This window comes from Variovorax sp. YR752, from assembly GCF_943372545.1.
In genome coordinates this window covers 1-49856 of the sequence record NZ_CALRZC010000035.1, presented here as the reverse complement: position 1 = coordinate 49856, position 49856 = coordinate 1, and the positions used below count along the sequence as shown (strand labels likewise).

Annotated in this window: 37 protein-coding genes; 15 read left to right on the top strand and 22 right to left on the bottom strand. The window is 67.2% G+C overall.

All coding sequences use genetic code 11. From position 1 onward, the window contains the following. From AAG801_RS11225 to AAG801_RS11160, 14 genes are all read right to left on the bottom strand, one after another. A partial coding sequence (locus AAG801_RS11225) for a hypothetical protein (protein ID WP_341888439.1) occupies positions 1-1377 on the bottom strand: 1377 nt, incomplete at its 3' end. 34 nt (positions 1378-1411) lie between these two features. Further along, positions 1412-2749 (bottom strand): HlyD family type I secretion periplasmic adaptor subunit, encoded by a 1338-nt coding sequence (locus AAG801_RS11220; RefSeq protein ID WP_192195842.1) that lies wholly within the window; start codon positions 2747-2749, stop codon positions 1412-1414. A 35-nt stretch (positions 2750-2784) separates the two neighbouring features. Next, complete coding sequence (locus tag AAG801_RS11215) at positions 2785-4467, bottom strand: type I secretion system permease/ATPase (protein ID WP_341888438.1); 1683 nt, start codon at positions 4465-4467, stop codon at positions 2785-2787. 31 nt (positions 4468-4498) lie between these two features. Further along, complete coding sequence (locus AAG801_RS11210) at positions 4499-4768, bottom strand: hypothetical protein (RefSeq protein ID WP_101491977.1); 270 nt, start codon at positions 4766-4768, stop codon at positions 4499-4501. Positions 4769-4809: 41 nt separating this feature from the next. Further along, positions 4810-15804, bottom strand: a complete 10995-nt coding sequence (locus AAG801_RS11205) for a peroxidase family protein (RefSeq protein WP_341888437.1) — start codon at positions 15802-15804, stop codon at positions 4810-4812. A 496-nt stretch (positions 15805-16300) separates the two neighbouring features. Next, a complete protein-coding gene (locus tag AAG801_RS11200; protein ID WP_341888436.1) occupies positions 16301-16738 on the bottom strand; it encodes a hypothetical protein in 438 nt (145 codons plus the stop codon). Between the two features lie 14 nt (positions 16739-16752). Next, entirely contained in the window at positions 16753-17526 is a 774-nt protein-coding gene (locus AAG801_RS11195) for a response regulator transcription factor (protein ID WP_341888435.1), read from the bottom strand. A gap of 842 nt (positions 17527-18368) precedes the next feature. Continuing rightward, positions 18369-19055 carry a response regulator transcription factor gene (locus AAG801_RS11190; protein ID WP_341888434.1) on the bottom strand — a complete coding sequence of 229 codons (687 nt, stop codon included), beginning with the start codon at positions 19053-19055 and terminating at the stop codon, positions 18369-18371. A gap of 36 nt (positions 19056-19091) precedes the next feature. Further along, positions 19092-20777: a histidine kinase gene (locus AAG801_RS11185; protein WP_341888433.1), complete on the bottom strand. Its 1686-nt coding sequence runs from the start codon at positions 20775-20777 to the stop codon at positions 19092-19094. A gap of 375 nt (positions 20778-21152) precedes the next feature. Further along, positions 21153-21623 (bottom strand): hypothetical protein, encoded by a 471-nt coding sequence (locus AAG801_RS11180; protein ID WP_101491982.1) that lies wholly within the window; start codon positions 21621-21623, stop codon positions 21153-21155. A 378-nt stretch (positions 21624-22001) separates the two neighbouring features. Beyond that, a complete protein-coding gene (locus tag AAG801_RS11175; RefSeq protein ID WP_341888432.1) occupies positions 22002-23330 on the bottom strand; it encodes a DUF5666 domain-containing protein in 1329 nt (442 codons plus the stop codon). Between the two features lie 5 nt (positions 23331-23335). Further along, positions 23336-24169, bottom strand: coding sequence for a DUF6502 family protein (locus AAG801_RS11170; protein WP_101491984.1), 834 nt, complete (start codon positions 24167-24169; stop codon positions 23336-23338). Positions 24170-24430: 261 nt separating this feature from the next. Further along, positions 24431-25138 (bottom strand): FadR/GntR family transcriptional regulator, encoded by a 708-nt coding sequence (locus tag AAG801_RS11165; RefSeq protein ID WP_341888431.1) that lies wholly within the window; start codon positions 25136-25138, stop codon positions 24431-24433. 73 nt (positions 25139-25211) lie between these two features. Then, on the bottom strand, positions 25212-26537 hold the full coding sequence (locus tag AAG801_RS11160; protein ID WP_192195854.1) for an MFS transporter: 1326 nt from the start codon (positions 26535-26537) through the stop codon (positions 25212-25214). 189 nt (positions 26538-26726) lie between these two features. Here AAG801_RS11160 and AAG801_RS11155 point away from each other — a divergent pair, with 189 nt between their 5' ends. Then, entirely contained in the window at positions 26727-27281 is a 555-nt protein-coding gene (locus AAG801_RS11155) for an ureidoglycolate lyase (RefSeq protein ID WP_341888430.1), read from the top strand. Between the two features lie 18 nt (positions 27282-27299). Here the strand turns inward: AAG801_RS11155 and AAG801_RS11150 are convergent, their stop codons facing one another. Beyond that, positions 27300-28001 carry a DUF899 family protein gene (locus AAG801_RS11150; RefSeq protein WP_341888429.1) on the bottom strand — a complete coding sequence of 234 codons (702 nt, stop codon included), beginning with the start codon at positions 27999-28001 and terminating at the stop codon, positions 27300-27302. Between the two features lie 312 nt (positions 28002-28313). Here AAG801_RS11150 and AAG801_RS11145 point away from each other — a divergent pair, with 312 nt between their 5' ends. Together AAG801_RS11145 and AAG801_RS11140 are read left to right on the top strand one after the other, a co-directional pair. Further along, positions 28314-28646: a hypothetical protein gene (locus AAG801_RS11145; protein ID WP_143713729.1), complete on the top strand. Its 333-nt coding sequence runs from the start codon at positions 28314-28316 to the stop codon at positions 28644-28646. A 66-nt stretch (positions 28647-28712) separates the two neighbouring features. Further along, positions 28713-29150 (top strand): PPC domain-containing DNA-binding protein, encoded by a 438-nt coding sequence (locus AAG801_RS11140; RefSeq protein WP_341888428.1) that lies wholly within the window; start codon positions 28713-28715, stop codon positions 29148-29150. Positions 29151-29189: 39 nt separating this feature from the next. Here AAG801_RS11140 and AAG801_RS11135 read toward each other — a convergent pair whose 3' ends face one another. Further along, positions 29190-29396, bottom strand: a complete 207-nt coding sequence (locus AAG801_RS11135; protein ID WP_341888427.1) for a hypothetical protein — start codon at positions 29394-29396, stop codon at positions 29190-29192. 145 nt (positions 29397-29541) lie between these two features. On the opposite strand from AAG801_RS11135, the gene AAG801_RS11130 reads away from it, so the two are divergent. From AAG801_RS11130 to ntrC, 12 genes are all read left to right on the top strand, one after another. Then, positions 29542-31137, top strand: coding sequence for a methyltransferase regulatory domain-containing protein (locus tag AAG801_RS11130; protein ID WP_341888426.1), 1596 nt, complete (start codon positions 29542-29544; stop codon positions 31135-31137). A gap of 59 nt (positions 31138-31196) precedes the next feature. After that, positions 31197-32933, top strand: coding sequence for a gamma-glutamyltransferase (gene ggt / locus AAG801_RS11125; protein ID WP_341888425.1), 1737 nt, complete (start codon positions 31197-31199; stop codon positions 32931-32933). Between the two features lie 61 nt (positions 32934-32994). Further along, positions 32995-33735: a 16S rRNA pseudouridine(516) synthase gene (locus tag AAG801_RS11120; protein ID WP_341888424.1), complete on the top strand. Its 741-nt coding sequence runs from the start codon at positions 32995-32997 to the stop codon at positions 33733-33735. A 105-nt stretch (positions 33736-33840) separates the two neighbouring features. After that, entirely contained in the window at positions 33841-34848 is a 1008-nt protein-coding gene (locus AAG801_RS11115) for a YncE family protein (protein ID WP_341888423.1), read from the top strand. Beyond that, positions 34832-35653, top strand: a complete 822-nt coding sequence (locus AAG801_RS11110) for a polysaccharide deacetylase family protein (RefSeq protein WP_341888422.1) — start codon at positions 34832-34834, stop codon at positions 35651-35653. The genes AAG801_RS11115 and AAG801_RS11110 overlap by 17 nt, the downstream gene beginning before the upstream one ends. Positions 35654-35669: 16 nt before the next feature. Beyond that, a complete protein-coding gene (locus tag AAG801_RS11105) occupies positions 35670-36644 on the top strand; it encodes a sterol desaturase family protein (protein WP_192195862.1) in 975 nt (324 codons plus the stop codon). A 54-nt stretch (positions 36645-36698) separates the two neighbouring features. Beyond that, on the top strand, positions 36699-37598 hold the full coding sequence (locus AAG801_RS11100) for an EI24 domain-containing protein (protein ID WP_341888421.1): 900 nt from the start codon (positions 36699-36701) through the stop codon (positions 37596-37598). Beyond that, the gene (locus AAG801_RS11095) at positions 37595-38395 is read left to right on the top strand and encodes a molybdopterin-binding protein (protein WP_341888420.1); all 801 of its coding nucleotides are present in this window, start codon (positions 37595-37597) and stop codon (positions 38393-38395) included. The genes AAG801_RS11100 and AAG801_RS11095 overlap by 4 nt, the downstream gene beginning before the upstream one ends. 147 nt (positions 38396-38542) lie before the next feature. Next, complete coding sequence (gene glnA, locus AAG801_RS11090) at positions 38543-39958, top strand: type I glutamate--ammonia ligase (RefSeq protein ID WP_101491997.1); 1416 nt, start codon at positions 38543-38545, stop codon at positions 39956-39958. A gap of 146 nt (positions 39959-40104) precedes the next feature. After that, the gene (locus AAG801_RS11085; protein ID WP_341888419.1) at positions 40105-40629 is read left to right on the top strand and encodes a hypothetical protein; all 525 of its coding nucleotides are present in this window, start codon (positions 40105-40107) and stop codon (positions 40627-40629) included. An 11-nt stretch (positions 40630-40640) separates the two neighbouring features. Then, the gene (gene glnL / locus AAG801_RS11080; RefSeq protein ID WP_101491999.1) at positions 40641-41720 is read left to right on the top strand and encodes a nitrogen regulation protein NR(II); all 1080 of its coding nucleotides are present in this window, start codon (positions 40641-40643) and stop codon (positions 41718-41720) included. A gap of 26 nt (positions 41721-41746) precedes the next feature. Further along, positions 41747-43267, top strand: a complete 1521-nt coding sequence (gene ntrC / locus AAG801_RS11075; protein WP_341888418.1) for a nitrogen regulation protein NR(I) — start codon at positions 41747-41749, stop codon at positions 43265-43267. A gap of 26 nt (positions 43268-43293) precedes the next feature. Here ntrC and AAG801_RS11070 read toward each other — a convergent pair whose 3' ends face one another. The 6 genes from AAG801_RS11070 to AAG801_RS11045 form a co-directional block, all read right to left on the bottom strand. Continuing rightward, a complete protein-coding gene (locus AAG801_RS11070) occupies positions 43294-43824 on the bottom strand; it encodes a hypothetical protein (protein ID WP_192195867.1) in 531 nt (176 codons plus the stop codon). Between the two features lie 5 nt (positions 43825-43829). Continuing rightward, the gene (gene xth, locus AAG801_RS11065) at positions 43830-44615 is read right to left on the bottom strand and encodes an exodeoxyribonuclease III (RefSeq protein ID WP_101492001.1); all 786 of its coding nucleotides are present in this window, start codon (positions 44613-44615) and stop codon (positions 43830-43832) included. A gap of 224 nt (positions 44616-44839) precedes the next feature. After that, on the bottom strand, positions 44840-46333 hold the full coding sequence (locus AAG801_RS11060; protein ID WP_341888417.1) for an ABC transporter permease: 1494 nt from the start codon (positions 46331-46333) through the stop codon (positions 44840-44842). Between the two features lie 75 nt (positions 46334-46408). After that, complete coding sequence (locus tag AAG801_RS11055) at positions 46409-47239, bottom strand: substrate-binding domain-containing protein (protein ID WP_341888416.1); 831 nt, start codon at positions 47237-47239, stop codon at positions 46409-46411. Positions 47240-47280: 41 nt separating this feature from the next. After that, complete coding sequence (locus AAG801_RS11050) at positions 47281-49200, bottom strand: molybdopterin biosynthesis protein (protein ID WP_341888415.1); 1920 nt, start codon at positions 49198-49200, stop codon at positions 47281-47283. Continuing rightward, positions 49197-49856 (bottom strand): molybdopterin-binding protein (locus tag AAG801_RS11045; protein WP_341888414.1); only part of this gene is annotated, 660 nt, incomplete at its 5' end. The genes AAG801_RS11050 and AAG801_RS11045, both read right to left, overlap by 4 nt.

Here is a 49856-nt window from a genome sequence, read left to right as displayed (position 1 = left end):
GTCGCGCAGCGGGCGCAGCACGCTCGGCACCACGCTCAGGTCGGGCGTCGGGGGCTGGCGATCGATGATGAACTTGAGCACGCGCGTGCCCGGCGACTGCACCACGCCGGGCCGGCGGGTGTCGACCTGCGTCAGCTGGTTGACCAGGTAGAGCGTGGTGTTCAACGGGAATCGCGAGAAGTCCACCACGATGTCCGCGCGCTCGGCCGGGGCGATCCGCACCCTCAGCTGGTTCACGATCGGTGCCGGCAGCAGGTTGCCGTCATTGGCGATCTGGGTGTACGGGTACACGATGGTGCCGCCCGTGTTCTGCAACACGAACTCGTAGAAGCGCGAAGGCCCGACGTTCAGCAGCCGCAGCCGGTACTTGCGGCGTGCGACGCGCAGCACCGGTTCGATCTTGCCGTTGACCACCACCTTGTCGCCCAGCACACCCTCGGGATTGAGCTCGTCGAAGGTCAGGCGGCCGCCCGAGTCGAATCGCTTGTCCGAAAAACTCAAGGGGTAGTCGTATGCGCCGCTGGGCAAGCGCAGCCCCGTGGTCTCGTCGCCGGTGTCGAGCGCGTCGAAGACCATGTAGCGCCCGAACATGCCCTTCAGCACGTTCGGTGCCGTCACGCCTTCCGTGTGGTCGTGATAGAAGAGCGACCCCAGGGCTTCGCGCGAATCGCCGAGGCCTCCGAACTCGTCGAAGCCGGCGTAGAGGTTGGGATAGAAGTGATCGTTGAAGGTCCCCGGCGCGGTCAGCGTCACGCCGCCCTGGACGGCGCTGTAGAAATCGCTCGCGTAGCCATCGCTCTCCGACGGCGTGTGCATGTTGTGCAGGTGCGTGCTGATCTCGGGCGAGCCGAATCCCGTGTGGTTCTGCGGCAGCTGGTTGCGGATGCGGCAGATGACCGACTGCCCGTAGCGCGCATGGATCGTGGGGCCCGGCGTGGTCGCCCCCGGCGTGTTGCCTTCATAGCCCCAGATGGGCTGCGGGGGGTAGTAGGGGTTGTTGCCGTTGAACAGCCAGGCCGGGTTCTCCTTGGCCGTCAGCTGGAACAACAGCGGCGTGCCGGCCTTGCCGGGCACGGTCAGTTCCGCGTAGCGCTGGTGCGGCGCACGCCCGCACTCGCCGCCTGCGATGTTCGCGTTGAGGGTCGGGGCCGGGGTCAGCGTGGCGAGCGGCGCGAGCGGCGTGATCTGGTTGGGCAGGTCTTCGACCCACGGCGTCGTCGGCGGGCTGGGCGGCAGCGGCGTGGGCTGTGCACTGGCCTTGCCCGAGGTCAGGACCATGGGGGCCGCCGTGGCTGCCAGCGAGGCCTTCAGGAACGTGCGTCTCTTGCTGTAGGCGACGGGCGTCACGGGGTCGTGGTGATTGGAATCCTTGCGCATGATGTATTCCCCTCGTTGACAAAGAACAGACCCGCTACATCTGCCGTCCCGATCGGCGGATCGTGGAGGTAATGGGTTCGACGACGTACTGGAGCGCGGTCTGCGAGACGCCCGCGATGTAGACCTCGGCGGGCATGCCCGCCTGGAGCTTGAAGTCGCCGATGGCCCTGAGCGACTCGGCGTCGGCCAGGATCATCACGCTGTAGTAGGGCAGGTTGGTCTGGCGTTCGATCAGCCGGTCGCCGGCGACATAGGTCACCTTGCCCGTGACCATCGACGTGTTGCGGTACTTGAAGGCGGTGAACTTCACCCGCGCATGCTGGTTGAGGTGCACGTTGCTGATGTCTTCCGGGCGAATGCGCGCCTCGATCATCAGCTGGGCGTCGCTGGGCACGATGTCCGCAATCGCCTCTCCGGGCCCGACCACCGCGCCGGGCGAGGTGAACTTCAGATCGATCACTTCGCCGCTGGCCGGAGCCACGACAACCTGCCGCTGCGCCGCGTCGTTCGACTTGCGCTGCTCCTGTTCGATCTCGCCCAGGCGCTGCGTGGTGGCCTTGAGCTGGTCGCTCGCGGCCTTCACGTAGTCGTTGCGGATCGACTGGATTTTCAGGTCGATCTCCACCAGGCGCTGGGCGGCACGCGCCAGTTCCGTGCGCCGCTCTTCGAGCTTGGCCGCGTACTCCATCACCACCGATTCGAGCTGGGAGATCCGGCTCGACGAAATGAACCCTTCCTGGATCAACCCGCGGTTGGCCTCCAGGTCTTGCCGCTGCAGGGCGAGCGAGTTCTGCGCCTGCGCGATCTGCGCGTGCACGGCGACGATTTCCTGGTGCACGCGATCGCGCTGCGTTCTCATGAGCGTCGCCGCGCTGTCCAGCGAATGGCGCTGGGCCTGGAACAACGCCGTTTCCTTGAGCAGGGCCTGACCGATGCGATCGTCCTGCTTGGCCGCGCGCAGCAGGTCTTCGGGGAAGGCGAGCGTCTTGGCGACGGCCTGCTCAGCCTCCAGGCGCACCAGCATGGCACGCTCCAGATGAACGCGATAGCTCAGGCGGTTGCGGTCGGCGTCCACCCGCACGTCGCCCAGGACCAGGATCGGATCGCCGGCTTTCACATGCTGGCCGTCGCGCACCATGACTTCGCGCACGGTGCCGCCTTCCAGGTGCTGCACCGGACGGCGATTGAGGTCTACCTTGACGAATGCGGGGGCCACCACCGCCATCGAGAGCGGGGCGAATCCCATCCACAGGCCCAGGGGCAGGATCGCGCCGAGGATGACCCAGCATCCGCTTCGCGCGAGGCGTCGCGCATGTTCCCGGCTGCTGCGCGTGGCGGCAACGGGAGGCATCGGGAGTGTGGCGGTGCTCATGGTGCATGTCCTTGTTCGCAACGGCGGCGCGGCGCTCAGGCGGCCTTCTGGTCCACGATCGCCTGGGCCTGGCGCTGCATGTCCCGCATCACCTCGCTCGCCGGGCCGAACTGCTGGATGCGGCCCGCGGCGAGCACCAGGATCTTGTCGACGTGGGCGATCAGCGACGGGCGGTGGGTGACCACGACCGAGGTCACGCCCGCCTGGCGCAGGCCGCTCATCGCCTGGGCGAGCGCGACTTCTCCCGCGCCGTCCAGGTTGGAGTTCGGCTCGTCCAGGATCACCAGCTGCGGGTTGCCGTACAGCGCGCGGGCGAGCGCGATGCGCTGGCGCTGGCCCGGAGACAGCCGCGAGCCGTGTTCGCCCACCGGCGTGTCGTAGCCCTTCGGGAGGGTCAGGATCATCTCGTGCGCGTTGGCGCGCAGGGCGGCGGCAACCACCGCTTCGGAGTCCACCTTGTCCAGGCGCGCGATGTTGTCCGCCACGCTGCCGTCGAACAGCTCGACGTCCTGGGGCACGTAGCCGATGTAGGGGCCCAGTTCTTCGCGCGGCCAGTACGACACGTCGGCGCCGTCCAGGCGGACTTTGCCGCTGCTGGGACGCCACACGCCCGTGAGCACGCGCGCGAGGGTGGACTTGCCGGCCGCGCTCGGGCCGACGATGGCCAGGGCCTCGCCCGGCGCCAGGGAGAAGACGATGTTCGAGAGCACCAGGGTGTCCGAGCCGGCCGCACGGTACGAGATGTTCTCTGCGCTCAGGCGTCCTTCGGGGCGCGGCATGGCGACATGCGGCTCGCTGCGCTCGAAGTCCTGCGACAGTTCCTGCAGGCGACCGTAGGCCGCCCGCGCTTCGATCAGCGTGCGCCAGCTGCCCACGAGCTGCTCCACCGGCTGCACGGCGCGACCCAGCAGGATGCTGGTGGCGATCATCACGCCGGCGGAAGCCTGCTGGCTCAGCACCAGGTACGCGCCCAGGGCCAGCATGAGAATCTGTATGGCCTGGCGCGCGGCCTTGGTCCCGGCGGTGAACGCCACGGTGCTGCGGCTGGCGCTGGTCTGCATGGCGGCGATCTGGTCCTGCAAGGCCCTCCAGCGCACCAGCAGGCGCTTGGTCATTCCCAGGGCCTGCAGCACTTCGGCGTTGCGCAGCGAACTCTCGACGTATTGCGCCGCACGGCGCCCTTCGTTCTGCAGGTTCTCCAGCGACCTGCGGCTGATGCGGTCGTTGAGCCAGGCCAGGCCCAGCATGAGGACCGCGGAGAACGCCGCGCCCAGGCCGAGCGCGGGGTGGAACATCCAGATCACGAACACGTACACGAACACCCACGGCGCATCGAACACCGCAATGAGGCCGTTGGCGGAAAACACGGCGCGCAGCGCGGCCACATCGCGGATGCCTTCCGTGCGCATGCCGGTCGGAGTGCGGGCGGCACGCTCCACGATGGCGCAGACCACCGGCGGGGAGAGTCGCTCGTCCACCATGATGCCCACCACGTTCTGCAGCCGGGTCCGCACGTAGTCCAGCAGCAACAGGATCAGCAGCGCCACGCCGGTCCCGGCGAGCAGCACCAGCAGCGTTTCATGGCTGCTGGTCGAGATGACCCGGTCGAACACCTGCAAGGTGAAGAACGCGGGCACCAGGAACAGCAGGTTGATGAAGAAGGAGAACGCCGCGATGTAGAGCAGCAGCGGTCGCAGTTCCATCCACAGGGTTTTCATGTGCGTCTCCTGTGGTTCTGTGGGGCGTTGCTCAGTTGACCCGCTGGTCTTGCGCTGCGGCCTGCGCCGCGGCTTCCAGCGACTTCACCCGCCGCACCAGCCGCTCGATGGTCACCATCTGCGCCGAGTAGGCGCGCGACAGCTGCTGCGTCGCATCGCACAGGCTCTGGATGGCGACGCTCAGCTCGTCCTTCTTGGCGTTGACCATGCCGATGCGCGACATGACCAACGTCGCGACCTCGCGCGGGTCGGAGATGGAACGAGGGGCCTGCTGCGGGCTTGCGTTGTTTTTCTCGTCCATGTCGTTCTCCGTGATCGAGGTCGTTGAAACGTCGGCGGCGCTCATGCCGACAGCACGAAATCGGCCTGCGTGATGGTGTTCGTGCCGACCCCGTTCACACCCATCATCAGGATGCTTTCCAGGCCGTCGAACTCGATCAGCGTGTTGGCCCCCAGGTCGGTGATGGACACGTTGGCGGCAAAGTTGCCCGCGTTGATTCCCATCGCGGAGATGTCGAGCCGGTCCTGCCCGTTGAGCAGGTTCCCGCTGGCATCGAAACCGAGGATCGTGTCGTTGCCGAACCCCGCCGCGAACACGAAGACGTCGTTCCCCGTGCCGCCGTCCATGGTGTCGTTGCCCGTGCCGCCGGTCAGCCGGTCCGCGCCCGCCCCGGTGTTGAGGGTGTCGTTGCCGCCGGCGCCATCCACCACGTTCGCGGCATTCAGGAGGGCCACGGGCGCGAAGGTGATGCTGTCGTTGCCCTGGCTGCCGATCACGTTCTCCACCGAGTTCAGCGTGTCGGTGCCAGTCTCGGCGCTGGTGGCGGAGGTCGGCGTGACCGTCGCACCGGCCGAGGTGGCGGACAGGTCGTAGGTGTCGGTGCCGATGCCGCCGGAGTAGCTGTCGTTGCCGTCACCCACCGTGGCGACGAAGGTGTCGTCGCCCACATCGCCGTTCACCGTGTCGCTGTCCAGCCCACCGGTGAGCCTGTCGTCGCCCGCCTGGCCGTTGATGGTGTCGTTGCCCGAGCCACCCAGCACGATGTCGTCGCCGCCCCCCGCGCTGATGGTGTCGTTGCCGCCCTGGCCGTCGATGAAGTTCGCGCCGCCGTTGACGACGATGGTGTCGTTGCCCTGGCTGCCGATGATGTTCTCCATCGTGTTGAGCGTGTCGGTGCCGATCTGTGCGCTCGTAGCAAGGTTGACCGTCACCGTCGCGCCCGCCGTGGTGGCCGACAGGTCGTAGGTGTCCACGCCGGCCCCGCCGACATAGCTGTCGTTGCCGTCGCCGATCGTCGCGACGAAGAGGTCGTTGCCGCCCCCGCCGTTCAGCGCGTTGGCACCGGTGTTGCCGGTCAGCGTGTCGTTGCCGGCACCGCCGGTCACGTTCTCGATGTTCGCCACCGATTCGAATCCCGTGGCCGCGCCGGTGGCCAGGTTCACGGTGACGGCCGTGGTCGTGGCGCCGTAGCTCAGGGTATCGGCACCGCCCTGGAGGTCGGCCGTGACCGCCTCGACGCCGGTGACGCTGCCGCCCGCAATGGACGCGATCGCCGTGCCCGCCAGGACCACCGCGAGCGTCTGGCCCAGCGCCGTGCCCGCGATCGTCAGCCGGTCGTTGGCGCCCGCGCCGCCGTTGATCGTGTCCGCGCCGTCGCCGACGATGTAGTGGAAGAGGTCGTCTCCCGCACCGCCGTCGACCGTGTCGTTGCCGGCGCCGCCGGTGAGCGTGTCGTTGCCCTCGCCACCGGTCACGGTGTCGTTGCCGCCGCCGGCGTCGATGACATCGTTCCCGCCCTGGCCGTCGATCACGTTCGCACCGCCATTGACGACGATGCTGTCAGCGCCCTGGCTGCCGATGAAGTTCTCGATGGCGGAGAGCGCATCGGTGCCCGTCTGCGCGCCCGTGGCGGTCGTCGGGGTGATCGTCACGCCCGCGGTAATCGCGGACAGGTCGAGCGTATCGACGCCGCCGCCGCCGGCGTAGCTGTCGTTGCCGTCGTTCACCGTCGCGACGAAGCGGTCGTTGCCGCCACTGCCGTTGAGCACGTTGGCCAACGCATTGCCCACGAGCACGTCGGCGCCATCGCCTGTCGTCACGTTCTCGATGCCGGCGATCGAGGTGAAGCCCGAGGCCGTTCCGGCCGTGAGATTCACCGAGATGGCGGCGGCACTGGTGTAGGTCAGGGTGTCCACGCCGGCCAGCAGATCGGCCGTGACCGATTCGACATTGCTCACCGTGCCCCCGGCCACCACCGTGAGCGAGGTGCCGTTGTAGCTCACCGCGAGCGCGTCGGCCCCGGCCGTTCCGATGACGTTCAGGGTGTCCAGCCCCGCGCCGCCGTCGACGGTGTCCGTGCCTTCGCCCATCGTGTAGTTGATGGTGTCGTTGCCGGCGCCGGCCACGATGCTGTCGCTGCCCGCGCCGCCGTCGATGAGGTCGTCCTGGCCGAGGCCGTTGATGGCGTCCGCGCCGCCGCCGCCGAAGATCACGTCCTGGCCTTCAGTGCCCGTGAGGATCTGGGCGGCGGCGTTGGCCGCAATGAAGTCGCCCGTGACCACGGTGGCTGCGGAGCGCACCGTCTCGAGCGCGCCCGCATCGTCCGTGAAGCTCACCGTCAGGCGCAGTTCTCGGTTGACCTGGTCGGCGCCCGGCGTGAAGGTCGCCAGGGTGGCGCCCGCGATGGGCGTGAACCCGGCGCCACCGCCGCCAACGCCCGTATTGACGGCCTGCTCCCATTGGTAGCTGAAGACGGCCCCCGTCAGCCCGTCCACGTCGCTGATGCCGAGGGTCGATGCCGTGAGGGTCTGGCCTTCGGTCGGTGTGGTGTCGCTGATCGTCGGCTGCCCGGTGGCCGCGGCGTTGAGGGCGAGCGGCGCGGTGGCGGCGGAGTACACGTTCTCCAGCACGTCGTTGGCATCCTTGTAGACCGCCCGCACGCGCAGTGCCAGGCCGAACTCGAAGGTGCGCGGCGTGAAGCTCGTGCCGGTGGCCCGGGCCACCTCGCCGCCGGCGTTCTCGATCAGGATGTCCTCGAAGATGCCGGGGCGAACCTCGGCCTGCCAGTAGTAGGCGATGGGGCCGGTGATCGCACCGTCGGGGTTGGTCTCACTGACGTTGTCCGGGTCGGTCACGCCCAGGGCCGACACGGTGAGCGTCGCGCCCAGGGTGGGCGTGGTGTCGCTGATCGTCAGCTGGCCTTCGGGGTCGAAGTTGAAGCCTTCTTCGGCAATGAACGCCGCACCATCGGAGAACTGCAGGCGCTCGATGTTGCGCACCACGTCGATGCCGTCGGAGCCGGCCACGCCGTCCACGACATGGCTGACGCGCCAGACATCGTTCTCGAGGAAGGTGATCTCGTAGTTGCCGAACACGTCCGAGAAAACGGCCGTGTCGAAGTCCGGCCCATCCGACATCAGGATCTCGCGGGCAATGGTGAGTTGCCCCGGGTTGTAGGTGCCGTTGAAGACCAGCCTCTGCAGCGCCAGGTCGGTCATGGTGTCGTAGCTCGCGATCTCGGCGCCGGTGCCATCGGCGTTCTCCCGCACGCTGATGCGCGCGTTCAGCCGGGCATCGCCCTCGATGATGTCGTTGCCGCCGCGGCCCTCCAGCAGGTCGCTGCCACCGCCGCCCAGGATGATGTTGCCGGCGAACGAAGTCACCGGCCCGTCCATCTCCATGCCGACCCCGAGCACCTCGTCCAGAAGCTCCTGCAGGCCGTCGATGAGTTCGATGTGGGTCAGCACGCTGCCGGTGGTGCCCGACAGCGCCATCTCGGCCGGATTGTTGTCGTCGCCGCGCAGGACGTCGGCATGCGCCGAGCCCGACATGCCCTCGACCGAGGTGAACCGCGCCAGCACGGTCGCGTTCGAGAGCGGCACGGGCGTTTCGTCGAAGGCGCGAAGGAACAGGTCGGCCGTGACGCCGAAGGCATCGTCCTTGAATCCGGCCCAGTCGAAGCCGGAGCCCCCTTCGTAGCGGTCCACCTGTCCGCCGTTGCCGAACATGATGTCGTCGCCGCCTTCGCCGTCCATCCGGTCGGAGATCGAGTTGCCGATGAAGACGTCGTGGCCCACCACCTGGTCGCGGGCGAAGGCGTCGAAGTTCTCGCCGGCGCTGCCGTCGGCCATGCCGTGCTCGATCCAGTCGTCACCCTCGTTGCCGAAGACGAACTCGTTGGCCCGGGCCCCGAGGATGAAGTCGTTGCCCGTTCCGCCGAACGCCTCGGACGGATCTTCGCCGGTGACGATGAAGTCGTTGCCGTGGCCGCCCAGGATCAGGTTGAGGCCGTTGCCGCCGTGGATGGCGTCGTTGCCGTCGCCGCCCTGCATGTTGTCGTCGCCACCCAGGTCCGTCATGATGTCGTCGCCGGCCCCGCCGAAGACGAAGTCGTTGCCATCGCCGCCTTCGAGCCGGTCATTGCCGGCGTCGCCCCAGAGCGTGTCGTCGCCCAGGCTGGAGATGATGGTGTCGTTGCCCGCGGTGCCGCCCAGCACGACGTGGTCCTCGCCGCTGTACTGCAGGTAGTTGGCGTCGGCCGCGTCGGTGCCCGGGTTGTTGCGCAGCACCACCGGCGTCAGGCTGCCTTCGCCCGTGGGATCGTCGCGCCCGCCGAGCCCGAGGCCCGTGAACTGCCGGGACGAATCCACTTCCAGCGTGTATCCCGGCGTCGTGAAGATGTCGCCTGGCAGGTGCTCGGCATCGGTGTTGGCCATCACCATCCGGGCGAAAGAGTTGTTCTCCAGCTCGGTGAGGAAGTTCAGGCCCTGCGTGCGCTCCAGGTAGTAGAAGCGGTCACCGTCCTGGAGCTTCTCCATCTGTTCTTCAAAGACGAAGTTGAAGGTCGAGCCGAGCAGCCCGCCGAAGGGCATCTGCTTTTCGGCCAGGCCGCCGATCCACAGGTCGATGTCGTCGACGCCGGTGGTCGTGATGCCGGCCTGGTCGGCGTAGGCATTGCGCCCGAACAGGAAGTCGAGCCGGTCTTCCGGCGCACCGATGCCGCCGTAGACCAGCGCCACCGCCGCCGCGCGCTTCTCGGCCAGGGTGTCGGCGGCGGCCAGGCTGGCGTGCACGCCGTAGGCTGCAATGAAGTTGACCACCGAGGCTTCATGCTTGATGTGCTCCATGAAGTCGACCCAGTTCGCGTAGGGCTTGAGCTGGCTGTCTCCGGTCACGCCATAGAAGTCGCGCCGCGCGGCGTTGAGTGTCGGCACGCCGGTGTCGCGCCCGCGCACGATGTTGATCGTCGCCAGGTCGAGCGGCAGGCCCAGCAGGTTGTTGCGCAGGGCCTCGGTCACGAACTCGTCGATCTCGTTGCCTTGCTGGCGCGTGAGGCCACGCGCCAGGGCACCGGCGGCTTCATCGGCCGTGATGCCGCCTGCAGCGAACGCGAGCGGGTTGAGGAAGGCCTCGATCAGCCCGAGCTGCTGGGTCGGGTCGGCCGCGCCGCCGATCACGTTGAAGTCGACGTCGAAGCGGTCGACCGTTTCCGTCAGCATCGAGTGGCCGAAGCGGTACACCGTGTGGGCGAACTCGGCGACGATCGACGGATCGATCTCGGTGTCGTAGACCTGGGTGGCGGCAAAGAAGATGTCGATCTGCGGCTGCACCTTGCGCGCGAATTCCTCGAACACCAGGTGCTGGTACTGCATCTCGGTGCCGAAGCGGGCCGCCTGGAACAGGCGTTCGCCGTCCCAAGAGCCGTCGGGCAGGTGCCATTCGGCAATGAAGGCCGCGTCGCCCGAGGCCATGATCACCGCCTTGGTGTGCTCGACCAGCCGGTTGTGCTCGGCATGGAACACATGGTGCATGCCGGTCAGTGCGATGTTCTCGTTGACCCGCCCGTCGCCGGCGATGAAGTGCGCGTCGAGCAGCTCGTCATCGTAGAAGCCCGCGGCCGGCGTGCCGCCGACCACGTCATCGGCATCGGCCGTCAGCGCGACGCCCTGGCTGCTCACCGGGTTGGCGGTGTGGGCGATGTCGGCCAGGAACACATGGCCCGTGCGCACGGCCAGGCTCGCATCGATCGGCGTGCCCGGCGAGCCCGATGCCAGGGTGCCGCCAGCCTGCAGCACGATCTGCGCGAAGCCGGTCACCGGGTCGGGGATGAAGTTGCCGTACTCGTCGGCCGCCAGCAGCGGCAGGTTGAGCGCGTCGGCATTGTCCAGCGCAATGCCCAGCAGGTCGCGCGCCTGCGCCTTGACCACCGCCCAGGTGGCCATGCCACCCAGTTCGATGTCGTCGGCCGTGCCGAAGAGGCCGTCGGCGCCGAGGTCGCGGTTGGTGATCAGCCGTCCGGTGGCCACCGGCTTGCCTTCGGCGTTGAGTTCATAGGCGCGCAGGAAGACCTGGTGCGAGGGATGCGAACTGTAGGTCTGGTTCTGGTCGATGAACGGTGTCGTGAGGCTCCTGGCCTCGTGCGTGGTGTCGTCCGCGGTGCCCATGACGCCGTCTTCACCGGGGCCGGCCACCTGGGTGGCGCGCGTCAGCACCAGGAAGTTGCTGTTGCCGCCCGGCACGTAGAGCGGGTCGTCGGGCTGCAGCGGGACGAAGATGGTGCCGTTGCCGCCCTTGGCCACGAGGTCGAGGCCGTGGTCGAAGAACTGGCCGAAGAAGGTCATGAAGGCGTTGAACGGCGCCGACAGGCCTTCGTCCGGCGCCGTGTTCGGAATGACCAACAGGGTGCCGACAGGAATCGCCACGCCGTCCAGGTCGTACAGAACGCCGTCCACCAGCGTGCCCAGGCCCGCGTCGACGAACGCGCTCACCGCCGCCGGGTTGTTGCTCGTCATGTCGACGATCAGGTTGCTGATGACGCGAGGGTCGGCATCCACCACATGGCCGCTGGTGCCGTAGTCGGTGTTGGTGAGCGTGGTCCCCGGGCCGAGGTTGATGGTGTCGCCGTCCTGGTCGTTGAGGAACACCGGATCGACCAGGCGCGGGAACACCTGGTCCGCGGCGCCAAAGCCGGACTGGCCCTGCACCAGGTTGTTGTAGGAGCCGTCCACCGTGCGCAGGCCGAGCGGCGCGCGCGCGTTGTCCAGGATGTCGGTCAGTGCCTCACCGCTGGCGTGTCGCTCCGAGATCTTGATCTGCTCCAGGATGAACTGGAGGTCGGACTGGAGGAAGCGCACGCCCGTGCTGTCGACCAGCGCGGAGGAGGGCGGTGGCGCCGGTGGCACGACGGTGGCCACGCCGGAGACGGCGGCGGTGGGCGTGGAGTACACGGTTTCCAGCACGCCGTCGGCATCGCGGTAGACGGCCCGCACCCGGATGGCCAGGCCGTCGAAGGGCGCGGTGACCCGGAAGGTCGTGCCGTTCACCGTGGCGGGCTGGCCGCCGCCCAAGTCGATGATGTCGCGGAACACGCCCGGCGCACGCACTGGGTCGGCCTCGTACTGCCACGTGTAGCTGATCGGCCCGGTGACCGTGCCGCCAGGGTTGTCCGCATCGGTGAGGGCGGCCGACACGCTCAGGAGCTGGTTGATCTGCGGCGTGTCGTCGCTGATCGTGACCGAGCCGCCCGGTGCGTTGTTGCTGCCGGACAGCAGCTCGACGGCGTCGGAGAACTGCAGCCGCTCGATGTTGCGCAGGGTGTCGGTGCCGTCGGTGCCGACGTTGTCGGTCACGATGGTGCGGCCGTCGGCGCCGGTGGTGATGGTGTAGTTGGCGCGCGGCCCGGAGAACATCGCGGTGTCGTAGTCGGTCCCGTCGGACATCAGGATCTCGCGCACGATGCTGAGCTGGCCCGGGTTGATCTCGCCCGAGAGCATGCGCGGCACCAGCTCCTTCAGGCTGTCGACGCTGGTCAGGCCAGGCACGCCCGAGACGGCGATGCGCACGTTGAGCCAGGCGTCGCCGTCGATGATGTCGTTGCCGCCGCGGCCCTCGATGAGGTCGCTGCCGTCGCCGCCGAGGATGATGTTGCCTTCGCCGAACGAGGTCATGCCCGCGGGCAGAATGTCTTGCAGGCCGTCGATCAGCGCAATGTTGGTGAGCACGCTGCCGGTCCAGCCGGCCTGCAGGATCTCGACGGCGTCGGCGTCGTCGCCGCGCAGGAAGTCGGCGAAGGCCGATCCCGACAGGCCTTCGGTGAAGGCGAAGCGGTCCATCATCGCGGCGTTCGAGTTGACCACCGGGGGCACCACGAAGTCGTTGACGATCATGTCGGCGGTCACGCCGTACTTGTCGAACTTGTAGCTGGCCCAGTCGAAACCGGAGCCGCCGTCGAAGTGGTCTTCGCCGTCGGAGCCGGTGAAGATGTCGTCGCCGCCTTCGCCGATCAGCTCGTCGAAGCCGCCGCCGGAGATCAGGACGTCGTTGCCGATGACGCTGTCTTTCACGAACGGATCGGCGCTGTCGCCGGTGGTGCCGTCCTGGGTTCCCAGCTCGATCCAGTCGTGGCCCTCGTTGCCCAGGGTCGGCAGGTTGCCCTTGCTGCCCAGGACGAAGTCGTTGCCCTGGCCGGCGAAGACTTCGGAGACGTCCTCGCCGGTGACGATGAAGTCGCTGCCGTCTCCGCCGATGATGAGGTTCGCGCCGTTGCCGCCGTGGATGACGTCGTTGCCCTCGTTGCCCTTGAGCACGTCGTCGCCGCCGCGGTCCGTGATGATGTCGTCGCCCGCGCCGCCTTCGACCTGGTCGTTGCCGTCGCCGGACTCGATGCGATCATTGCCGCCATCGCCGTAGATCGTGTCGTCGCCGATGCTGGCAATGAGGGTGTCGTTGCTATCGGTGCCGCCGAGCACCACGTGTTCGTCGCCCGTGTAGCGCAGGTAGGTGGTTTCCACGGCCGCGGTCGTGGGGTCGTCACGGATCACCAGCGGGGTGAGTTCGGTGCCGCCCTCGGTCGGGTCGCCGTGGCCGTCCAGGCCGATCCCGGTGAACTGGCGCAGCGTATCGACTTCGAGAATCAGGCCCGGCGTCGAGAAGATGTCGGCCGGAAGGTGCGTGGCGTCGGTGTTGAGCATCACCAGCTTGGCGAACGTGTTGTTCTCCAGCTCGGTGAGGAAGTTCATGCCGGCCAGGCGCGAGAGGTAGTAGAAGCGGTCGCCGTTCTGCAGCGCCTCCATCTGCGACTCGAAGACGAAGTTGAAGGTCGAACCGAGCAGGCCGCCGAAGGGCATCTGTTCTTCGGCCAGGCCGCCGATCCACAGGTCGATGTCATCCACACCCGTGGTGGTGATGCCGTTGACCATCGCGTAGACGCCCGTGCTGTTCAGGAAGGCGAGACGGTCCGCCTCGTCCGCGGTGAAGGTCCGCTCGCTGGCCGTCCCTGCGTTGAGGACGACGCTGCCGCCGAAGACGAGTGAGCCCGCCACGGCCCGCTTCTCGGCCATCGTGTCGACGTCGGCGGCTGTCAGCGCGGCATGCGTGCCGTACGCCGCAATGAAGTTGAGGACGGAGGCCTCGTGCTTGAGGTGCTGGGTGAGATCGACCCAGCTCGTGTAGGGCCGCAGCTGCGGGTCCGCGGTCGAGGCGTAGAACTCCCGGCGTGCTTCATTGAGCGTCGGAATGCCGGTGTCCCGGCCGCGCGCGATGTTGATGGCAGCGAGGTCGAGCGGCAGGCCCAGGAGCTGGTTGCGCACCGCGTCGGTGACGAACTCGTCGATCTCGTTGCCCACCTGCCGGGTCATGCCGCGCACGATGGCGCCGGCCGCTTCCTCCGGTGTCAATGTACCGTCGTTGTTGAACCCGAGCGGGTTGAGGAAGGCATCGACGAGCGCGAGATCGCTCGACAGGAAATTGGGATCCAGCCGGTCCACGGTCTCGGTCAGCATCGTGTGGCCAACGCGGAAGACGGCATGCGCAAACTCGGCGACGATCGCCGGATTGATCGTCGTCTGGTAGTTGGTTTCGGCCAGGAAGGCGTCGACGTTCGGCTGCATCTTGCGTGCGAACTCTTCGAACACCAGGTGCTGGTACTGCATCTCCGTCGCGAAGCGCGCGGCCTGGAAGATGCGCTCGCCGTTCCATGAGCCGTCGGGCAGCTGCCATGAGGCGATGAACGCGGCGTCGCCGCTTGCCAGCACCGTCGCCTTGATCTCTTCGGCCTGCCGGTTGTGCTCGGAATGGAACACGTGATGAACGGCGGTCAGGGCCACGTTCTCGTTGCCGCGGCCGTCGCCGGTGATGAAGTGGCGATCGAGGAGTTCGTCGTCATAGGTGCCGGGTTCCGAGAGGCCGACAGCGGAGTCGCTGTCGGGCGCCAGCACGCCGGCCACGAACACGGGCGCCGCGGCATGCGCGATGTCGTTCAGGAAGGCATGGCCGGTGCGAACGCCCACGCTCGCGTCGATGGGCGCGCCGGGCGTGCCCGAGGCCAGCCCGTTGCCGTCCAGGTCCAGCGGCCCGCCGACGTCGGCGGCTCGCAGCACGATCTGCGCGAAGCCGGTCACCGGGTCAGGAATGAACTTGCCGAACTGGTCCGTCGCCAGCAGGGGCAGGTCCAGCACGTCGGCGTCGTCGAGCTGGATGCCGAGCATCAGCGCCTGCGCCTTGACCTGGGCCCAGTTGGCAAGACCACCGTCGGTTCCATCGAGAAGGCTGCCCGTGGCCACCGGGCGGCCATTGGCGTCGAGAACGTACTCGCGCAGGAACACCTGGTGCGAGGGATGCGAGGTGTAGGTCTGGTTCTGGTCGACGAAGGGCGTCGTCTGGTTGGTCTGGTCGCCGTTCTCGTCGCGTATGGCGCGCGACAGGATCATGAAATTCGGGGCGCCTGGGGCCGTACTGAACAATGGGTCGTCCGGCTGCAGCGGCATGAAGATCATCTCGGTGCTGCTCTTGTTGACCAGGTCGAGGCCGTGGTCGAAGAACTGGCCGAAGAAGGTGAACCATGAGTTGAAGGGCGCCGAGAGGCCTTCGTCGGGCGTGACGTTCGGAACCTCCAGCAGCGTGCCGGGGGGAATGACGACGCCCTGCAGGTCGTACAGGACGCCGGCCCCGTCGAGCGTTCCGAGGCCCGCGGCCACGAAGGCGCTCACTGCCGCGGGGTTGTTGCTGGTCATGTCGGCGACCAGGTTGCTGATCAGCCGCGGGTCGGCATCGACCACATTCCCGGCGCTGCCGTAGTCGGTGTTGGTGATCCCCGCGAAGGCGTCGTCCTGCTCGTTGCTGTAGGTCTGCGGCACCAGCTGGGGAAACGGGTTGTCGGCCGAGCCGTAGTCGGTCTGGCCCGGCATCAGGTTGTTGTACGACCCGTCGACCGTCCTCAGGCCGAAGGGCGCAAAGGTGTTCGGGACCAGGCTCGCGGGGTCCGCGCCCGCTGCTTGTGCTTCCGCAATGAGAATTTGTTGAAGAATGAATTCGAGATCGGATCTGATCAGCGTGGCCATTTCTATTCTCCTCAAGACGAACGACTTTCAATGCAGCCCCGATCCCGCCTACATGGCAAAAAGGCTCATGTAGCGTGGCTCAGGAGTGACCGCGCGCCTGGAATTACCAGCCGCGGGTTTTGCGAGGGATTGAGGCAGTGCGTGACTTGGTGGCGGTCACGCCTGAGGAACTGTTACGTTCGTCGTCGGCCACTCAGGCACCGCAACGGGGCGGTGTCGAGGACATGCATTGCGCGATGTCGGCTGGACGCAATTCCGACAGGGAGATGAAGCCCGCATCTCAGGCGGACCTTGATTCGACACTTGTTCATGCGATACCCCCACCATTGATCTTGGTAACAAGAATCTGGGTCGGCACGCCGAGAGTCGTTGCCGCTGATAAGCGGTCGGCAACCGGTGGTCGATTGGTTGTCTTCGTAAACGAAGGTGCTAATTATGAGAGTCCATCTTCAGAAATGCAACTTTCTCACATACAAATTAACTGACTGGCGCCTGACTAGGAGCGTCCGAGCCAAAAAAAAACTGCAAACGCCGCGACACCGGCCGAAATCAGGGCGATCAGCGCCATTTCCGCATCTGCCCCATTGTTTTTGGGGGACACCGGAGCGGAAGGGGGAGGGCTTTCATTGCCGTGTTGCGGGCTCGCGAAGGGGCTGTAGACGGCTGAGCCGGGACGGTCCGGGTCACCGCTTCCTGAAGCCGTCGGCGCGTCGGGAGAAGCCGTCACCACGGCCGCGTCATTTGCGACTTCTCCGTCTGGAACGCCGCCATCGGGGTTCTCTTGCGCAGCATCGGCTGCAGACGCAGCTTCCGACGCGATCGCCGGGTTCGCGCACAAGCCCTGCGTTGCACAGGCCGCGACAAGCAGTGCCTGAACGAAGGGCCGCTTGTCGAGAGCGCGGCGAGGACGGTCGGGGAAATCGATCGGGGTCATGGGGTCGCAGCCTCTCAGATCAGGCCCGTGTGAACGGCGAAGTTCACCGCCTGGGCGCGCGAATGCACATGCAGCTTCTTGTAGATGCTCTTGATGTGCACGTTGACCGTCTGGCCGGTGATGCCGAGCTTGGCGCCGATCTCCGCGGAGACGTAGCCTGAGGCCACGCAGCGCAGGACCTCGCTCTCGCGTGGTGTCAGCGTCATGTCGCGCGACGGCGATCTCGGCGGCGGTGACGCCGGGTCGGCGACCGGCGCGCGAGGGTGGTAGTCCAGGCGGTGCAGCAGGCGCCGCGTGAGTCGAGGCGTGATCGCGGCACCGCCGTTCACCACGTGCAGCACGGCATCGGCGAAGCTTTGCAACCAGGCGTTCTTCAGGAGGTACCCCATCGCGCCCAATTCGAAGGCGCGCAGCACGTGGGCATCGTCCTCGAGCGAAGAGATCACGATGACCTCGCTGCTGCGGTGCAGACGGCGTGCCTCGGTGATCAGCTCGAAGCCCATCTCGTCGCCCAGCTGCAGTTCGAGCATCAGCACATCGAACGTGTGCGTGGCCAGCAGTCTGCGCCCCTCGCGAACGCTGTCGGCCTGGCCTTCGAGCTGGATGCGCAGGTCCGACAGCAGCTCCTGGGCGATCACCCGGCGCATGTACTCGTCGTCGTCGATGAGCAGCACGCGCACCGGCGATTTTTCCTGGCCGATCAGGAAATCCGGCCACAGCCTCGCGGCGGGCGCGCAGATGCCGGCAGAGGCCTTTTCGCCCGAGCTGATGAGCCTGTGGTCAAGCATGTTCTTGCCCCGGTTGGCGTGAGCGACGCAGGCCGGTCGTTTCGGGCGCGGTCGGGCAGACGAAAAGGTCGTCCGGCGAGGGCTTCGGGGCCACTCCCCCCATCGGCGGTGAAGCAGTTTGGGGTTTCATACATTCTTCAAAAGAAAATGAGAGGCACGTGCCGAATTGGATATTTTTCTTTGAGTTTTGAGTGGAATTCAATTCGGACTGAGGCTCACGCAATCCTATGAAGTTGACGCAGCGGTTGCGCGGGTCTTTTGCTCCTGTTTGTGGAAAGACATGAGTGTTTCAAAATGGAACTACCTGAACCATGACGTTCGATATACCTAATTTTCCTGTTTTTGAAGGTTGGGCGAAAAATCAGCGCATTGTCAGTCGTGCGAGCAATCCCGGTGTGAAGTCGGAATGCGTGGATTTATGAGGGAAAATTTTGAAGAATATGAAATTAATCAAATATCGAATACACGGCAAATGGAATATTTCAGGATTGTGCGAATTGCAAATATCATAAAACCATTTGAAACCACGGAAATAATTTGATTTTAATCGCCAAATTCAATTTTATCATTTGACGCCATCAATTGAATAAATCAAACCTCGCCTTCATTTTATTTCTTTGGTGTTTGGTCGTGATTTAAATTAAATTGAAATTCGTTGTTCTTTAAAACAACGCGAGATGCGGTGCCGGGTCTTTTCCCCTCTGCCACACCGGTGCGCTCCCGCACGCTACCGAATCGCCGCAAATGGAGATCGGAAAGCGGGGAAATGGCTGATCCCGGGGAGGCAGGCCGGCGTTGTGCGGCCCGCAGTGAGTACCCCCGGGGCGCGGGGCCGGCGCGTGTCAGTGCGCCATCGCGTCGAGGCGGTGCTTGACGGCGTAGATGTACAGCTCGAGCCGGTTCGTCACGCCGAGCTTCTGGTAGATCGACGTGAGATGGTTGCGCAGCGTGTGTTCGGTGACGAAGGTCTGCCCGGCCAGGGTCTTGTTGGAGGCGCCGCTGCCTTGCACCACGGTGCGGACGATGTCGCGCTCCTTCTGGGTCAGGCTGGCCTGCTTGGCAGACTCGGGGTCGGCTTTCGGTGGTTTCTTCACCGAGGTGAGTTCCGAGAGCACGCGGCCCATGGTTTGGGCGTCGACGCAGAGTTCGCCGTGGTGCACGCGTTCGATCGCATCGAGCACCTGCTCGGCCGACGCGTCCTTGCGCATCACGCCGCGCGCCCCGCGCAGCACCGCAAGATCCAGGGTGCGCTGCTCGCGTTCGCCGGTCAGCACGATGACGCGCGACACCTCGTTCGACAGCAGCTGCGGCAGGATGTTGAGCGCGCATTGGCCGTCCAGGTCGAGGTCGAGCACGATGACATCGGGAACCAGGCTCTGCGTGTGCGCCACGGCTTCTTCGCAACAACTGGCAGTGCCGACGACCTTCATGCGCGGCTGTTCGCCGTCGATCAGCCGGGACAGGCCCCACAGCATGGTCTGGTGATCGTCCACCAGCAGGACGCCGATGGGATGGGCTTCAGTTTGCATGAGGGGCTCCTCGGGGTGTCGTCGTGCTTTTTTCTGTCAGATGGGGATTTCGATCAGCACCTGGGTGCCGCCGCCCCTGCACCGGCTGACCTGCGCGCGGCCTCCGAGCGCCGCGGCGCGGTCGCTGAGGGAGCGGGGCCGGAAATCCGCGAAGTTCTCGTCTTCGCCGCCTTCGTTCTCGATGCGCAGGTGCAAGCAGCCGTTCCGGCAGCCGATGCGCACGCTGCCGTGCCGCGCCTGCGTGTGCTTGCAGATGTTGTTGAGGCCTTCGCCCACCATCTGCAGGACCTCCGCGGTCATCCGGTCGTCCAGGCGCACCTGGCCTTCGACGTTCACCGAGATCTCGATGCCGTAGATACCCTGGATGCGGGCGGCCTGGCTGTACAGCTGGGGCAGCACGAGGCCGCACGAACTTTCTGCGCCGTCCTTGACCGCGCCGGCAAAGCGCCGCAGGTCGGCGATCACGCCGCTCGCCACCTCGGCGAGCTTGTCGAGGTCTTCGAGCAGCGGGTTGTCCGCGGCGGCCTTCTTGCGCAGGGCACACAAGCCCATGCGCAGCCCGATGTAGGGCTGCACGGCCGTATCGTGCAGGTCCAGCGAGATCTTCAGGCGCTCGGTCGCGGCCGCTTCGGAGGCCATGCGGTCGAGCACCTCGATGGTCTCGATGACCGGGAAGATCTGTTCCATGAGGTGCGCGAGAAACAGCGCGTCGGACTTGCTGAAGTGGCCGTTGCGCGACGAGATGAACACACGCCCCTCGCCCAGCCGCAGCGGCAGCGCGGCGCTGATGAACGCGCGGGCCTCCAGCATGGCGGCCACCGCGGCACTGCGCGTGGCGCCGTCGCGGTCCTCGGGGCGCCAGCCGGTCGCGCCGGGTCCGTGCATGTGGCTGCGCGCAAAGAACAGGTTCAGGGGCCAGGGCAGGCGGTTGCTCAGCACGGTGTGCGGATGCTCGAGCGCCATGAGTGGCGACTCGGCGATGCCCCCGAGCGTTTCGACGCCGACGTGCTCGCAGGTGTCGTCCTTGCGCAGCGTGCGCAGGGTCCAGTTGCCGGTGGCGGTGTCGCGCATCATGAGGATGCAATGGCTGGCCTTGAAGAAGGCCAGCGTCTTTTCCATCGTGCGGGCGATGGTGCGGCCCGCGCCGAAGCGCGGGTTCGACAGCTGGCTGATGTCGCCCAGGAGGGCCAGGCGCCGCTGCAGGATGAGCTTGGAGCCGCCCCAGTGCACGATCATGTGCCCCAGTGCCAGCAGGAAGGTCGTGCGCATCAGCAGCTGCGGGGCGTCGTCACCCGTGCTCGTGCCGAGCCCGCAGGCGGCGAACGAAGCGACCGAGACGACCGTGACACGGGCGCCTTCCTCGAAGCCCCAGCGGAACGAGGAGGTCAGGATGGCGAAGAAATAGAACAGGAAGAACAGGCTGTGCACGCCACCCGTCACGAAGACGATCAGCGTGAACCACATCACGTCGGACCAGTGAACGGCCTTGCCCTGGACATAGCGCCAGCCCCCCTGCGTGCAGGCGTGCACCAGCACGCTATGCAGGAGGTATCCGCAAAAGGCCAGCCAGACCGCGCTCGCCACCGGTTGCCGGGCCGGACCCGCATCGACCGCCATGGCCAGCACGGCCGAAATCGACAGCACGAGCCGCATCCGGGCGGCCATGAGGGCATCCGTCGACAGGCTGCTGTCGAGGCTGGGGGCAGAGACGGGGGCGCGCATGAAATGGCTTCCTTCGCATGGACCGATTCATGCGCCGCAGGGCCCGAAACTCAGCTGTAACAGCGTGGCGTTCATTTCTTCTGGCGAATGACGTGGTGTATGTGAAGGTTTCACATTACTGCTTTGGTTTTCGAAAGGAACCTTGTGAGTGATCTGTGACGTCTGTTGCGCTTGGTTGCAGTTGCATCGCCGACAGGCTTTTTTCATCGCTGCACGAGGAGCGCTCGCCTCGGCCAAGGGCTGCTGCAGGGCAAACGGGTACCCGTTTCATGGAGGTGTGGGGGAGGGGATGCGAGGGGGCGATGGACGTGTGCGCCGGACGCAGAAATCCATCAGCGCGCCAGGTCTGGCACGCCGAGCGACCCGGGCTCGGATTCAGGTTCGCCGTGGCACCAGCGCCGTCCGTCCCAGGGGCGTGACCCGCAAGACGGTGGCCTGCCGCAGCTTCTGCCGTGCACGGCAGATCGGGGGGAGGGTGGCCTCCACCATGCCGGCGGCTTCAAGGACCGCCACGGAGTTGATCTCCGACGGGTCCTCGGTATGGAGGGGAAAGGTCGAGTTGCCGATCCTGCGCAGGTAATCGAGCGGCATGACGCTCCATTGGGGGCGTTCTTCATGGACTGAAGTGCCGCCACCGCAGAGCGTGGCGGCCTCCGCATGCCCTTCGTCCGTGATGGCGAAGACCTGGGCGCTTTCGTACCGCTGGTACCCGAAGTTGTCGACATGGAACTCGGCTTCGATGAGTCCAGTCGCCACCAGCACCGATGCATGCCGGATGTCTGCTTCCGCAGTGAGCATGACCGGAAAACGCTTGTTCAGAAGCCGAAGAAGAAGGACGAGCGGCATGCGGTGCTCCTCGGAGTGTCAGCAGCGCCGGCTGGCCCGGCAGCGAACAGGTATCCGATGCGCAGCCCCGCAAGGGGTGGCATCCGTCAGGCGTGGGCCTGCGATGCCAAGGGGGCGCAACGGTCGCACTGAACTCGCTGGGACAGACACGGAAGCCACCAATGTAAAAAATGTGATTTTTTCACTTTAGTCCCTTTTTCGTACTTTCGCCACGAGTTTGGAGACAGATGGCCGAAGGTGTTATCTGGCCCGCGTGCGCGCAGGCCCGCCGCGGTGCGGCGATGTCGAACTGAATGGGAACGTCCCGGCTTCGCCTGCCGCCGGGAGGGGCGGGCGATGCGACCGGATAGCGGCAGGGCGCTCCGCCGCGACCTCAGGTCAAGGGGTGGTGAATGTCACCCGTTGGGCGATCAGAACGCCGTCGACCACCCGGTCTCCGACGACGGTCACACGCTGGCCGTTGGCCAGGTTCGCGGCGGTGCCGTTCTCGAACACGGTACCCGGTCCGCTGGCGTCCACCGGCTGGCCCTGGACCCGGAAGTAGGCGGGCGACTGGTAGCCGCCGATGGCGCCGATGAGCGTGAACGATGCCGGCCCGCCCGTCCCCGGCACATGGCGGATGCGCAGCTTCTTGACGACCAACACCCCGCCGGACATGAAGCCGTCGACCTCGACCTTCACGCCGTTGCCGAGCGAACCGACAGGGCCGCCCGTGATCTGTGCGTTGGTGGCGTCCACCGGCGTGCCCAGCACCTCGAAGGCGCCGCGCGAGGCGAAATCGGTGATGACCCCCGCGAGCTGCAGTGCGATGCCGTTGCTCACCGGTATCGCGTACCACCCCTCCACCTTGGTCGCCGTGAACGCGCTGCCGAGCGGCGCGGCAGTGCCACGGGCGCGCACGATGACGCCGTTGGCCAGCGACGAGGCGTCGATGCCCGCGAAGCTGGCGCCGCCATAGCTGACCGTCAGTTGGCCGAGCGTGAAGGTCTGGTTCGTCGCATCGAGGTTCTCGATGGCGCCCGTGACCAACGGGGCGGTCGGCGTGGGCGCAATCTGCACGCGGGTGGCGCGCAGCGTGCCGGGCGCACCCGGCAGCCCCCACACCTGGATGAGGCTGCCATCGGCCACGCTGGCGAGCCCGCTCGTGTTGGCCCAGACCGTGGCTGAATCGATGCTCACGCTGATGCCCATCACGTCGAAGCTGCCGGCGCCCACATCGATGCGCGAGACGGCACCGCGCAGTTCGGCAGCCGACACGACCTGCGTCGCAATGCCGCGGGTGAAGTTGGGGTCGACCTTGCCGGCGACCCGCGCGCTCATGCCGATCTGGAGTTCGGTGGCGTCCTCGACGGTGATCGTGGCCGTGGCGGTGTCGTAGCGCAGGCCGTTCAGGATGATGCTGCCCAGGCCGTCCGCCGCGCCGATGCCGGCCGCGTCCGCAGTGACGCCGGTGCCGCCCGAGCCGACACCGGAGCCGTCGGTGTTGCCGTTGCTGGCGGTGTCGCCAGAGCCGGCCGTGCCCGTACCGGACCCGGTTGAATCCCCGCCTGAGCCCGTGCCCGTGCCGCTCGGGCCGTCACCGATCGCGGTGCCCGTACCCAGGCCCAGGTTCGATGCCGAGCCACCACCGCCGCCGCCGCAGGACATCAACAGGGCCATGAGGCCGGCCGATAGCAAGCCGAGCATGAGCCGGCGAGGTGTCTTCATCGTGCTCATGATGTGCGCTCACTTTCAGAGGACGTGGGCGGGGGCGGTGTGCCCTCGTCTTCGTAGTACGTGTAGATGCCGACCCGGATCCGCCCTTTGGCGCGGGCCGACGCGCGGTCGACCGCCTGCGCCATTTCCTGTGCGAGCTCGTGGTGCAGGGCGGACCAACGTTCGCGCACCAGGCGATGGATCTGTTCGCAATCGTGTAGCGATAGCCCGCGCGCGTACACCGCGCGCTCGAGCATGCGGGGCTGCTCGCCCAGCGTGTTGGACACGGCCGCCAGCAGGTGGTCTCGTCCGTTGTCGCCCAGAAAAGCCAGCATGGATTGCAGGTCTTCCACGGGCACGAAACCATCGGTGGTGAGTTCGGCCACGCCTTCGTTTTCGGTCACCATGTTCAACCGGATCAACTCGTCGAGGATCGTGCGGTGGTGAACGTTGCCGCGGCTGCTCAGGCGCGCGACCGCCTCGAACGAAGGTGCCGTGTGGCCCGCCGTGACGGGCAGGCGCCGGAACGAAGCGTCTTCGGTCAGCATCTGCAGCCACAGCGTGAACGTCTTGGCCGCGGCCGACAGCTCGGTGTGTGGCAGGGGATCGACGGTGGCGCGGACCTTGGCGGTCACCGCCTTGCGGTTCAGGCCCGTGGTGACGGACAGCTGGCTCAGGTTGGGCTTGGGAACACCCTGGGTACGCCAGGAGTGCTGCGCTTCCTCGATCAGCAGGTCGCGCAGCAACTCCTCCAGGTGGGGATGCTTGACCCCCATCGCGAGGGCGAGCCTGACCACGGGTCTGAGGATGCGTGAGCAGGCCGCGAGGGCCCAGTCCAGCCGTTGTTCCATGACGCGACGTGTAGTCCTGAAAGTGCGATGCCGACAGGATCGGAGGCGGCGCCTCCGACCACCATCAACGCCGCATTGTCCTGCGCACTGCGCTGGAGTGAAAGCTTTGGACCACGGTTTGTCGGCCAGTGGGCCAAAGTTTCATTGTTCAGGCACTGGGCGGCCGTCCGGCCGGTGATGCGGGTGCCGATCGGCTGATCGACTGGCCAGGCTGTCTATGTCGATGCCGGCAGCGAGCGTGTCGATGCGCGGGCCTGAGCGTCAGGCCGCCTCGAGCCCGGTCGGAAAGTGCACGCCCGCGCGCTGCGCGGCCTGCACGATGTGCTGCGTCATCGCCTGCTGCGCCAGCGCGGGGTTGCCTTGCGCCAGCGCCTCGATGATCGCCATGTGCTCGTCGTAGGTGGCATGGCGCGCGCCGCGCTTGTAGAAGGGCAGGCGCTGGCTCTCCTGCATGACCTCGGCGCTGTTGCGCAGGATCTCGGCGATGGCCTGGTTGCCCGCGATGCCGATGATCTGCATGTGGAAGTCGAAGTCGAGCTGCGTGGCCTGCGTGAAATCGCCGGCGTCGATGCAGGTGCGCATCGCCTGTGCGTTGGCGCGCAGCGCGGCCAGGTCGTCCGCCTCGATGACCAGGCAGGCCAGCCGCGCGGTGAAGTTCTCGACCGCGAAGCGCAGCTGGTACACGTCCTGCAGCGAATGCGAGGTGGCGAACTTCCAGGCCGGGGAGGCCGCGGGTGCCTGTTGTCCGCCGTCTTCGGCCACGTACATGCCCTTGCCGGGGCGCGGAATGACGAGGCCCGTGCCCTGCAGCGTCGACAGCGCCTCGCGCAGCGACGTACGGCTGATGCCGAGCTGCTCGGCCAGGTCGCGCTGCGAAGGCAGCAGCCCGCCGGCCACGTAGGTGCCGTCCGCGATCCGCTGCTGGATGAGGCGGGCGGCGGTGGCGGCAACGGCGGGGGAGGCGAGCATGGGCGGTTTTCGGTTCGAAGTGCGGCAGTGGCGGGAGCTGGAAATCTTACTGTGGCCGCACCCCGGGCCTTCCCTACTTGTTGACCAGCTTCGCCGGCACCGTGTAGGTGAGGAAAGCGCCGAACAGCAGCACGCCGGCCAGCACGAACAGGGCGATGTCGGTGCTCTTCGTGGCGTCCTTGATCAGGCCGATCATGTAGGGGCTCACGAAGCCCGCCAGGTTGGCAAACGAGTTGATGAGCGCAATGCCGGCTGCTGCGCCCGCGCTCGACAGAATGGCCGTCGGCAGGCTCCAGAACAGCGGCGACGTCGCCAGGCTGCCGCCCGCGGCCAGCGCCAGCGCGGCCAGCGACAGGTACACGTTGTTGCTGAAGATCGCGCTCAGCGTGAGGCCCAGCGCGCCGCAGCAGAAGGGCACGATCAAATGCCAGCGGCGTTCGCGCATGCGGTCGGAGCTGCGGCTCACCAGCAGCATCGAGACGATGGCCACGGCAAAGGGAATGGCCGTGAGCAGCCCGATGTTGAACGCGCCCGACACGCCCGACTGGCGCACCAGCGTGGGCAGCCAGAAGGTCAGGCCGTACTGGCCCATCACCGTGCAAAAGCAGATCAGCGCCATCTTCACGATGCGGCGGTCGGCGAACAGCGCGCGCAGCGTCATGTGGCTGGTGCCGCCCTTGGTGGCGTTCTCGGCGGCGATGTTGCGTGCGAGCACGGCCTTTTCTTCGGCCGTGAGCCAGCGTGCGCCCTGGATGCTGTTGTCGAGGTACACGATGACCAGCAGGCCGATCACCAGCGACGGCAGCGCCTCGACGAGGAACAGCCACTGCCAGCCGCGCAGCCCGCCCATGCCGTGCATGGCCTCCATGATCAGGCCCGACAGCGGCCCCCCCAGCACGCCCGACACCGGAATCGCGCACATGAACACCGCCACCATCTTGGCGCGGCGGTGCGAGGGAAACCAGTAGGTGAGGTACAGGATCATCCCCGGGTAGAAGCCGGCCTCGGCCGCCCCGAGCAGGAAGCGCAGCACGTAGAACTGCGTGGGCGTGGTCACGAACATCATCGCGGCCGAGATCAGGCTCCACGTGATCATGATGCGCGAGATGGTGGCCTTGGCGCCGATGCGGTGCATCAGCAGGTTGCTCGGCACCTCGAAGAAAAAGTAGCCGATGAAGAACAGGCCCGCGCCCAGCCCGTACATCGTTTCGCTGAACTGCAGGTCGCTGAGCATGTTCAGCTTGGCGAAGCCGACGTTCACGCGGTCCAGGTAGGCGGCCACGTAGCAAAGCATCAGGAACGGCATGAGCCGCCATGCCACTTTCTTGTAGAGCGCGTTCTCCGCTGCAGCAGAGGTGGTGGCCGGCTGCAGCGGCGCATGAAGGGTGGTGGTTGACATGGGCGGTCCTCGAAGGCGTCGATGGGATGGATTAACTGGTATTACCGGTATGATTTAACGCGACCGAGACCTTAAGGCTTCACGCATCATTGGACACTAGCGATTTCCCTGACGCCAGGCGATTGACTGTTCGGATGCATCGCAAGGATACTGGTAGTACCAGTTGGACCAAATGCCGAGGAGTTTCCGTTGACGATTGCCAGCCCCACTTTCCTGCCCCCGGCGCCGGGCACGCCCGCGTCGCTCGCGCTCGTTGCGCAGCCGCTGACGCGCGAGGCCTTCGCCGCGTTCGGCGACGTCATCGAGAGCGCGCACAGCCGGTCGATGTCGATCAACGCGGGCATGACCACGCGCTTCCACGACCTCGCGCGCGTGGACCCGGGCCCCGGCGACAGCCGCGTGCTGGTGAACATCTTCGAGACGCAGCCCTATGCGATGCCGCTGCCGGTGCGCATGCTGGAGCGCCACCCGCTGGGCAGCCAGGCCTTCGTGCCGATGGACGGCAGCCGCTTTCTCGTGGTGGTGGCTCCGGCGGGCGAGGCGGTGCGCGTGGAAGACATCCGCGCCTTCGTCACCGACGGGAAGCAGGGCGTGAACTACGCGCGCGGCGTCTGGCACCACCCGCTGGTGGTCACGCAGCAGCCGGCGAGCTTCGTGGTGATCGACCGCGGCGGGGTGGGGCCGAACTGCGACGAGATCTTTGTGCCGCCGGGGTGTGAGGTGCGCGTCAGTCTTGCGGACTGAGCGGGCACGCGCAGTAGCTCAGTACTGCAGCTTGGGATACCAGTCGGTGCCGCGTCCGTCGGGCGTCAGGTCGAGCACCGACCACAGCGACGCAATGTCGGGCGCATCGCGCGGGTCTTGCCCGGGGTCGGCCATCTCGCGCGTCATCTCGCTGGCCCAGAACAAGCGCACCTTCTCGCCGTCGCGCTTGAACACGACCAGCGCCGGGTACTCGCTGCCGTCCGCGTGCAGCACGCCCAGGTCTTTCGCGTAGTCGTCGCCGACCGTCTGCACGAAGTTCAGGTCGCGCCAACCGCGCTCCTGGGCGAAGGCGTACTGCCGCTCCACCGGCGAGCGCCCGAGGATCTTCAGTGCCACGCGCTGCTTGATGTCGGCCGCGTTGCCGTTCACCGCGCCGAGCCAGTTGGTGCACATCGGGCACGGGCGCTCGCGCTGCGGCCCATACATCCAGAAGTAGGTGACCAGCGTGTCCTTGTCGCCGAAGAGATCGGCCAGGCCGACCTCGAAGGCCTGCTCGTCCTTGAAGCGGTAGTCTTTCTGGATGACGGGCCCCGGCGGCAGCGCGCGCCGCTGCTCGCCCAGCCTTGTCATGTGCCGGCGGAATTCGATTTCTTCCGCCAGCAGCGCCTGCCGGGCGGCCGCGTATGCCGTCGAGGCGCCGGGAAAAGAGGTCTTGCCCTGGGCCGCAAGCACCGCGGCCGGAATGCGTGAATCTTGCATGGGTGGCTCCTTGTGCATCCTTGTGCCTGAAGGCCGCATGCTCTGGCGTTTGTGCCGCGTGCCAAGTAGGCGGAAACCGACAACCCGCCGTCGGCCATCGCTAGGGCATGTCTGTGCTGGCAACGGCGAGCATCCACAGCGCACATCGCGAAGGCGATGAACGACGACAGCAGTTGCGGGCTTGCCTCGGACGATGTCATCTCCGCCTGACGGAATGCCCGGGCACCGCGTCGCTGACTTGCGGCCACTGGCGAACGAGGCCTACACCGTCAAGTCCATCTCGGTGAAACCTTCGGGCCATGGGTGAACGCCATGCGCAATCCAACGACATTCATGTGTATCGGAAGCCTCGCCATCGCGGTGCTCTTTGCCGCGCCGGTTGCGGCGCAGCCGACCGACAAGGCGCCCGCGCCGCAAGCGCAGCCCGACCCCGAGTTCATCGTGAAGCCGCCCGCCCATGGCAATCCGCGGCTGCTGAAGCCGGCCCCGCCCGACCGGGACCCCGGTCTGGTGAAGAAGCCGCCGACCGATGCCAAAGACGCGAAGGACACCAAGGACGCGAAGCCGGATGAGGGCAAGGCGCCTTCGCGCCAGGACGACTGCCGGGGCACCGCCGAAGACTGCAAGCAGAACTCCCCGCGCTGACGACCCCGGCGCGCTTTCATCGAAACGCTTCGACGACACGACACGACAGGAAGGACACGCCTCGCCATGAAATTCAAGGTTCTCAACACCGGCCCGGAACGCACCATCGCGCTGGTGTTCGACACGGGCGACGAGGTCGTGCCGCTGCTTGAAGAGTTCGCGAAGGCGCAGGGCCTGTCGGCCAGCCGCTTCAGCGCGATCGGCGCGCTGCGCGGGGCGGTGCTGGGTTACTTCGACTGGGAGCGCAAAGAGTACGAGCGCATTCCCGTCGGGGAGCAGGTCGAGGTGCTGTCCCTCAACGGCGACATTGCGCTCGATGGCGATCTGCCCACGGTGCATGCGCATGTCGTGCTGGGCAGGCGCGATGGAAGCACAGTCGGCGGCCACCTGCTGCAGGCCACCGTGCAGCCCACGCTGGAGGTGTTGTTGGTCGAGTCGCCGGATTACCTGCGCAAGACCTGCGACCGCGAGAGCGGCTTGGCGCTCATCGATATCGACGCCTGATCTGCGGGACCGGGCGTCAGCGCTGCGTGGTGCAGCGGCTTACTGGCACTGGAACAGCACGCCCGATTCGGCGGGCGCCTTGCCGAGCCACTTGGGCTCCTGGCTCTTGGCGCTGCAGTAGTCCGAGGCCTGGGTGTAGGTCATGGCACGCAGCACACTGTCGCGGAAGGGAACGATCTGGTTGGGCGGCGACGAGCAGCCGGCAATGACCAAAGCCAGGGGAAACAGAGTGATGCGCCAGTTCATCGGGCCATTCTAAAGAGGTCGCGCAAGCGCACGAGTCCGCGCCGAGGGGAGGGCGGGTCGACCCGCGCCGGCTTCTTTTTGCCGGGGCACGGGGCTATAGTCTGCGAGCACTGCTGCAGCCCCTTCCGCTCCCCAAAGGACGTTCGTGCCGGACTCTCTGACTTCCACGCTCACCAGTTACTACGATGCGGTGCCCTACGACTCGCACCCGTTTCCCCAGTCCGCCGTGGAGCACCTGGAAGCCTTGGCCTTCTTGTTCGGTCTCGATGCGCCGCCGCCGCAGAAAGCGCGCGTGCTGGAGCTGGGCTGCGCCGCCGGCGGCAACCTGATTCCGTTCGCGGTGCGCCACTCGGACGCGCGCGCAGTCGGGGTCGATCTGTCGCGCGTGCAGGTGGCCCAGGGCGCCGCGGCGCTCGACCAGGCGGGGCTGTCGAACATCGAGCTCAAGGCCTTCAACATCGCCGACATCGACGCCTCGTTCGGCCTCTTCGACTACATCGTCTGCCACGGCGTCTACAGCTGGGTGCCGGGGCCGGTGCAGGACGCTATCTTGCGCGTGTGCGCCGAGAACCTGGCGCCCAACGGCGTGGTGTACGTGAGCTACAACGTGTACCCGGGCTGGAAGGCGCGCGAGATCGTGCGCGACGCGATGATCTTGCGCGGCGGCCCGCGCGACTCGCCCGAAGAAAAGCTCTCGTACGCGCGCGGCATGCTCGAGTTTCTCGAGCAATCGGCGCGGGCCGACAGCGTGCTCAAGAAGACGCTCGAAGAGACGATGCCGATCGTGCGCAACGCCGGCAACTACTACCTGCTGCACGAGTTCCTCGAGCCCTGCAACGAGCCCTGCTATTTCAAGGAGTTCGTCGCGCGCGCCGAGGCACGCGGGCTGGCCTACCTGTGCGACGCCGAGCCCTCGACCATGTTCGTGCAGAACTACGGCGAGAAGGTGCGCGACCCGCTGCTGCGCGAATGCGGCGGCAGCCAGGTGATGATGGAGCAGTACCTCGACTTTCTCGTCAACCGCACCTTCCGTCAGACGCTGCTGGTGAAGCAGGGCAACGCCGCGAACATCCGCTACCGCCTCGAAGTGCCCCGCCTGCGCGCGCTCGAGTTCGCCGGCCTCTTCCACGTGGATGATGGTGATGCACTCACCATGGACGCCCGCGAGCAGCCCTGCACCGCGCTGCGCGACCTGAAGGTCACGTTGCGGCTGCCGGCGCACAAGGCGGTGGCGCAGGCGCTCGACGCGAGCTATCCGTGCTCGATGTCGACCGAAGCGCTGCTGGCCTCCGTCATGACGCTCACCAGCGAGCCGCGCGCAGCCATCGAACCCATCGTGCTCGCCATGCTCGAGGAGCTGCTGATCCTGGGTGCGCTGCGCATCCGGCGCACGCCGGTGCCGGCGGCTTCGTCGGTGTCCGCGTTGCCGCAGGTGCTGGCACCCGTGCGGCGCGCGCTGGCTGGCGTGTCCGCATCGCAAACGTCGGCGGTGGTCTGCAACCAGTGGCACGAGCCGGTGTCGCTCTCGGTGCTCGAGCGCAGCTTGGCGCCGCTGCTCGACGGAGCGCACACGCACGAGGCGCTGGCCGCTTTCCTGCTCGACGAAGTGCGCGCCGAACGCCTGCGCTTCCTCAAGGACGACCAGCCGCTGACCGACCCGTCGGCGCTTGGTGCTTTCGCACAAGAGCAGGTCGTGCAGGCGCTGCAGAGCCTGCGGCGCAAGGCGCTGCTCACGGCCTGAAGGCCCACACCGTTCACCCCTCCCTCATTCTTCATCCAACGCACAGAGGAGACTTTTCCATGCAGCATTTCAAGTGGACCCCCACCTTGCGCGCCGCCGTTGCGGCCGCGCTCACGTGGGCGGTGGCCGGCGGCGCGCAGGCCGCGTCGCAGGCGCCGGTCGCGGCCGAGCACGGCATGGTCGTGAGCGCGCAGCACCTGGCCAGCAAGGTCGGCGTCGATGTGCTCAAGCGCGGCGGCAACGCGGTCGATGCGGCCGTGGCTGTGGGCTATGCGCTGGCGGTGGTGTATCCGGCCGCGGGCAACCTCGGTGGCGGCGGCTTCATGACCGTGCAGCTGGCCGACGGCCGCAAGACCTTTCTCGACTTCCGCGAGAAGGCTCCGCTGGCTGCCACGGCCAACATGTACCTCGACAAGGACGGCAACGTCGTCAAGGGCCTGAGCACCAACGGCCACCTCGCCGTGGGCGTGCCGGGCTCGGTGTCGGGCATGGAATACGCACGCGAGAAGTACGGCACGATGAAGCGCGCCGACCTCATCGCCCCGTCCGTCCAGCTGGCCGACAAGGGCTTCGCGCTGGAGCAGGGCGACATCGACATGCTGCTCACCGCCACCAACGACTTCAAGAAAGACCCGGTCTCCGGCGCCATCTTCCTGAACAAGGGCGAGCCCTTCGCGGTCGGCCAGAAGCTGGTGCAGAAAGACCTGGCGAAGACGCTGAAGGAAATCAGCGCCAAGGGCACCGACGGCTTCTACAAGGGCTGGGTCGGCAAGGCGATCGTGGCGTCGAGCCAGGCCGGCAAGGGCATCATCACGCAGGCCGACCTCGACCAGTACAAGACGCGCGAACTCGCGCCGGTCGAGTGCGACTACCGCGGCTACCGCGTGGTGTCGGCACCGCCGCCGAGCTCGGGCGGCGTGATCATCTGCGAGATGCTCAACATCCTGGAGGGCTACCCGCTGAAGGACCTGGGCTACCGCTCGGCCGAGTCGGTGCACTACCAGATCGAAGCCATGCGCCACGCCTACGTGGACCGCAACAGCTACCTGGGCGACCCCGACTTCGTGAAGAACCCGCTCGACCGCCTGCTCGACAAGGGCTACGCCGCGAAGATCCGCGCCGCCATCGACCCGAAGAAGGCCGGCGTGTCGAAGGACATCAAGCCCGGCGTGGCGCCGCATGAAGGCAGCAACACCACCCACTACTCGATCACCGACAAGTGGGGCAATGCCGTCTCGGTCACCTACACGCTGAACGACTGGTTCGGCGCCAAGGTCACGGCCGACAAGACGGGCGTGCTGCTGAACAACGAGATGGACGACTTCACCTCGAAGGTCGGCGTGCCCAATCTCTACGGCCTGGTGCAGGGCGAGGCCAACAAGATCGAGCCGGGCAAGCGCCCGCTGAGCTCGATGAGCCCGACCATCGTGTCGAAAGACGGCAAGCCGGTGTTCGTGGTCGGCACGCCGGGCGGCAGCCGCATCATCACGGCCGTGCTGCACACGATCCTGAACGTGGTCGACTACGGCATGAACGTGCAAGAGGCCGTCGATGCGCCGCGCTTCCACCAGCAGTGGCTGCCCGACGTCACCAACGTCGAGACCTTCGCGATCAGCCCCGACACCCGCAAGATCCTGACCGACATGGGCCACAACCTGGGCGTGCCGCAGCCGGCCAACCACCTGGCGGCGATCATCGTCGGCGCGCCCTCGCTGGGCGGCAAGCCGGTGGGCGCGAATCGCTTCTACGGCGCCAACGATCCGCGCCGCAACACGGGCTTGGCCGCCGGGTACTGAACCTGCGGCACACTTGAAGGCGGTCGTGCCCCTGTCGGCACGGCCGCTTTTTTCATTTTTCATGCACCTGCAAGACATCCTCTATACCCAGGGCTTCGGCACCCGCCGCGTGTGCGCGGGCCTGGTCCAGCAAGGCCACGTGAGCATTGCCGGCACGGCCGTGACCGATCCCTTTGCCGACCTCGACCCCGAAGGCCTGCTGTTCACCGTGCAGGGCACCGAGTGGGCCTGCCACGAGAAGGCCTACCTGATGCTGCACAAGCCGGCCGGCACCGAGTGCTCGCAGAAGCCCTCGACCTACCCGAGCATCTACACGCTGCTGCCGTCGCCGCTGCGGTTGCGGCCCAACAAGGGCGCCGTGCAGGGCGTGCAGGCCATCGGCCGGCTCGACCAGGACACGACCGGCCTGCTGCTCCTGACCGACGACGGCCAGTTCATCCACAAGATGGGCTCGCCCAAGCACCACGTGCCCAAGGTCTATGAGGTGACGGCCAAGCACCCGATCGACGAGACGCAGATCGCCAAGCTGCTGGCCGGCGTGGTGCTCGACGACGATCCGAAGCCCGTGCGCGCAGCCGCCTGCGAATCGGACAGCCCGCTGCACCTGCGGCTCACGCTCACCGAAGGCAAGTACCACCAGGTCAAGCGCATGCTGGCCGCGGTCGGCAACCGGGTCGAGGGCCTGCACCGCTCGCGCATCGGCGGCCTGGCGCTGCCGGACGACCTGGCGCCGGGGCAATGGCGCTGGCTCACGGCCGAGCAGGTGGCCCAATTGCGGGCGCCGGTGCCCCGGGCCGCTTGACATAGGTCAAGGCGCCGGGCCCGACAGCGGGGGAGAGGGCGCCGGTGGTCAGCTGTTTGTCGGGTTCGACCGTTAAGATTGTTAACCCTCTCCCGGAACCTTCCCTTGCGACTCCCTGCCCGTCCGAATGGCCGCATCGCGGCCTTCCTGCTGTCCTGCCTGACAGCCCTGGTGACCCTCCCCGCCGCGGCGGCGCCGCCGGCCCCCCCACCGGTCTTTGTGCTCAATTCGCTGGACGCCAGCGTGAGCGTGATCAACCCGGTCGACTGGACCGAGAAGCAGCGCATTCCCACCGGCAAGGAGCCGCACCACATCTACATGACGCCCGACGAGAAGTCGGTCATCGTGGCCAATTCGGCAGGCGACTCGCTCACGTTCCTGGACCCGCGCACGGCCGAGGTGCAGCGCGTGGTGTACGGCATCATCGACCCGTACCAGCTGCAGTTCTCGCGCGACATGAAGTGGTTCGTCACGGCGGCCAACCGCCTGAACCACGTCGACGTGTACCGCTGGGACGGCAAGGACCTGAAGCTGGCCAAGCGCATCGCCACCGGCAAGACGCCCAGCCACATCTGGATCGACAACACCAGCACCGTGGCCTACGTCACCATGCAGGACAGCGACGAGCTGATTGCGGTCGACCTGCCGACGCAGACCGTCCGCTGGCGCATGGCCACCGGCGCCATGCCGGCCGACATCTTCGGCGCCCACAACGACAAGACGCTGCTCGTGGGCCTCACCGGCAGCGACGGCGTGCAGGTGTTCGACGTGGCCGGCGCCCAGCCCAAGCTGGTCGGCAAGATTCCCACCGGCAAGGGCGCCCACGCCTTCCGCTCGGCCGGCGACGGCAAGACGGTGTTCGTGAGCAACCGGGTGGCCAACACCATCAGCCGCATCGACCTGACCACGCTGAAGGTCGTCGCCACCTACAACGTGCCGGGCGGCCCCGACTGCATGGACGTGTCGGCCGACGGCAAGACGCTGTACGTGACCTCGCGCTGGGCCAAGAAGCTCACCGTGGTCGACCTGGCGAGCCAGAAGGTCGTGCGGCAGGTCAACGTCGGCCGCTCGCCGCACGGCGTCTGGACGCTGGACCATGCGAAGCGGACCTGAGCGGGTGCGCACCGCGGGTGTCGCCTTGGCTGTCGCGGCGCTGGCCTGCGCCACCGTGCCGGCGGCCGGAGCGCAAGAAGCCGCCGCCTGCGACAAGCCGGTCTACCTGACGCTGGACACCGGCCACATGGGCATCGCCCCGCTGGTGGCCGACGTGCTCAAGCGACAGGACGTACGCGTCACTTTCTTTGCCGCCGCCGAGCGCACCCAGACCGACGGCGACAGCCTGGACGACCATTGGGCGCCGTGGTGGAAGGCGAGGGCGGCCGAAGGCCACGAGTTCGGCTCGCACACCTACGACCACGCCTACTGGCGCGGCGACGTCAAAGGCACGCCGCCCAGCTTTCGCATCAAGCCGTCCGCCGGCCCGCAGACCGGGAAAGAGTCGGTCTGGAGCGCGGCCCAGTACTGCGCCGACATCCGCAAGTCGTCCGACCGGCTGGCCGCCATCACCGGCAAGAAGCCGCTGCCGCTGTACCGCGCGCCGGGCGGCAAGACCTCGCCCGCGCTGCTGGCGGCCGCCAAGGATTGCGGCTACGCGCACGTGGGCTGGTCGCCCGCCGGCTTCCTGGGCGACGAGCTGCCGAGCGAGACGTTCCCCAACCCCAAGCTGCTGACGCAGGCGCTTGCGGGCATCCGCCCCGGCGACATCCTGCTGGCGCACCTGGGCATCTGGTCGCGCAAGGACCCGTGGGCGCCCGCCAACCTCGAACCGCTGATCGTCGGGCTGAAGGCCAAGGGCTTCTGCTTTCGCACGCTGCGCCAGCACCCGGACTACCGCGCCTGGATCGCCTCCCACCCTTGAATCCTGAGTTTTCGCCGTGATCGATTGGTTGACCGACGTTTTTTCCGCCATGCAGGGCTGGCTCTTCGAGACCGCCGTGCAGCCGCTGGTGTACGCCATCGGCCTGGGCGGCTGGGCCGAGGACGCCTTCGACGCCACGGGCTGGCTGCTGGTCGGCGTGATCCAGATCCTGGTGCTGCTGGCCGTGATCGGCCCGCTGCAGCGCTGGCGCGCGGTCGAGCCCGTGACCGACCGCCGCGCGATCCGCATCGACGTGCTCTACACGCTGATCCACCGGCTGGGCCTGTTCCGGCTGGCGCTGTTCTTCACGCTGCAGCCGCTGTTCGACGACCTGCTCGGCAACCTGCGCATGGCGGGGTGGGGCACCTTCCACCTGGACGAGGTCTGGCCCGGCGTGACCGACGTGCCGTGGGTGGCCTTTGCCATCTACCTCGTGGTGCTCGACTTTGTCGGCTACTGGATTCACCGCGGCCAGCATCACTTCAACGCGTGGTGGAGCCTGCATTCGCTGCACCACTCGCAGCGCCAGATGACGATGTGGAGCGACGACCGCAACCACCTGCTCGACGACGTGATCCACGACACGCTCATCGTCATCGTGGCGCAGCTGATCGGCGTGGCGCCGGGCCAGTTCATCGCCGTGGTGGCCTTCACCCAGCTCAGCGAGAGCCTGCAGCACGCCAACCTGCGGCTGAGCTTCGGTGCCATCGGCGAGCGGCTGTGGGTCAGCCCGCGCTTTCACCGGCTGCACCACAGCATCGGGCTGGGCCACGAGTCGCACGGCAAGAGCACGCTGGGCGGCCACAACTTCGGCGTGCTGCTGCCCTGGTGGGACATGCTCTTTCGCACCGCCAACTTCGAAAACCGCTACGACCCGACCGGCATCCGAGACCAGGTCGAGCCCGGCGCCGACGGCCGGCCGCGCGACTACGGCCAGGGCTTCTGGTCGCAGCAGTGGCTGGGGCTGAAGCGGTTGTTCGGCCGCGCCTGAGCGCGCTGCGAGGCACGGCCAGGGCGCAGAGGCCTTACGTTATCCTCGAACCTCATGCGCCTGCTCCTCGACTCCTTCTGGCGCGCGGTGGCCTATTGCATGCTCCCGCGCGTGATCGTGCTGTCGCTCCTGCCGTTGGCGCTCATGGTGCTGCTGGCCGCGGGGCTCGGTTACTTCTATTGGGACGCGGCCGTCGTCTGGACGCGCGAAGCCCTCGACGCCTGGCCGCTGCTGTCCAGCTTCTGGGCCTGGATCGGGCGCCTCTTCTCGAGCGATGTGACGGCCGCGCTGGCGCCGCTGGTGGTGGTGTTCGGCGTCACGCCGCTGATCGTGGTGCTGTCGCTGCTGATCGTGGCCGGCTTCATGGCGCCGGCGCTCACCAAGCTCGCGGCCGAACGGCGCTTTCCGACGCTTGAGCAGAAGAAGGGCGCCTCTTTCTTCGGCAGCGTGCTGCGCTCGCTCGCCGCCACCGTGCTGGCGCTGATCGCCCTGGTGGTGTCGATGCCGCTGTGGCTCATTCCGCCGCTGGTGCTGATTCTGCCGCCGCTGATCTGGGGCTGGCTCACTTATCGGGTGATGAGCTTCGACGCGCTGGCCGAGCACGCCAGCCCTGAAGAACGCGCCGCGCTGCTGCGCGCCCACCGGCTGCCGTTGCTGTGCATCGGCGTGCTGTGCGGCTACCTGGGCGCCGCCCCGAGCATCGTCTGGGCCTCGGGCCTGTTGTTCGCCGCCGCCTTCTTCGTGCTGGTGCCGATCGCCATCTGGATCTACACGCTGGTCTTTGCTTTCTCTGCGCTCTGGTTCGCCCACTACTGCCTGGACGCGCTGGCCCAGATGCGCGCCCAGCGCGCCGCGCTGCAGCCCGCAACCGGCAGCGGCGAGGCACCGGCCCTCGAGGCGGCCGAAGCCACCGAGGCCAACAAGGCCGCTCTTTCTCAATGGGGTTCACCATGACACGCGCATTCGGTCTCATCGTCGTCGGCGACGAGATCCTTTCCGGCAAGCGGGCCGACAAGCACATGGCCAAGGTCATCGAGCTGCTGGCCGCGCGCGGCCTCCAGCTGGGCTGGGCCGAGTACGTGGGCGACGAGCCCACGCGGATCACTGCGGCGCTCATGCGCGCCTTCGCCTCGGGCGACATCGTGTTCTCGACCGGCGGCATTGGCGCCACGCCCGACGACCACACCCGCCAGTGCGCCGCCCAGGCCCTGCGTGTGCCGCTGGCGCTGCACCCCGAAGCCGAAGTGCTGATCCGCGAGCGCATGCAGGACACCGCCAAGGAGCAGGGTGTGCCCTACGAGCCCGACCGGGCCGACAACATTCACCGCCTGAACATGGGCGTGTTTCCGCAGGGCGCGTCGATCATCCGCAACCCGTACAACAAGATTCCGGGTTTCAGCGTCGAGCACGTGCATTTCGTGCCGGGCTTTCCGGTCATGGCCTGGCCGATGATCGAGTCGGTGCTCGACAGCCGTTATGCCGATCTGTTCACCCGCAACGCCATCGCCGAGAAGTCCGTGATCGTTTTCGGTGCGATGGAAGCCACCCTCACGCCGCTGATGCAGGCCATCGAGCAGGCCCACGCCGGCATCAAGGTGTTCAGCCTCCCCAGCGTGGATCACCCGCAGTACGGGCGTCACATCGAGCTGGGCGTCAAGGGCGACCCCGGGCTGCTCGATGCCGCCTATGGCCAACTCATCGAAGGCTTGCACAGCTTTGATGCGAAGCTTGGCCCTGAATTGGTGCGTTAATTCGTATCGCACCAATTTGGTGATTAATTCCTTTTCCGGCAGCCCCTGGGCCGTCACCCGGGCCTCATCCGGCGGGGTGACAATGGCACAGAAACTGCATCCTTCCGTTCCCGTATTCCTAACCACCATCCAACTCAGGAGAAACTGATGGCAAAGACCGTCGCCGATGTACTCAAGCTCGTCAAGGAAAACGAGGTCAAGTTCGTCGACTTGCGCTTCACCGACACCCGCGGCAAAGAGCAGCACGTCACCGTGCCCGTGTCGCATTTCGATGAAGACAAATTCACCTCGGGCCACGCGTTCGACGGTTCGTCCATCGCCGGTTGGAAGGGCATCGAAGCCTCGGACATGCAGCTCATGCCCGACCCGAACACCGCCAACATCGACCCCTTCTTCGAAGAAACGACGCTGATCCTGACCTGCGACGTGATCGATCCGGCCGACGGCAAGGCCTACGAGCGCGACCCGCGCTCGCTCGCCAAGCGCGCCGAGGCGTACATGAAGGCTTCCGGCCTGGGCGATACCGCCTTCTTCGGTCCGGAACCCGAATTCTTCGTGTTCGACGGCGTGCGCTGGAAGAACGACATGTCGGGCTGCTTCGTGAAGATCGATTCCGAAGAAGCTTCGTGGAACACCGACAAGGAATACGAGCACGGCAACAGCGGCCACCGTCCCGCAGTCAAGGGCGGCTACTTCCCCGTGCCCCCGGTCGACAGCCTGCACGACATGCGCTCGGAAATGTGCCTGGTGCTCGAATCGCTGGGCATCCCGGTCGAAGTGCATCACCACGAAGTGGCCAACGCCGGCCAGCTCGAAATCGGCACCAAGTTCAGCACGCTGGTCCAGCGCGCCGACTGGGTCCAGCTGCAGAAGTACGTGATCCACAACGTGGCCCACGCCTACGGCAAGACCGCCACCTTCATGCCCAAGCCCATCGTCGGCGACAACGGCTCGGGCATGCACGTGCACCAGTCGGTCTGGAAGGACGGCAAGAACCTGTTCGCCGGCGACGGCTACGCAGGCCTGTCTGACTTCGCGCTGCACTACATCGGCGGCATCATCAAGCACGCCCGTGCCCTGAACGCCATCACGAACCCCGGCACCAACAGCTACAAGCGCCTGGTGCCCGGCTTCGAAGCCCCGGTGAAGCTGGCCTACTCGGCCAAGAACCGCTCGGCCTCGATCCGCATCCCGTTCGTGGCCAACCCGAAGGGCCGCCGCGTCGAAGCGCGCTTCCCCGATCCGCTGATGAACCCGTACCTGGGCTTTGCCGCGCTGCTGATGGCCGGCCTGGACGGCGTGGAAAACAAGATCCATCCGGGCGAAGCCGCCAGCAAGGACCTGTACCACCTGCCGCCGGAAGAAGACGCGCTGATCCCGACCGTCTGCCACAGCCTGGACCAGGCCCTGGAGCACCTGGACAAGGACCGTGCGTTCCTGACCAAGGGCGGCGTGTTCACCGACTCGTACATCGACGCGTACATCGACCTCAAGATGCAGGAAGTCACGCGCTTCCGCATGGCGACGCACCCCGTCGAATTCGACATGTACTACTCGCTGTAAAAAGTGCAATACCCAGCCCGTCTCGGCGGGCAGGTAAGACAAAAGGACGGCCCCGGCCGTCCTTTTTCCTTGGTGCGGAACATCCCATCGTGAGGGCGCCCGAATTGCATCAAAATGCGCGTTTGTCGCGCCCTCTCCGGATTCAAATGAAGACTGCCTCCCTGATTTTCCTGGCCGCCGCCTCGTTCGCCACCGCCTCGGCGGCGCTCGCGCAAGAGCGCGTCTGGCGTTGCGGCAACGAGTACACCAACAACGCCACCGTGGCCCAGCAAAAGGGCTGCAAGGTCATGGAAGGCGGCAACGTCACCGTCGTGCAGGGCACAAAGCCTTCCGGTGGTGGTGGTGGCAGCGCGTCGTCGGGCTCGGGTTCATCGGCCGCGCGTGCGCCGGCAGGCAGTCCGCGCGTCGAAGGCGTCGACCAGCGTGCGCGCGACGGCGAGGCGCGTTCGGTGCTCGAAACCGAGCTGCGCAAGGCCGAGGCGCGCCAGACCGAGCTCAAGAAGGAATACAACAACGGCGAGCCCGAGAAGCAGGGCAGCGAAGGCCGCAACTACCAGAAGTACCTCGACCGCGTGGCTGAAATGAAGGCCGAACTCGCGCGCAACGAGAGCGACATCGCCGGCATCCGCCGCGAAATCGGCCGCCTGCCCGGCAAGCCGCAAGCGCAGTAAACGGCGTCACCATGGTGTTCGGGAAGAAGGCGACTGGCGCCACTCCGCGCTTTCGCGCCTTCGACCTCTTGTCCACGCTGATCGCGGTGGTCAACAGCGACGGCTCGGTGCTGTTCGCCAACGCAGGCCTCGAAGACGCACTGGGCACCTCGCGGCGCACGCTCGAGGGCTCGCAGTTCGGCGCCTGTTTCCATGAGCCGCAGGTGCTGCGCACCGCGCTCGACGGTGCCAGCAGCAACGACTTCGCCACGCTGCGCTACGAGGCTTTTCTGCGGCGTGTGAACCACGAGCTGATGCCCGTGCAGGTCACGCTGGCGCACGGCGACAAGAAGGGCGAGCTCATCATCGAGATGTCGCCGCTGGAGCAGCAGGTGCGCCAGGACCGCGAAGAGCGCCTCATCGACCAGGCGCAGGCCAACAAGGAACTCATCCGCAACCTCGCGCACGAGATCAAGAACCCGCTGGGCGGCATTCGCGGCGCAGCGCAGCTGCTGCAGATGGAGGTCGAGTCGCGCGACCTCATCGAGTACACCCAGGTCATCATTCACGAGGCCGACCGGCTGCAGACGCTGGTCGACCGGCTCTTGGCGCCGCACCGCCGTCCGCACGTGGTGGGCGACGTGAACATCCACGAGGTGTGCGAGCGCGTGCGCTCGGTCATCCTGGCGGAGTTCTCGCGCGACCTGCACATCGAGCGCGACTTCGACGTCTCCATTCCCGAGTTCCGCGGCGACCGCGAGCAGCTCATCCAGGCCACGCTCAACATCGCGCACAACGCGGCGCAGGCCCTGGCCGAGCGCCGCGCGGCGGGCGATGCGCAGATCACTTTCAAGACCCGCGTGGCCCGACAAGTGATCTTCAACAAGCAGTGGTATCGATTGGCACTGGAATTGCATGTCATCGACAATGGACCGGGTGTGCCGGACACGATCAAGGACCGCATCTTCTATCCGCTCGTTTCGGGCAGGGAAGGCGGAACCGGGCTGGGGTTGACGCTTGCGCAGACTTTTGTGCAGCAGCATCACGGCGTGATCGAGTGCGACAGCGTCCCGGGCCGAACCGATTTCAAGATATTGATTCCGCTGCCCTAGGGCAGCCCCGGCAACAGAGGAGATGCATGAAGCCGATCTGGATAGTTGATGACGACCAATCGATACGCTTCGTGCTCGAGAAGGCCCTGCTGCGCGAAGACATGCCCACGCGCAGCTTCACGAACACACGCGAAGTGCTGGCCGCACTCGAACAGGCCGAGGGTGACGAGCAGCAGGGCCCGCAGGTCCTGGTGAGCGACATCCGCATGCCGGGCGGCTCGGGGCTCGACCTGCTCGACAAGATCAAGGCCAAGCACCCCGGCCTGCCGGTCATCATCATGACGGCCTTCTCCGACCTCGACAGCGCGGTCTCGGCCTTCCAGGGCGGCGCCTTCGAGTACCTGCCCAAGCCCTTCGACCTGCCGCGCGCCGTGGAACTCATCCGCCGCGCTGTCGACGAAAGCCAGCGCGAAGAGGTGTCCGAAGAGCGCATGGTCGCCGCGCCCGAGATGCTCGGGCAGGCGCCCGCGATGCAGGACGTGTTCCGTGCCATCGGCCGGCTGTCGCAGAGCAATGTCACGGTGCTCATCACCGGCGAATCGGGCTCGGGCAAGGAGCTGGTGGCACGCGCGCTGCACAAGCACTCGCCGCGCGCCAACGGCCCCTTCGTGGCGATCAACACCGCCGCCATTCCCAAGGACCTGCTCGAGAGCGAACTCTTCGGCCACGAGCGCGGTGCCTTCACCGGCGCGCAGACCATGCGCCGCGGCCGCTTCGAACAGGCCGAGGGCGGCACGCTGTTCCTCGACGAAATCGGCGACATGCCTTTCGACCTGCAGACGCGCCTGCTGCGCGTGCTCAGCGACGGTCATTTCTACCGCGTGGGCGGCCACAACTCGGTCAAGGCCAACGTGCGCGTCATCGCCGCCACCCACCAGGACTTGGAGCAGCGCGTGAAGCTCGGCGGCTTCCGCGAAGACCTGTTCCACCGCCTCAACGTGATCCGCCTGCGCCTGCCCGCGCTGCGCGAACGCGGCGAAGATGTGCCCGCGCTCACACGCCACTTCCTGCAGCAGAGCGCGCGGCAGTTGGGCGTCGAGCCCAAGCGAATCTCCGACGCCGCGCTCGCCAAGCTCGCGACCTTCGGTTTCCCGGGCAATGTGCGCCAGCTCGAGAACATCTGCCACTGGCTGACCGTGATGGCGCCGGCGCAACTGATCGAGTCGAAGGACCTGCCGCCCGAGGTGATGGCGGTCAGCGGGGCGGACGTGCATGCGGCAGTGGCCGAGGTTGCGGCGCCCGTGCAGGCTGCAGCGCCATTGGCTGTCGAGCGCGACGCTTCGGCGCCGATTGCCGCCGCTCCCGAGGCAGCGTCAGGCACACCGACCGGCCCCAGTGCCTGGGAAAGCGGCCTTGAAGCTGAGGCTCAGGCCCTGCTCGCCGCAGGCCGCACCGACGTGTGGGACGTGCTCACGCGCCGCTTCGAATCGCGGCTGATCCTCACCGCGCTGGCCAACACGCGCGGGCGGCGCATCGAGGCGGCGCAGAAGCTGGGCATCGGGCGCAACACCATCACCCGGAAAATCCAGGAACTCGGTATCGAATGAAAAGGCCCTCCCAGGGCCTTTTTTTATTACCGGCTTCGTTGACCGAGGGTGAGGGAGTCGAGCTGGAAATTGCCGCTCTTGTCCCAGAGCCACGTGTCGACGTAGGTGTGGCCGCCCAGCTTGCCGGGGCTGGGCAAGGGCGAGGTCGCCTTGATCAGGTCCGCGATCATCGGCGGCACTTCGGGCGCATGGCTGGGCACGCGGCTGAAGGTCACATTGGTGATCTTGCCGTTCGCATCGATCTCTGTTTCGACCACGACCACGGCGTACACCAGCGGCGGGATCTTGCCCTTGTAGATGCGGCTGGCGTAGGCCTTGTAGATGTGGCGCGCGCCGGTCTTGCGGTAGGTGCGAATGGCGGGCGTCTGCGCGGTGATGAGCCGCACGGTCGGCACGTCGCGGCTGCCTTCTGTGGCGGTTGCGCCGCCGGGCGATGTGCTGCCCGTGCCGCTTTCCGACCCGCCACCCGGCTTCAAGACCGAGCAGGCGGCCAGCGCGAGCGCCGCAGCGGCGATCGCGGCAGAGCGGGCGAGGCGTGCGGCGATCGGCGTCGTCATGGCCGTCAGGCGCCCGGGCCGAGTTCGAGCACCACGGGGGCGTGGTCGCTCGGCTTTTCCCACTTGCGCGGCACGCGGTCGATGACGCAGCCCTTCACGCGCGGCAGCAGCGGCTCGCTCACGAGGATGTGGTCGATGCGCAGGCCGCGGTTCTTCTGGTAGCCCAGCATGCGGTAGTCCCACCACGAATAGCTCTTTTCGGGCTGCTCGAACATTCGGAAGCTGTCCGTCAGGCCCAGGCCGAGCAGCGCCTTGAAGTGGTCGCGCTCTTCGGTCGTGTGATGGATCGTTTCCTTCAGGCCCACCGGGTCGAAGCTGTCGCGGTCTTCGGGCGTGACGTTGAAGTCGCCCAGCAGCACGAGGTTGGGGTGCGCCGCGAGCTCGCGGGCCACATAGTTGTGCAGTGCGTCGAGCCACTTCATCTTGTAGGCGAACTTCTCGCTGCCCGGCTCCTGGCCGTTCACGAAGTAGCCGTTCAGCACGCGCAGCGGGCCCGAGGGCGTGTCGATGGTGGCGGCGATCACGCGCGACTGCTCGTCGGCGAAGTTCTCGATGTTCTTCACGACGTCGCGCATGGGCGCGAGGCTGAGGATGGCGACGCCGTTGTAGGTCTTCTGGCCGAACACCGCTGCTTCGTAGCCGGCCGACTTCAGCACCTCGAGCGGAAACTTGTCGTCGGTCATCTTGAGCTCTTGCAGGCACAGCACATCGACCGGGTTGGCGATGAGCCAGTCGAGCACATGCTGCAGGCGCGCCGTGAGGGAGTTGACGTTCCAGGTGGCTATTTTCATGAGGGCTCTAGGTTATTTGTGGCGTGGGGGCCGCGTGCTTCGCGGCCGGTCGGCGGTGTGGCTGGGCAGGCGCACGCAGTGGCCGGTGGCCGCTCTGCAGGCCCGGAAGGAATGTCGGCAGTGACACCGCGACAGTGATTTCCATCGCAGCATTTTGCCTCGCTGGAGCGGGAGGCCATGTAAGCGAAAGCGAGGCGCGCAGAACCGCCCAAAGCCCGCCGACGCTAGGGCCGAAGGTGCCATCCCAGTTCCCCCTGCAGGAACTGGGCGGCCTCGGGCGGCAGGTCTTCTGCGTCGAAGAAATTCGCCACGGGCCGCTCGACGACGATGCGTCCCGCATGCAGGTACGCCACGCGCGTGGCCAGGCGCTTGGCCTGCCCGAGGTTGTGGGTGCTCATCACGATCGTCACGCCGCTGTTGGCGACCTCTTCGATGAGGGCCTCGATCTCGTTCTTGGCGCCGGGGTCCAGGCTGGCGGTCGGCTCGTCCAGGAACAGGATGTCCGGCTGCAGCGCCCAGGCGCGTGCCAGGCCGAGGCGCTGCTGCTGTCCGCCCGACAGCGAACGCGCCGATCGCGCCGCATGGTCGAGCAGGCCGACGCGTGCCAGCGCCAGGCCGCAGCGCTCGCTGCGTTCGGCGGCCGGCACGCCCGACAGCCACAGGCCGATCCAGACATTGCGCCACACCGAGAGGCTCAGCAGAAAGGGGCGCTGGAACAGCATGGCCGCGCGCGGAAGGCGGCCCTGGGGCTGCAGCGGCAGGCGCTCGCAGCGGCCTTCGCAAGGCAGCAGGCCATGCAGCAGCCGCAGCAGCGTGGTCTTGCCCGAGCCGTTGGCGCCGACGAGCACGAGCCGGTCGCCCCGGTGCAAGGTCAGCGATGCCTCGTTCAGCGCAATCACCTGGCCGAAGCGCACCGTGACCTTCTCGGCGCGGATCAGCGGCGTCGCTTCGGCGGCCACCCGCGTGCGAGGGGCGGGCGTCCGCGGCGCCGCAAGGGGTTTGGCTGTCGCGGTGGCGCCCAGCGGGCGCGTGGCCAGCCACTGCAACAGCCCGATGGCGCCGTTGACCGCGCCGACCACCGCCAGCAGCACGATGCCCAGCGCCAGGGCCAGCGCGAGATCGCCCTTGCTGGTTTCCAGCGCGATGGTGGTGGTCATCACACGCGTCACGCCGGCGATGTTGCCGCCGACGATCATCACGGCGCCGACCTCGGCGATGGCGCGCGTAAACGCCGTGAGCAGCACGGTGGCCACGCCCATCCGGTCGTGCACCAGCATCAACAGCGACGTGGTGAGCGGCCCGGCGCCCAGCGAGCGAAGTTGGTCGCCGCCATCGGCCAGCGCCGCCATCACGAGCCGGCGCGACAGCGCGGCGATCAGCGGCGTGACGAGCACGCTCTGCGCCACCACCATCGCCGACGGCGTGAACAAGATGCCCAGCTGGCCCAGCGGCCCCGAGCGCGAGAGCAGCAGGTACACCAGCAGGCCCACCACCACGGCGGGCAGGGCGAGCAGCGTGTTCACCAGCCACACGGCCAGCGCATGACCGGGGAAGCGCGCCACCGCCAGCCAGGCGCCCAGCAGCAGGCCGAACACCGCACCGATCACGCAGGCCGTCGCGCTCACCTGCAGCGAGAGCGCGGTGATGCGCACGAGTTCGGGGTCGGCGGCGGCGATGAGTCGCCAGGCCAGCGCCCAGCCTTCGGTCATGGTGTTCATCGAAGGACGGCTTTCATCGCACTCGCGCGGCCGTGCTCATCGGGCGGCCCCCGCCGTCATCGACCGGACGGCCGCTCACTGGCTCGCGTTCGGGAAGAAGAGCTGCTCGCCGCCGATCTTGTACGAGGCAATGGCGGCCTGCCCGTCGCGCGACACCACCCAGTCGGAGAAACCTTGCGCCAGGTCTTTCTTCACGTGCGGATGCTTGGCCGGGTTCACGACGATCACGCCGTACTGATTGAACAGTTGCTTGTCGCCCTCGACCACGATGCCCAGGTCGGCGCGGTTCTTGAAGTTGAGCCAGGTGCCGCGGTCGGACAGCACATAGGCATTGGTCGACGCCGCGATGTTGAGCGCCTGCCCCATGCCGCAGCCGCATTCCTTGTAGCCGGCAGGCTTGGCGGCGGCGAGGTCGATGCCGGCGAGCTTCCACTGGCGCAGCTCGGCCGAGTGGGTGCCGCTCTTGTCGCCGCGCGAGACGAAGGCCGTGCCCGTGCTGCCCAGGCGCTTGAGCGCCACCGCGATGTCCTTGCCGCGCACGCCGGCCGGGTCGGCCTTCGGCCCGATCAGCACGAAGTCGTTGTACATGACCGCCTGGCGCGCGAGGCCGAAGCCTTCGGCGACGAACTTCTCTTCGGCGGGCTGGTCGTGCACGAACAGCGCATCGGCGTCGCCGCGGCGCGCCATGTCCAGCGCCTGGCCCGTGCCCACGGCCACCACGCGCACCTCGGTGCCCGTCGCTTTGGTGAACTGCGGCAGCAGGTGCTTGAACAGGCCCGACTGTTCCGTCGAGGTGGTCGACGCCAGCACGATGAACTTGTCCTGCGCCTGCGCCATCGGCGCGAGCAACGTGCCGGCGAGCGCACCAGCGAGGGCGAGAAGGGTGAAGCGTCTGCGCGAAGCCATCGGGAAGGTCCTTTGGAGAGTGGAAAAAGGCGGTCCTGGTCTCAAGCTGCAGGATCGACGCGAAAGCCCAACCGGCCCAGCGCCTCGCGCGCCGCCGCCGACTGCAGCAACGCAACGAAGGCCTGCACAGGCGCGCGCGCCAGCCGCGCCTTGGGCACGACGAAGTCGTAGCGTTCTTCCTGCACCGGAATGAAGCCCAGCCCGTACTGCCGTGCGACCGTGTCGATGGCCAGGCCCCAGTCGGCACGCGCTTGCGCCACGGCCACCGCCACCGCGTTGTGCGACTTGGTCTGCACGCCGTAGCCGGACGGCTTCGTGCCGGCGAGCAGGCGGTCGATGAGGATGCGCGTGCCGCTGCCCGCGTTGCGGTTGACCATGGTGCAGCCGGGCTGCGTGGTCGCGGCGGTGATGGCCGTGGCGGCATCGAGCCCGTCGAAGCGCGCGTCGCCCGGGCGGTAGACGATGCCCTGCATGCGGCCATAGCCCGGCACCAGCTCGAGCGCCGGCGTGAGCAGCGGCAGGTTGTAGACGCCCGTGGCCGGGTCCATCAGGTGGATGCCCGCCACGTCGCATTCGCCGCGCTTTGCGGCCATCAGCCCGCCCGTGCTGCCCACGTTCATGGCCTTGATGCGCAGGCCCTGGCGCATCAGTTCGCCGGCCAGCCAGTCCAGGCCCACGCAATGGCTGCCGATGAAGATCAGGTCGGCGGCGTCCAGCCCCTGGCCCAGCCGCTGCACCTGCACGGGCGCGCCGGCATCGAGGATCTCGGTGTGCTGGCCGATGGTGATGAAGCCGTCCGCGCTGCTGAACGTGGTGACCGAGCCCGAGCCCTTGCCCATCGGGTAGGCGGCCATGCCGTCGTCGGTGGGCACGAGGCCCACCAGCAAATACTCGGTGCGCCCGCGCTCGGAGTTCACGCGCAGGGGCAGCGTGGCCGCCACGTGCTCGCGCCGCTCGGGCGGCTGGCCCGCAAAGGCGCGGATCACGGGCGCGAGGAACTCATGGAAGGTGAAGACCGCCGAGGTCGGAAAGCCCGGCAGGATCACGACCGGCTTGCCGCCCGTGACCGCCAGGCACACCGGCTTGCCGGGCTTGAGCGCCACGCCGTGCGCCACGACGCCCGGGTCGCCGAGGGCCGCGACCACGCGGTACGACAGGTCGCCTTCGCCCTTGGATGTGCCGCCCGAGAAGACCACGGCATCGCATTCGAGCCCGCGTGCGAGCGCAGCCGACAGCAGGGCCTCGTCGTCCGGAATCACGCCCAGCCGCACGGGCTCTCCGCCCAGTTCCTCGACCGCCGCGCCGATGATGGCGGCGTTGGAGTCGTACACGGCGCCCGTGGGCAGCGGCGCACCGGGCGCGACGATCTCGTTGCCCGTGGAGAAGATGGCGACGCGCGGCTTGCGGTACACGCTGACCTCGGCCAGTCCCAGTGCCGCGAGCACGCCGATCTCGCGTGAGCTCAGCGGCTGGCCGGCGCGCAGCACGGTTTCGCCGCGTGCGATGTCGGTGCCGGCGTAGCTGACGTTCTCGCCCGCCGTGGCGGCGCGGCGAACCTGCACGTCGCCGTGGTCGAGGTCGGTGTGCTCCACCATCACCACCGCATCGGCGCCGCGCGGCAGCATGCCGCCGGTGGCAATCGCGGTCGCGTGGCCGGGTGTCACTTCGCGCTGCGGCACGATGCCGGGCGCGAGCGTCTCGCCCACGAGGGCCAGCGCGCGCACCTGTTCTTCCATCGCGCCCCAGGTGTCGGCGGCCTGCACGGCAAAGCCGTCGACGTTGGATCGGTCGAAGCCGGGCACGTCGATGGCGGCGACCACGTCTTCGGCCAGCACACGGCCCAGCACCGCGTGCAGGAGAAGCGTCTCGCGGCCCAGCGGCGCGAGGGTCAGGTGTTCGCGGAAGCGGCGCTCGGCCTCGTCCCGCGTGACGACATCAAGAAATTGCGATTGGGCTTTCACAGGCACTCGTACAGATGAACAGTGACGTCGGTCCCGGGCCCGAAACCTTCGCTTTCGGCGGGGGCGATCACGAAGCCGTCGGCCCGCGTGGTCGAGCTCAGCACCGACGCACCCGAGAGCGCAAGCGGCTCCACCCCGTCGCTACCGATCTTCACGCGCACGTAGTCGACGCGCCCGACCTGCGAGACGATCTTGCGCGCCACGGTGGCGCGCGTGCGCGGGTAGGGCCAGTCGGCGGGCCGGCCGCCGAGCAGGCGGATCGCACGCCCAGCAAAGAAGTCGTAGGCGCACAGGCAGGACACGGGGTTGCCCGGCAGCAGGAAGACCAGCGTGTCGCCGATGCGCCCCATGCCGGCCGGGCTGGAGGGCCGCATCGCGATGCCGTGGATCGCAAGCTCGCCCAGTTCCGCTAGAAGGCGCGGCGCGTGGTCCTCGGCACCCACGCTGGAGCCGCCGGAGATGAGCACCACGTCGGCACCCGGCGCCGCGAGCGCCTGCGCGATGACCTGTGGGTCGTCGCCCAACCTCTGGTGCGACTCGAGCACGCCGCCGTCGCGCGCGACCAGGCCGCGCAGGGTCACGGAGTTGGCGTCGTAGATTTCGAAGGGCCCTTTGGGCGTGCCGGGCGCCCGCACTTCGTTGCCCGTGACGAGCAG

Excerpts from the sequence above, each read along its gene's own strand:
- AAG801_RS11110 (WP_341888422.1), top strand. The coding sequence starts at position 34,832 with ATGCGAAGCGGACCTGAGCGGGTGCGCACCGCGGGTGTCGCCTTGGCT.
- AAG801_RS11210 (WP_101491977.1), bottom strand. The coding sequence starts at position 4,768 with ATGGACGAGAAAAACAACGCAAGCCCGCAGCAGGCCCCTCGTTCCATC.
- AAG801_RS11085 (WP_341888419.1), top strand. The coding sequence starts at position 40,105 with ATGAAGACTGCCTCCCTGATTTTCCTGGCCGCCGCCTCGTTCGCCACC.
- AAG801_RS11135 (WP_341888427.1), bottom strand. The coding sequence starts at position 29,396 with ATGAACTGGCGCATCACTCTGTTTCCCCTGGCTTTGGTCATTGCCGGC.
- AAG801_RS11170 (WP_101491984.1), bottom strand. The coding sequence starts at position 24,169 with ATGGAACAACGGCTGGACTGGGCCCTCGCGGCCTGCTCACGCATCCTC.
- AAG801_RS11070 (WP_192195867.1), bottom strand. The coding sequence starts at position 43,824 with ATGACGACGCCGATCGCCGCACGCCTCGCCCGCTCTGCCGCGATCGCC.
- AAG801_RS11120 (WP_341888424.1), top strand. The coding sequence starts at position 32,995 with ATGCACCTGCAAGACATCCTCTATACCCAGGGCTTCGGCACCCGCCGC.
- AAG801_RS11200 (WP_341888436.1), bottom strand. The coding sequence starts at position 16,738 with ATGACCCCGATCGATTTCCCCGACCGTCCTCGCCGCGCTCTCGACAAG.
- AAG801_RS11100 (WP_341888421.1), top strand. The coding sequence starts at position 36,699 with ATGCGCCTGCTCCTCGACTCCTTCTGGCGCGCGGTGGCCTATTGCATG.
- ntrC (WP_341888418.1), top strand. The coding sequence starts at position 41,747 with ATGAAGCCGATCTGGATAGTTGATGACGACCAATCGATACGCTTCGTG.
- xth (WP_101492001.1), bottom strand. The coding sequence starts at position 44,615 with ATGAAAATAGCCACCTGGAACGTCAACTCCCTCACGGCGCGCCTGCAG.
- AAG801_RS11175 (WP_341888432.1), bottom strand. The coding sequence starts at position 23,330 with ATGAAGACACCTCGCCGGCTCATGCTCGGCTTGCTATCGGCCGGCCTC.
- AAG801_RS11160 (WP_192195854.1), bottom strand. The coding sequence starts at position 26,537 with ATGTCAACCACCACCCTTCATGCGCCGCTGCAGCCGGCCACCACCTCT.
- glnA (WP_101491997.1), top strand. The coding sequence starts at position 38,543 with ATGGCAAAGACCGTCGCCGATGTACTCAAGCTCGTCAAGGAAAACGAG.
- AAG801_RS11215 (WP_341888438.1), bottom strand. The coding sequence starts at position 4,467 with ATGAAAACCCTGTGGATGGAACTGCGACCGCTGCTGCTCTACATCGCG.
- AAG801_RS11195 (WP_341888435.1), bottom strand. The coding sequence starts at position 17,526 with ATGCTTGACCACAGGCTCATCAGCTCGGGCGAAAAGGCCTCTGCCGGC.
- AAG801_RS11060 (WP_341888417.1), bottom strand. The coding sequence starts at position 46,333 with ATGAACACCATGACCGAAGGCTGGGCGCTGGCCTGGCGACTCATCGCC.
- AAG801_RS11205 (WP_341888437.1), bottom strand. The coding sequence starts at position 15,804 with ATGGCCACGCTGATCAGATCCGATCTCGAATTCATTCTTCAACAAATT.
- glnL (WP_101491999.1), top strand. The coding sequence starts at position 40,641 with ATGGTGTTCGGGAAGAAGGCGACTGGCGCCACTCCGCGCTTTCGCGCC.
- ggt (WP_341888425.1), top strand. The coding sequence starts at position 31,197 with ATGCAGCATTTCAAGTGGACCCCCACCTTGCGCGCCGCCGTTGCGGCC.
- AAG801_RS11165 (WP_341888431.1), bottom strand. The coding sequence starts at position 25,138 with ATGCTCGCCTCCCCCGCCGTTGCCGCCACCGCCGCCCGCCTCATCCAG.
- AAG801_RS11180 (WP_101491982.1), bottom strand. The coding sequence starts at position 21,623 with ATGCCGCTCGTCCTTCTTCTTCGGCTTCTGAACAAGCGTTTTCCGGTC.
- AAG801_RS11140 (WP_341888428.1), top strand. The coding sequence starts at position 28,713 with ATGAAATTCAAGGTTCTCAACACCGGCCCGGAACGCACCATCGCGCTG.
- AAG801_RS11095 (WP_341888420.1), top strand. The coding sequence starts at position 37,595 with ATGACACGCGCATTCGGTCTCATCGTCGTCGGCGACGAGATCCTTTCC.
- AAG801_RS11190 (WP_341888434.1), bottom strand. The coding sequence starts at position 19,055 with ATGCAAACTGAAGCCCATCCCATCGGCGTCCTGCTGGTGGACGATCAC.
- AAG801_RS11220 (WP_192195842.1), bottom strand. The coding sequence starts at position 2,749 with ATGAGCACCGCCACACTCCCGATGCCTCCCGTTGCCGCCACGCGCAGC.
- AAG801_RS11150 (WP_341888429.1), bottom strand. The coding sequence starts at position 28,001 with ATGCAAGATTCACGCATTCCGGCCGCGGTGCTTGCGGCCCAGGGCAAG.
- AAG801_RS11055 (WP_341888416.1), bottom strand. The coding sequence starts at position 47,239 with ATGGCTTCGCGCAGACGCTTCACCCTTCTCGCCCTCGCTGGTGCGCTC.
- AAG801_RS11185 (WP_341888433.1), bottom strand. The coding sequence starts at position 20,777 with ATGCGCGCCCCCGTCTCTGCCCCCAGCCTCGACAGCAGCCTGTCGACG.
- AAG801_RS11145 (WP_143713729.1), top strand. The coding sequence starts at position 28,314 with ATGCGCAATCCAACGACATTCATGTGTATCGGAAGCCTCGCCATCGCG.